The 57,671-nt window shown below is 32.6% G+C and carries 54 protein-coding genes, 2 pseudogenes and 1 riboswitch (1 of these 57 running past the window's edge); of the genes and pseudogenes, 35 read left to right on the forward strand and 21 right to left on the reverse strand.

The features are described 5' to 3' along the window. The 4 genes and pseudogenes from ABID96_RS04965 to hemY all read left to right on the forward strand — a co-directional run. Positions 1–807 carry the 3' portion of a transglycosylase domain-containing protein gene (locus tag ABID96_RS04965; RefSeq protein WP_483301328.1) on the forward strand. The gene continues 1,329 nt to the left of window position 1, outside the view, so 807 of the gene's 2,136 nt are visible here — the last part of the coding sequence; its start codon lies beyond the left edge, outside the window; its stop codon occupies positions 805–807. Between the two features lie 316 nt (positions 808–1,123). Continuing rightward, positions 1,124–2,167: a uroporphyrinogen decarboxylase gene (hemE, locus tag ABID96_RS04970; protein ID WP_192601085.1), complete on the forward strand. Its 1,044-nt coding sequence runs from the start codon at positions 1,124–1,126 to the stop codon at positions 2,165–2,167. A 22-nt stretch (positions 2,168–2,189) separates the two neighbouring features. Next, positions 2,190–3,122: a ferrochelatase gene (gene hemH, locus ABID96_RS04975; RefSeq protein ID WP_192601086.1), complete on the forward strand. Its 933-nt coding sequence runs from the start codon at positions 2,190–2,192 to the stop codon at positions 3,120–3,122. Positions 3,123–3,151: 29 nt separating this feature from the next. After that, a pseudogene (hemY, locus tag ABID96_RS04980) lies at positions 3,152–4,574 on the forward strand (protoporphyrinogen oxidase). Positions 4,575–4,647: 73 nt separating this feature from the next. Here the strand turns inward: hemY and yhfH are convergent. Next, the gene (gene yhfH / locus ABID96_RS04985) at positions 4,648–4,767 is read right to left on the reverse strand and encodes a protein YhfH (RefSeq protein ID WP_371870381.1); all 120 of its coding nucleotides are present in this window, start codon (positions 4,765–4,767) and stop codon (positions 4,648–4,650) included. 178 nt (positions 4,768–4,945) lie between these two features. Between yhfH and ABID96_RS04990 the strand changes: the two genes are divergently transcribed. The 4 genes from ABID96_RS04990 (at position 4,946) to ABID96_RS05005 (ending at position 9,775) form a co-directional block, all read left to right on the forward strand. Beyond that, positions 4,946–5,677: an MBL fold metallo-hydrolase gene (locus tag ABID96_RS04990; RefSeq protein WP_192601088.1), complete on the forward strand. Its 732-nt coding sequence runs from the start codon at positions 4,946–4,948 to the stop codon at positions 5,675–5,677. 15 nt (positions 5,678–5,692) lie between these two features. Beyond that, complete coding sequence (gene lplA, locus ABID96_RS04995; protein WP_192601089.1) at positions 5,693–6,682, forward strand: lipoate--protein ligase; 990 nt, start codon at positions 5,693–5,695, stop codon at positions 6,680–6,682. Positions 6,683–6,810: 128 nt separating this feature from the next. After that, on the forward strand, positions 6,811–8,346 hold the full coding sequence (locus ABID96_RS05000) for a fatty acid--CoA ligase family protein (protein ID WP_192601090.1): 1,536 nt from the start codon (positions 6,811–6,813) through the stop codon (positions 8,344–8,346). A gap of 166 nt (positions 8,347–8,512) precedes the next feature. After that, positions 8,513–9,775 (forward strand): M48 family metallopeptidase, encoded by a 1,263-nt coding sequence (locus ABID96_RS05005; RefSeq protein ID WP_192601091.1) that lies wholly within the window; start codon positions 8,513–8,515, stop codon positions 9,773–9,775. Positions 9,776–9,969: 194 nt separating this feature from the next. Here ABID96_RS05005 and pstA read toward each other — a convergent pair whose 3' ends face one another. The 4 genes from pstA to ABID96_RS05025 form a co-directional block, all read right to left on the reverse strand. Then, entirely contained in the window at positions 9,970–10,845 is an 876-nt protein-coding gene (gene pstA, locus ABID96_RS05010) for a phosphate ABC transporter permease PstA (protein ID WP_192601092.1), read from the reverse strand. Positions 10,846–10,847: 2 nt separating this feature from the next. Beyond that, entirely contained in the window at positions 10,848–11,768 is a 921-nt protein-coding gene (gene pstC / locus ABID96_RS05015) for a phosphate ABC transporter permease subunit PstC (RefSeq protein WP_192601093.1), read from the reverse strand. 68 nt (positions 11,769–11,836) lie between these two features. Next, positions 11,837–12,712 (reverse strand): phosphate ABC transporter substrate-binding protein, encoded by an 876-nt coding sequence (locus tag ABID96_RS05020; RefSeq protein ID WP_192601094.1) that lies wholly within the window; start codon positions 12,710–12,712, stop codon positions 11,837–11,839. Positions 12,713–12,733: 21 nt separating this feature from the next. Beyond that, a complete protein-coding gene (locus ABID96_RS05025; protein WP_192601095.1) occupies positions 12,734–14,167 on the reverse strand; it encodes a hypothetical protein in 1,434 nt (477 codons plus the stop codon). Between the two features lie 254 nt (positions 14,168–14,421). Here ABID96_RS05025 and aceB point away from each other — a divergent pair, with 254 nt between their 5' ends. The 12 genes and pseudogenes from aceB to ABID96_RS05085 all read left to right on the forward strand — a co-directional run bounded on the left by aceB (position 14,422) and on the right by ABID96_RS05085 (position 31,174). Next, positions 14,422–16,008 (forward strand): malate synthase A, encoded by a 1,587-nt coding sequence (aceB, locus tag ABID96_RS05030; protein ID WP_192601096.1) that lies wholly within the window; start codon positions 14,422–14,424, stop codon positions 16,006–16,008. A 19-nt stretch (positions 16,009–16,027) separates the two neighbouring features. Then, on the forward strand, positions 16,028–17,317 hold the full coding sequence (gene aceA, locus ABID96_RS05035) for an isocitrate lyase (protein WP_192601097.1): 1,290 nt from the start codon (positions 16,028–16,030) through the stop codon (positions 17,315–17,317). A 243-nt stretch (positions 17,318–17,560) separates the two neighbouring features. Beyond that, positions 17,561–18,136 carry a competence protein ComK gene (locus ABID96_RS05040; RefSeq protein ID WP_192601098.1) on the forward strand — a complete coding sequence of 192 codons (576 nt, stop codon included), beginning with the start codon at positions 17,561–17,563 and terminating at the stop codon, positions 18,134–18,136. A 149-nt stretch (positions 18,137–18,285) separates the two neighbouring features. Continuing rightward, positions 18,286–18,387 (forward strand): annotated as a pseudogene (locus tag ABID96_RS05045) (DUF4825 domain-containing protein); the annotation flags it as partial. 477 nt (positions 18,388–18,864) lie between these two features. Next, the gene (locus ABID96_RS05050) at positions 18,865–19,209 is read left to right on the forward strand and encodes an SdpI family protein (RefSeq protein WP_192601099.1); all 345 of its coding nucleotides are present in this window, start codon (positions 18,865–18,867) and stop codon (positions 19,207–19,209) included. A gap of 359 nt (positions 19,210–19,568) precedes the next feature. Next, a complete protein-coding gene (locus tag ABID96_RS05055; protein WP_192601100.1) occupies positions 19,569–19,742 on the forward strand; it encodes a hypothetical protein in 174 nt (57 codons plus the stop codon). Between the two features lie 202 nt (positions 19,743–19,944). Continuing rightward, a riboswitch (purine riboswitch) is annotated at positions 19,945–20,044 on the forward strand. A gap of 56 nt (positions 20,045–20,100) precedes the next feature. Continuing rightward, complete coding sequence (locus ABID96_RS05060) at positions 20,101–21,414, forward strand: amidohydrolase family protein (RefSeq protein WP_192601101.1); 1,314 nt, start codon at positions 20,101–20,103, stop codon at positions 21,412–21,414. A 1,256-nt stretch (positions 21,415–22,670) separates the two neighbouring features. Further along, positions 22,671–23,312 carry a TVP38/TMEM64 family protein gene (locus ABID96_RS05065; RefSeq protein ID WP_192601102.1) on the forward strand — a complete coding sequence of 214 codons (642 nt, stop codon included), beginning with the start codon at positions 22,671–22,673 and terminating at the stop codon, positions 23,310–23,312. Between the two features lie 31 nt (positions 23,313–23,343). Beyond that, positions 23,344–23,895 (forward strand): signal peptidase I, encoded by a 552-nt coding sequence (gene lepB / locus ABID96_RS05070; protein ID WP_192601103.1) that lies wholly within the window; start codon positions 23,344–23,346, stop codon positions 23,893–23,895. A 65-nt stretch (positions 23,896–23,960) separates the two neighbouring features. Further along, entirely contained in the window at positions 23,961–27,464 is a 3,504-nt protein-coding gene (addB, locus tag ABID96_RS05075; RefSeq protein ID WP_192601104.1) for a helicase-exonuclease AddAB subunit AddB, read from the forward strand. Further along, entirely contained in the window at positions 27,457–30,231 is a 2,775-nt protein-coding gene (addA, locus tag ABID96_RS05080) for a helicase-exonuclease AddAB subunit AddA (protein WP_377896703.1), read from the forward strand. Before addB ends, addA begins: the two co-directional genes overlap by 8 nt. Continuing rightward, positions 30,206–31,174 (forward strand): PD-(D/E)XK nuclease family protein, encoded by a 969-nt coding sequence (locus ABID96_RS05085; RefSeq protein ID WP_377896705.1) that lies wholly within the window; start codon positions 30,206–30,208, stop codon positions 31,172–31,174. The genes addA and ABID96_RS05085 overlap by 26 nt, the downstream gene beginning before the upstream one ends. A 166-nt stretch (positions 31,175–31,340) precedes the next feature. Here the strand turns inward: ABID96_RS05085 and ABID96_RS05090 are convergent, their stop codons facing one another. From ABID96_RS05090 to ABID96_RS05120, 7 genes are all read right to left on the reverse strand, one after another. Next, positions 31,341–31,556 (reverse strand): spore germination protein, encoded by a 216-nt coding sequence (locus tag ABID96_RS05090; RefSeq protein WP_087999945.1) that lies wholly within the window; start codon positions 31,554–31,556, stop codon positions 31,341–31,343. Position 31,557: 1 nt separating this feature from the next. Next, positions 31,558–31,941: a spore germination protein GerPE gene (locus tag ABID96_RS05095; protein ID WP_192601106.1), complete on the reverse strand. Its 384-nt coding sequence runs from the start codon at positions 31,939–31,941 to the stop codon at positions 31,558–31,560. A gap of 35 nt (positions 31,942–31,976) precedes the next feature. Then, entirely contained in the window at positions 31,977–32,153 is a 177-nt protein-coding gene (locus ABID96_RS05100; protein WP_087999947.1) for a spore gernimation protein GerPD, read from the reverse strand. Between the two features lie 3 nt (positions 32,154–32,156). After that, positions 32,157–32,762: a spore germination protein GerPC gene (gerPC, locus tag ABID96_RS05105; RefSeq protein ID WP_192601107.1), complete on the reverse strand. Its 606-nt coding sequence runs from the start codon at positions 32,760–32,762 to the stop codon at positions 32,157–32,159. 36 nt (positions 32,763–32,798) lie between these two features. Continuing rightward, positions 32,799–32,996 (reverse strand): spore germination protein GerPB, encoded by a 198-nt coding sequence (locus ABID96_RS05110; RefSeq protein WP_192601108.1) that lies wholly within the window; start codon positions 32,994–32,996, stop codon positions 32,799–32,801. A 14-nt stretch (positions 32,997–33,010) separates the two neighbouring features. Beyond that, positions 33,011–33,232, reverse strand: a complete 222-nt coding sequence (locus ABID96_RS05115) for a spore germination protein (protein ID WP_192601109.1) — start codon at positions 33,230–33,232, stop codon at positions 33,011–33,013. Positions 33,233–33,389: 157 nt separating this feature from the next. After that, positions 33,390–33,545, reverse strand: coding sequence for an aspartyl-phosphate phosphatase Spo0E family protein (locus tag ABID96_RS05120; protein ID WP_192601110.1), 156 nt, complete (start codon positions 33,543–33,545; stop codon positions 33,390–33,392). Positions 33,546–34,235: 690 nt separating this feature from the next. Here ABID96_RS05120 and ABID96_RS05125 point away from each other — a divergent pair. Then, entirely contained in the window at positions 34,236–34,607 is a 372-nt protein-coding gene (locus tag ABID96_RS05125) for a DUF1516 family protein (RefSeq protein WP_192601111.1), read from the forward strand. Between the two features lie 48 nt (positions 34,608–34,655). Here the strand turns inward: ABID96_RS05125 and ABID96_RS05130 are convergent, their stop codons facing one another. Then, positions 34,656–35,219 carry a DUF2777 family protein gene (locus ABID96_RS05130; protein ID WP_087999953.1) on the reverse strand — a complete coding sequence of 188 codons (564 nt, stop codon included), beginning with the start codon at positions 35,217–35,219 and terminating at the stop codon, positions 34,656–34,658. Between the two features lie 458 nt (positions 35,220–35,677). Here ABID96_RS05130 and asnB point away from each other — a divergent pair, with 458 nt between their 5' ends. Continuing rightward, entirely contained in the window at positions 35,678–37,525 is a 1,848-nt protein-coding gene (gene asnB, locus ABID96_RS05135) for an asparagine synthase (glutamine-hydrolyzing) (protein WP_192601112.1), read from the forward strand. A gap of 280 nt (positions 37,526–37,805) precedes the next feature. On the opposite strand, the gene ABID96_RS05140 is transcribed toward asnB, so the two are convergent. From ABID96_RS05140 to ABID96_RS05150, 3 genes are all read right to left on the reverse strand, one after another. Then, complete coding sequence (locus ABID96_RS05140) at positions 37,806–38,168, reverse strand: P-II family nitrogen regulator (RefSeq protein ID WP_192601113.1); 363 nt, start codon at positions 38,166–38,168, stop codon at positions 37,806–37,808. A 12-nt stretch (positions 38,169–38,180) separates the two neighbouring features. Continuing rightward, complete coding sequence (locus tag ABID96_RS05145) at positions 38,181–39,407, reverse strand: ammonium transporter (RefSeq protein WP_192602019.1); 1,227 nt, start codon at positions 39,405–39,407, stop codon at positions 38,181–38,183. Positions 39,408–39,622: 215 nt separating this feature from the next. Beyond that, positions 39,623–41,401, reverse strand: a complete 1,779-nt coding sequence (locus ABID96_RS05150) for an alpha-glycosidase (RefSeq protein ID WP_192601114.1) — start codon at positions 41,399–41,401, stop codon at positions 39,623–39,625. Between the two features lie 212 nt (positions 41,402–41,613). Here ABID96_RS05150 and ABID96_RS05155 point away from each other — a divergent pair, with 212 nt between their 5' ends. Next, complete coding sequence (locus ABID96_RS05155; protein ID WP_192601115.1) at positions 41,614–43,119, forward strand: alpha-amylase family glycosyl hydrolase; 1,506 nt, start codon at positions 41,614–41,616, stop codon at positions 43,117–43,119. A 118-nt stretch (positions 43,120–43,237) separates the two neighbouring features. Then, a complete protein-coding gene (locus ABID96_RS05160; RefSeq protein ID WP_192601116.1) occupies positions 43,238–44,281 on the forward strand; it encodes a LacI family DNA-binding transcriptional regulator in 1,044 nt (347 codons plus the stop codon). A gap of 97 nt (positions 44,282–44,378) precedes the next feature. Here the strand turns inward: ABID96_RS05160 and ABID96_RS05165 are convergent, their stop codons facing one another. Then, on the reverse strand, positions 44,379–44,870 hold the full coding sequence (locus ABID96_RS05165) for a YajQ family cyclic di-GMP-binding protein (protein ID WP_087999959.1): 492 nt from the start codon (positions 44,868–44,870) through the stop codon (positions 44,379–44,381). A gap of 121 nt (positions 44,871–44,991) precedes the next feature. On the opposite strand from ABID96_RS05165, the gene ABID96_RS05170 reads away from it, so the two are divergent. Together ABID96_RS05170 and ABID96_RS05175 are read left to right on the forward strand one after the other, a co-directional pair. Next, entirely contained in the window at positions 44,992–45,873 is an 882-nt protein-coding gene (locus ABID96_RS05170) for a CvfB family protein (protein ID WP_192601117.1), read from the forward strand. Positions 45,874–45,964: 91 nt separating this feature from the next. Further along, on the forward strand, positions 45,965–46,816 hold the full coding sequence (locus tag ABID96_RS05175; protein ID WP_235821434.1) for a YitT family protein: 852 nt from the start codon (positions 45,965–45,967) through the stop codon (positions 46,814–46,816). Between the two features lie 210 nt (positions 46,817–47,026). Here the strand turns inward: ABID96_RS05175 and ABID96_RS05180 are convergent, their stop codons facing one another. Beyond that, entirely contained in the window at positions 47,027–47,158 is a 132-nt protein-coding gene (locus ABID96_RS05180; protein WP_087999961.1) for a DUF3941 domain-containing protein, read from the reverse strand. Between the two features lie 127 nt (positions 47,159–47,285). On the opposite strand from ABID96_RS05180, the gene ABID96_RS05185 reads away from it, so the two are divergent. Next, the gene (locus ABID96_RS05185) at positions 47,286–48,137 is read left to right on the forward strand and encodes a YitT family protein (RefSeq protein WP_268876398.1); all 852 of its coding nucleotides are present in this window, start codon (positions 47,286–47,288) and stop codon (positions 48,135–48,137) included. A 197-nt stretch (positions 48,138–48,334) separates the two neighbouring features. Continuing rightward, on the forward strand, positions 48,335–49,156 hold the full coding sequence (locus tag ABID96_RS05190) for a BsuPI-related putative proteinase inhibitor (protein WP_192601118.1): 822 nt from the start codon (positions 48,335–48,337) through the stop codon (positions 49,154–49,156). A 63-nt stretch (positions 49,157–49,219) separates the two neighbouring features. Here ABID96_RS05190 and ABID96_RS05195 read toward each other — a convergent pair whose 3' ends face one another. Beyond that, the gene (locus tag ABID96_RS05195) at positions 49,220–49,366 is read right to left on the reverse strand and encodes a hypothetical protein (protein WP_167374466.1); all 147 of its coding nucleotides are present in this window, start codon (positions 49,364–49,366) and stop codon (positions 49,220–49,222) included. A gap of 202 nt (positions 49,367–49,568) precedes the next feature. Next, entirely contained in the window at positions 49,569–50,387 is an 819-nt protein-coding gene (locus ABID96_RS05200) for a Cof-type HAD-IIB family hydrolase (protein WP_192601119.1), read from the reverse strand. A 153-nt stretch (positions 50,388–50,540) separates the two neighbouring features. On the opposite strand from ABID96_RS05200, the gene ABID96_RS05205 reads away from it, so the two are divergent. Beyond that, positions 50,541–50,720, forward strand: a complete 180-nt coding sequence (locus tag ABID96_RS05205; RefSeq protein ID WP_192601120.1) for a YjzC family protein — start codon at positions 50,541–50,543, stop codon at positions 50,718–50,720. Positions 50,721–51,315: 595 nt separating this feature from the next. On the opposite strand, the gene ABID96_RS05210 is transcribed toward ABID96_RS05205, so the two are convergent. Next, positions 51,316–51,504, reverse strand: coding sequence for a YjzD family protein (locus ABID96_RS05210; RefSeq protein ID WP_087999965.1), 189 nt, complete (start codon positions 51,502–51,504; stop codon positions 51,316–51,318). 149 nt (positions 51,505–51,653) lie between these two features. On the opposite strand from ABID96_RS05210, the gene ABID96_RS05215 reads away from it, so the two are divergent. The 6 genes from ABID96_RS05215 to ABID96_RS05240 all read left to right on the forward strand — a co-directional run bounded on the left by ABID96_RS05215 (position 51,654) and on the right by ABID96_RS05240 (position 57,653). After that, a complete protein-coding gene (locus tag ABID96_RS05215) occupies positions 51,654–52,379 on the forward strand; it encodes an alpha/beta hydrolase family protein (RefSeq protein ID WP_192601121.1) in 726 nt (241 codons plus the stop codon). Positions 52,380–52,428: 49 nt separating this feature from the next. Continuing rightward, positions 52,429–53,232: a hypothetical protein gene (locus ABID96_RS05220; RefSeq protein WP_192601122.1), complete on the forward strand. Its 804-nt coding sequence runs from the start codon at positions 52,429–52,431 to the stop codon at positions 53,230–53,232. Positions 53,233–53,577: 345 nt separating this feature from the next. Continuing rightward, on the forward strand, positions 53,578–54,513 hold the full coding sequence (locus ABID96_RS05225) for a beta-ketoacyl-ACP synthase III (protein ID WP_087999968.1): 936 nt from the start codon (positions 53,578–53,580) through the stop codon (positions 54,511–54,513). A gap of 34 nt (positions 54,514–54,547) precedes the next feature. Then, on the forward strand, positions 54,548–55,792 hold the full coding sequence (gene fabF, locus ABID96_RS05230) for a beta-ketoacyl-ACP synthase II (protein ID WP_192601123.1): 1,245 nt from the start codon (positions 54,548–54,550) through the stop codon (positions 55,790–55,792). A 127-nt stretch (positions 55,793–55,919) separates the two neighbouring features. Further along, positions 55,920–56,681, forward strand: coding sequence for a DUF2268 domain-containing putative Zn-dependent protease (locus tag ABID96_RS05235; RefSeq protein WP_377896711.1), 762 nt, complete (start codon positions 55,920–55,922; stop codon positions 56,679–56,681). Between the two features lie 219 nt (positions 56,682–56,900). Beyond that, positions 56,901–57,653 carry a YjbA family protein gene (locus ABID96_RS05240; protein WP_192601125.1) on the forward strand — a complete coding sequence of 251 codons (753 nt, stop codon included), beginning with the start codon at positions 56,901–56,903 and terminating at the stop codon, positions 57,651–57,653. Positions 57,654–57,671 lie beyond the last annotated feature (18 nt).

Below are 57,671 nucleotides of genomic sequence, written 5' to 3' on the forward strand. Positions count from 1 at the left end.
ATGGCATTAGGTGGGCTTAAGAATGGGTTAACACCATTAGAACTTGTGAAAGCATATAGTACCTTTGGTCACGAGGGAGATGCATTAGAACCATTCGTAATAAGTGCGATCTATGATCATAACAATGAATTAATAGCGAATGCGAAAATTAAAGAATATAAAGTTTTTTCATCTCAGACTTCGTGGTATATGACTAAGATGCTAAGTGGTGTTGTAAAGGAAGGTACAGCAGATAAGGGGGTATTCGAAGGAGATTTAGCTGGAAAGACAGGGTCTACAAATATTCCAGGTCAAACAAACGGTAATAAAGATGCTTGGTTCGTAGGATATACACCAGATGTAATTGGTACAATATGGATGGGTTATGATAAGACAGACGCGAAGCATTTTTTACGAAATGGTAGTACTTATCCAACTATTTTATTTAAGAAGATTTTAAGAGAAGCTGGAAGAGAACCGACTACTGAATTTGAAAAACCTAAAAATATCGCAGACTTAGATTCTCCAATCGATCTAGAACCGATTAGTAATCTAAAATCGAAAGTATCTTTCTCTCCATTTGGATTATTCTCGGTGAAATTAACTTGGAAAGTACCAACTGATGAAAGACAGCAATACCATATTTATCGAGTGAAAGATGGAAAAGAAAAATTAATTGATACAATTACAGGTGTTGGCGAATATCGTGATACTTTTGTAAATGTATTTAATGTTTCTTCATACTATGTCGTTCCTTATAATCCTCAAACAAAAGAAGAGGGTGAGAGGTCTAAACTTGTCAATCCAAACATAAGAAATAAAGAATAGACATTTTAAGGCTCTCCTTCTTATCTAAAGATTTGAAGGAGAGCTTTTTATTTGTGGATTTACATCAATTAACGGGTCGTTAATTATAATAATTATTAAATAATAAGAATTATATAGTTTATTATTCGATATTTTAGTTATATTTTGATATAATTTTTTATGGGAAAAGACAAATAGTTCAATCGACCTAGCAATTGATAAAAAATGTAAATTAAGTGAACATTATGTGTCATTAATCAAGTTATCTATACAATTCAAGGTCCAATCAGTATATTTAAAAGTAGAGTTTGGAAAAGTGAAAGGGAGACTTTTGAGGATGAAAAAAGATTTTAACGATACATTTCTAAGAGCGGCAAGAGGAGAATCAGTAACGCATACACCAGTTTGGTATATGAGACAAGCAGGACGTTCTCAGCCAGAATATCGAAAAATTAAAGAAAAATACTCATTATTTGAAATTACTCATCAACCAGAATTATGCGCTTATGTAACAGCGCTTCCAGTAAATCAATATAATGTAGATGCTGCAATTTTATACAAGGATATTATGTCGCCACTACCTGCGATTGGCGTAGATGTGGAGATTCAATCAGGTGTCGGTCCGGTTATTAGCAATCCAATCCGTTCTTTAGCAGATGTGAAAAAGTTAACTGATATTCATCCAGAAGAGCAATTACCTTACATCTTTGACACGATTAAATTACTTACAACAGAAATGCTTTCAGTACCGTTAATTGGATTTGCAGGCGCACCATTTACGGTTGCAAGCTATATGATCGAAGGAAGACCTTCTAGAAACTATAATAAAACAAAATCATTTATGTATGCAGAGTCTGAAGCATGGTTTGCTTTAATGGATCATTTAGCAGAAATGACAATTAAATATGTAAAAGCTCAAGTTGATGCTGGAGCTAGTGCAATTCAATTATTTGATTCATGGGTTGGCGCATTAAATGCAGCGGACTATCGTGTTTATATTAAGCCTTGTATGGAGAAAATCTTTACAGCACTAAAAACTTTCAATATCCCGACAATTATGTATGGTGTTGGAGCAAGTCATTTAATCCATGAATGGAATGATCTTCCTATAAATGTCATTGGTTTAGATTGGAGAACTTCTATTACAGAAGCACGTTCACTTGGAATTACAAAAACGCTTCAAGGAAATCTTGATCCATCATTCTTATTAGCTCCATGGGAAGTAATCGAAGCTCGTGCGAAGGAAATACTTGATGAGGGCATGGCAAATCCAGGTCATATCTTTAACTTGGGTCATGGTGTATTCCCAGAAGTAAATCCAGATACTCTTAAACGTTTAACTAGCTTTGTACATGAGTATTCTTCGAGGGTACAAGTTTAAAATAAAGGACTATGGTGATGACATGAAAGAGAAAATTGGTTTATTAGTTATGGCATACGGCACGCCATATAAAGAATCAGATATTGAACGATATTATACAGATATTCGTAGAGGTAGAAAGCCTACCCCTGAAATGTTAGAGGACCTAACTGATCGTTATCGAGCAATCGGTGGAATTTCTCCATTAGCTAAAATAACGTTAGAACAAGGGAAAGCTTTAGAAAGCGATCTAAATCAAATACAGGATAAAGTAGAATTTAAAATGTATCTTGGTTTAAAGCATATTGAACCATTCATTGAAGATGCAGTTGACCAAATGAAAAATGATGGGATTACAAAAGCAATTAGTATTGTACTTGCTCCTCATTATTCTACTTTCAGTGTGAAATCTTATAATGAACGTGCTACAAATCATTCAGAAAAGATCGATGGCCCAATCATTAAACATGTAGATGATTGGTATAGAGAAGAGAGATTTATTCAATATTGGGTTAGAGAAGTTGAAGAAATTCTGGAACCTATGAATGATAATGAACGAGAAAAAACTGCTTTTATTTTCTCAGCACATAGTTTACCAGAAAAAATTCTTACTTACGGCGATCCATATCCAGAACAACTAAAGCAAACAGCTGAGTTAGTTGTAGCACAGGCAGACATTAGACATTATTATCTTGGCTGGCAAAGTGCTGGTAATACACCTGAACCATGGCTTGGTCCTGATGTACAGGACTTAACACATGAATTAGATGAAAAATATGATTTTGATACGTATGTGTATTTACCTCTAGGATTTGTAAGTGAGCACTTAGAAGTACTTTATGATAACGATATAGAATGTAAGTACGTAACAGAGAAAATACAAAAAAGATATGTTCGTCCACCAATGCCAAATACGGATCCATTATTTATTAGTGGGTTAAGTACGGTTGTTTTAAGAAAGTGGAATGAACAATAAATAGTGTTTTCTAAATAGGAGGGCTATAGATGAAAAAGAAGGTTGTCATTTTAGGCGGAGGAATTACTGGTCTGACAGCTGCCTACTATTTGAAACAAGAGCAAAAAAAAACAAAACCTTCCAGTTGATATTCAGTTAATTGAAGCATCAACGAAGCTTGGTGGGAAAATACAAACAGTAAGAAAAAATGGTTTTATCATTGAACGAGGACCTGATTCATTTTTAGCTAGAAAAAAAAGTGCATATCGCCTTGCAGAAAATCTTGGCATTCAAAATCAGATTGTTCATAATACTGCAGGTAAAGCATATGTATTGGTAAATAATCAACTGTATGGAATGCCAGAAGGTTCAAATATGGGAATTCCAACCCAAATAAAACCATTCCTATTCTCTGGACTTTTTTCACCAGCAGGAAAAGTACGAGCAGGACTTGATTTCGTACTTCCGAAAACCCAAGTTGAAGGCGATATGTCTTTAGGTGCTTTTTTTAGAAGAAGGTTGGGAAATGAAGTAGTTGAAAACTTAATTGAACCACTTTTATCAGGTATTTACTCAGGCGATATTGATAAGATGAGTTTAATGGCGACTTTCCCTCAGTTTTTTCATCTTGAGCAAAAGTATCAAAGCATTGTTCGTGGTATGAAAAAAGAAATGCCTGTTAAAAAATCAAAAGGTCCTAGAAAAGGAATTTTCCAGACTGTAAGTACGGGTTTAGAAACGATAGTAGAAAGAATCGAACAAGAACTTGATCAAAATGAGATTTTAAAGGGTGTACAAGCCATTAAGATTGATAAAAAGAATAATGTATATGAAATTACATTAAGTAATCAATCAAAAATCGAAGCAGATTCAATTATTGTTGCACTTCCGCATCGTGTAATTCCAGATTTATTTAATGAAGATACTGTTTTTGAGCCATTCCGAAAAGTTCCTTCAACTTCTGTAGCCAATGTGGCACTTGCCTTTCCTGAAAGTGCAATTAAAAACGATATAAATGGTACAGGTTTTGTTGTTTCAAGAAATAGCGACTATAATATTACGGCATGTACCTGGACACATAAAAAATGGCCACATGCTTGTCCGAAAGGGAAAGTATTGCTTCGCTGTTACGTAGGACGACCAAATCATCAAGATATTGTTGATCAAACTGATGAAGAGTTAGTTAAAATCGTTTTAGAGGATTTAAGGAAAACAATGGACATCGCAGAAGAGCCAGAGTTTTACGTTGTATCAAGATGGAAAGAAGCAATGCCTCAATACACAATTAATCATCAAGAGCGTACGAAACATATGGAGCATTACTTACAAAATGAAATGCCTGGTGTATCTGTTATCGGTTGTTCATTCTATGGTTCAGGCTTACCAGATTGTATCGATCAAGGTGAGAAAGCAGTAAAAGATACAATTCAATATTTATTTAGTGGTCAAAAAGAAGTAGTTCCAAGTTATTGATATGAAAACAGAGCAGTCTATAAGTTGATTTAAGTAGTGTAACTTGAATCAACTTTCGACTGCTCTTTCTATTTTAGAAGCTATTTTTTAAACAGTTAGAACAAGTATTACTGTAGCAATCATGTTGCTCTTCAATCGTCGAATTACATTGTAAACATTTTTTCTTAGGTAAAAGTTTTAAAAATTCCGACATTTTAACAAGCACGCTACCCACTCCTTTAAGTTATCTTATTAGCATTGTATTACTACAATGTATTAAATGTCAATCTGTATTAGTACAATTTTAAAAATAATATAAATGCCTAATCTTTATTAAAACTAATAAAGTAATATATCCAAGGTATAATATAATCGAAGGAGTGAAATATTTCATGAAAGTAACTGTGATTGGTTATTGGGGCGGTTATCCAGAAAAAGGAGCAGCGACATCTTGCTATTTATTTCAGGAAAAAAATTTCTCACTATTAGTAGATTGTGGCTCGGGCGTATTAGCAAGCTTGCAAAATTACATAGACTTAAAAAGCATAAATTGTGTAGTTATTTCGCATTATCATCATGATCATATAGCTGATATTGGCGTGCTACAATACTATAAAATTATCAATGCCGCAAATGATGGTTATGCATTACCAATATACGGACATGGACTTGATCAAGAAAAATTTAAAACTTTAACGAATAAGCAAGCTACGATAGGATACGAGTATAACCCTAATGAAGAACTAAATTTAGGTCCATTTACAATACGTTTTTTGAAAACAAAGCATCCTGTAGATTGTTTTGCGATGAGAATTGAAACAGCAGATAGTACAGTTGTTTATACTGCAGATTCGAGTTACATGGAAGAATTTATCCCTTTTTCTAAAGATGCAGATTTACTTATTTGTGACTGCAATATGTATGAAAATCAAGACGGCACAAATGCAGGACATATGAATAGTAAAGAAGTGGCGACGATTGCACAACTTTCAAATGTAAAACAATTGCTTTTATCACATTTACCTCACAGTGGAAATACAAATCATTTAATAGATGAAGCAAAAAAGTATTATAATGGTCCTATTCAGACTGCTTATACAGGATTTGAATGGAAATCAATTTAATATAGGAGGACTCACATGCTTTTTTTAGATAATAGAGGAATTACAGATCCAACGTTAAATTTAGCAATGGAAGAGTATGCTTTAAAGCATTTAAATCCAGAAAATACATACTTTTTATTTTATATTAATGAACCATCTATCATTATTGGGAATAATCAAAACACAGCCGAAGAAATAAATACAGCATATGTAAATGATCATAATATACAGGTTGTCAGAAGATTATCTGGTGGCGGAGCGGTATATCATGATTTAGGTAATTTGAACTTCAGTTTTATTACGAAGGATGATGGTGATAGTTTTCATAACTTTAGAAAGTTTACAGAGCCAGTAATCGAAGCGCTAAAAGAACTTGGAGTAAATGCGGAGCTAAGTGGACGCAATGATATATTAGCAGAAGGTAGAAAAATATCTGGAAATGCACAATTCTCAACTAAAGGCAGAATGTTTAGTCATGGGACATTACTTTTTAATAGTAATATAGACGAAGTTGTCAATGCATTGAATGTAAAGCTTGATAAAATTCAATCAAAAGGAATTAAATCAATCAGAAGTAGAGTAGCTAATATTAAAGAATTTTTGAAAGAAGATTTAACAATCGAAGAATTTAAAGATTTGTTATTGCAATCTATTTTTAAAGAACATGGCTCAATTGAGCGCTATGAATGGTCTGATGAAGATATTAAAAATATTAAAGAGCTAGCAGATAGCAGATACCGTTCATGGGATTGGAATTATGGAAAATCTCCTAAATGTAATATTCAACAAAGTAAAAGATTTGCTGCAGGACAAGTTGATATTCGCTTAGAAGTAAATAAAGGCATCATTGAAACTGTTAAAATTTATGGTGACTTTTTTGGTGTTGGTGACGTGTCAGATTTAGAGCAAACGCTAGTTGGTACAAAATTTGATCAACAAGAAATTGAGCGGAAATTGCAAGATGTTAATTTAAGTTATTATTTTGGAAATGTAACGAAAGAGGAATTTTTAAGCTTATTCGTTTAAAAAGAGTGGATCTCCACTCTTTTTTTATTGCTTTTAAACATGTAATATTTCCTTCTTGTCAGAAATGTTTTCTAGCAATATAATATATTTAGAATATTTTAAATTATTTTTAAAAAGGGGGTAATTTCTTGAATTTAGTTCATACGCTTTCACAAACTGCATTAAAACATCCTGAACATACTGCTGTAATTTTTGAAGGGCAATCATTTAGCTATGCACAATTGAATACATACATAACAAAGTTTGCTAGTGGTCTTTCAAAATTAGGAATTGAAAAAGGGGATAAAGTTGCATTAGTTGTTGGTAATTCCCCACATTTTATTATTGCACTATATGGTGCGTTAAAAGCTGGAGCGGCTGTCATACCAGTTAATCCACTATATTCACCAGACGAATTAATTTATATTCTAACAAATGGTGATGCCAAAGCTGTCATTACATTAGATTTATTTCTTCCACTAGTTGAAAAAGCTTCACCAATTCTTCCTAACATTGAACACTACATTATTTGTGAAACAAAACAAGAACATCCTTATGATTTTTCAGACAATAAATTGAAATCGTTTACAAATGTGGTTGGCCTTGGAGATTTAACATTCGAAGGACCAGAACTACATGAAGATGATTTAGCAGTAATTTTATACACATCAGGTACTACAGGTAAACCAAAAGGTGCGATGCTTACTCATAAGAATTTATATTCTAATGCAATGGATGCTGGTCATTTCTTAGGATTTACTAGCACTGAAAAGGTAATTGCAACGCTACCAGCCTTCCATGTTTTCTGTCTAACTGTAGCGCTAAATGCACCATTAATGTATGGAGCAACTGTTATACTTGTACCGAAGTTTAGCCCAAGTGAAATATTTAATATCATTAGAACACAAAAAGCAACTGTATTTGCTGGCGTTCCAACAATGTATAATTTCCTATATCAATACCCAGAAGGAAAAACTGAAGATTTTGAGTCAATTCGTTTATGTATTTCAGGAGGCTCTTCATTGCCGGTAGCATTATTAGAGAATTTCGAAAAGAAATTTAACGTAATGATTTCAGAGGGCTATGGATTGTCAGAAGCTTCACCTGTAACGACATTTAATCCTTTAGATCGTCCTCGAAAAGCTGGATCAATTGGCACGAATATTAGCAATGTAGAAAATAAAATTGTCAATGAGCTTGGAGAAGAAGTTCCGGTTGGTGTCGTTGGTGAATTAATTGCACGTGGTCCAAATATCATGAAGGGCTACTATAATATGCCAGAAGAAACGGTAATGACAATTCGTGATGGTTGGTTATACACTGGTGATTTAGCACGCAGAGATGAAGATGGCTATTTCTATATCGTAGACCGTAAAAAAGAAATGATTATTGTGGGTGGATTTAACGTATATCCACGTGAAGTAGAAGAGATCCTTTACAATCATCCTGAGATAGTAGAATGTGCTGTAATTGGATTGCCTGATGATAACTTCGGAGAGAGTGTCAAAGCTTATGTTGTCTCTAAAAATCCTTCATTAAGTGAAGAAACATTAATAGAATATTGTAAAGCTCACTTAGCAAAATATAAAGTGCCAAAATCTATTGAATTTATTTCAGAGCTTCCAAAGAATGCAACTGGAAAAATTCTAAGAAGAGCATTAAAAGACTCAATCACACAATCATAAATATTCAAACAGAAAGGTACTACCTATATGGGGTTGTACCTTTTTTTGTTAGAAAGAATACATACAAGCTATATGATGTCATAAAATAAAAAAAGAGAGAGTTTAATTATCTTTTTATGTTCTAAAATTTTGGACAAAGTTGATAATATAGAAGTGGGGGGATTACATGAAACAGTCGAAGAAATCAAAAGTATCAAAGTTTATTTGGATTGGTTATCTCGTTTATATCATTTTTGTATTATTATACTTTTATGTTTTCACAGATTCTGACTTACCAGCAAAATACAAAGGTACATTCGTTGATCCAAATACATTTATGGACCATAAAGAAGCTAAAATTAGTACAAGTTATAGTACACTTAAAAATGTTTTGTATTTTATTAGCATACCATTGGATTGGATCGTTCTGACGCTCTTATTGTTAAGTGGGTTTATTGGGAAATTAGGTGAATCATTAAAGAAACTGACTCGATTTCATTTTATTCAAGTATTCCTCTATTTCTTTTTTGTTTCAGTCTTAACTTATTTAATCACATTACCTCTAGACTTATATCGTTTTAAACTTTCTACGAAATATGGATTAACCGTACAATCCTTTAGTAGTTGGATGAAGGATGAGATTATTGGTTTTTGGGTAAATTTCGCTATTATGTACTTTGTTATTTATGTTGTGTATCTATTAATTAAAAAACAACCGAAAAAATGGTGGATCACAACATGGTTATTAAGTATTCCATTCACTATTTTTCTTACATTTATTCAACCAGTAATCATAGACCCTTTATATAATGACTTTTATCCATTAAAGGATAAGAAATTAGAAGAGAAAATCGTATCTTTAGCTAAAGAAGCAAATATTCCTGCTCATAGAGTGTATGAAGTGAATATGTCAGCTAAAACAACTACATATAATGCGTATGTAACTGGAATTGGTAAAAACGCTAGAATCGTTCTTTGGGATACTACACTAAAAGGACTAACAGATGAAGAAATATTGTTTATCATGGCCCATGAAATGTCTCATTATGTTAATAAAGATATTTATAAAGCAATGTTTGGAACATTAGTTGGTAGTTTAGTCGGATTATTTATCCTTGATAGATTAATGAAGATTACACTATCAAGGAATAGAGAATATAATTCACCTGATAAAATGATGGTTGTGTTAACATTATTTTTATTATTTAGTGGAATCATTGGATTTATCTCGGAACCAATTTCGAATGCAGTTTCAAGGCATGCCGAGAAAAAAGCAGATTTATATGCTGTTAAGCTGACCAATGATGCAGAAGCAGGTATCATTGCTTTTCAGAAATTATCAAAAAATAGCCTTACCCAAGTAGATCCACCATTTTTAGTAAAATTCTTCCGATATGATCACCCTACGATGTTAGAAAGAATGAAATATTTGGAGGAAGCTAAAAAATAATATAACTCTAAATTGAATAATATTATTTTCAGTGAGAAATGAATAGAGAAAACGTAATAATACTTAGAACTAACATAATAGTGATTATTAAACAAAATAGTAGTTTAGAAAAAAAACACTTGGTATACTCCAAGTGTTTTTCTAATTTATTTATTTATTTATTTATTTATTTATTTATTTATTTATTTATTTATTCATTTTTTCTTAAACATAAAAGGAAGTCGTAATATAATAGATAAAAATAAAATGATAACAACAAGTAAAGCAGCTGATTGATTTGCAATTTTCATTGCATCCTCTACTAAAGCTTCAGATTGAATATACCAAAGCTGAACAGGAAGGGTAGCACCAGGACCTGTTAATGAGAAGTCCCACATTTTATCAGAGGCACTTGTACCACCAGCAAGTAAAATTACAGCTGATTCACCCAATGCTCGACATGCTGTTAATGAGATACCAGTGAAAATTCCGTTTAATGCTGCCGGAAGAATGATTGTGATAATACAAGTTGCTTTTGATGCACCTAATGAATAAGATGCTTCTCGATAGCTTACTGGTACATTACGAATGGATTCTTCAATAATTCTTGTTAGTGCTGGTAAATTTAAAAATGATAGCGTAATTGCAGCACCAATGACAGTTAATCCAACATCAAACACTTCTACAAATAATACATAGCCAAATAATCCGAAAATAATTGAAGGAACGGATGCTAGTGCCTCAACACATGTACTAATCCAATCAGTTAATTTATTTTGTTTTGCATACTCTGCTAAGTAAATACCTGCACCAAGTCCGATCGGAATTGAGATAACAAGTGAAATGAGTAAAATATAAAATGTGTTAAAAAGAAAAGGACCTACGCCTCCACCAGCATCTATTTCTTCTGGTAATCCTACGAGAAAATGAAAATCAATCGTTGTTAATCCTTTACTAAGAATCTTTAATAATAAGAAAAGAATGATCCCAAAAGTAAAAATAGTAATTGATGATAAAAGGAGTTTCATAACTTTATTGATTGTTCTGTTTTTCTTAATGCTTTTTTCAATATTTATAGGAGTCCTAGTCATCTTCATGCTCCTTTTTTGCGTAAATTTCGGATGATAATGATTAATAATAGTGAGATACATAACAAGATAAAGGCCATCATATACAGTGCGTAATTCCAAGTAGAGTCATAGGATACATTTAATATTTCCATTACGATATTACTTGTAAGGACAGAAGTCGGCATTGTTAAAGATTTTGCGATTTGGGCAGTGTTACCTATTACCATGACTACAGCCATTGTTTCTCCGATTGCGCGTGCCATTCCAAGAATAATTGCAGTTGTGACCCCAGAGCTAGAAGCCGTTATTAGGACTCTACGAATCATTTGAAAATGTGTACTTCCAAGTGCATAGCTTGCATCTTTTAAATCATTCGGAACGGCCGTAAATGAATCTTCTGAGATTTTTACAACAGTTGGAATACACATCAATGTTAGAACGAGCGAAGCAGCTAGTAAACCACTACCTAAACCTGTCTGAAATGTGTCTCTAATTAATGGAATTAGTAAAGTTAAACCAATATATCCATACACAATGGATGGAATTCCAACTAAAATATCTAGAGTTAATGACAAAAAATTGCGAAGCCATACTGGCGCAAATTGCGTATTAAAGATCGCAATACTTAATGAAATTGGAACTGTAAATAATAAAGTCAATGCTGTTAAGCAGAGTGTACCGATTATGAAAGAACCAGCACCAAAGTGATTTTCATAAGGCTCCCATTTGAATGATAAGAAAAATTCTTTAAATGATACATCATGAAATACATGAATTCCGGTTTTCCCTATAAAATAAACAATTGTAAATAAAATAATTCCTAATATTAATGAACTACAAAAACAGGCTATTAGAAATGAACGATTAAAAATAGTAGATTGAAATGTAGTTTTCTTTTGAGTTTGTCTGAAAACTTGAGATATTTCTACTTGTGGAATAGCCATGAATATCCTCCTTTTCAAAAAACAAACCCCACAAAAAGGGGGTTTGTTTTTCAATTCTTCTTGTAAAATTACTTCATCTCACTAACAGGTATGAATTTTAAGCTTTTAAGGGATTTGTTTTGGAATTTGCTGCTTTGCATAAATTTGATAAATTTCATATTTGCTTCTGAAACATTACTCTTTGTAATTAAATATCCGAAACCCCAAACTGGGTATTTTTTAGCTTTTACATTTTCAACAGTTGCTTTCACGCCATTATAGCTTAATGCTTTTAACCCACTTGAAGGTGTAATATAAGCTAAATCAATATAGCCGATTCCATAATCGTCTCCAGCAACTTTAGATTTCATTAATCCACTACTTGAAACCTTCTCTACATTAGATCCAGAATCCTTAATATCTTCACCTTTTAATGCTTTTTTCTCAAAGTTTACACGTGTACCTGAACCAATACTTCTAGTGTAAACATTGATTTTTTTATCAGGACCGCCAACTTGTTTCCAATTCGTAATTTTACCTGTGTAGATATCTTGTAGCTCTGAAGTTGAAAGATCACTTACAGGATTATTTTTACTTACCACTGCTGCAAACGGGATAACTGCAATTTTATAAGCTTTTAAATCAGAGAATGTAGGTAATCCAGTTACTTTTTCAGATGTCGCATCCCAGTCAGCTGCACCAATCGTTGCTGAACCTTTTTTAACTGCCTGTGGTCCAGCGATTGAAGAAGAACCAGATACAGAAATTTTAATTTTTGGATTTGATTTTTTAAATTCTTTAGATGCTTGGTTTGTTAAAGGAAGTAATGCAGTAGAACCAGCAATAACGATACGATTTTTATCAATTGCAGCTCCAACATTGTCCTTTGTAAAAGTGTTACTTACACCAAATGCAAGAGCAGTAGTTAAAACAGCGATAGATAGTTTTTTTGTCATCTTTTTCATGTTTGATTTCCCCTTTATTATTTACTTAGTAATGTAAAGTACTTTTCCGTTATTGACGAAGGCTGTTTTTTCTTCGCCATCATCTCCATAAGTGAAGGCTAGCTTAGTCGTAGAAGTTGCTGTTATTGAATTGATTGTTTTATTTGTTTTAAAAATCGGTTTTAACAAGCCGCTTTCTGTTAATTCGAATACTTGATCACCTGATGAGAAAGACTGTACAAGTAAAACTTTTCCATCCATTGTTTTCGTTAATAGATGAAATTGTTTTCCGTTAAAAAGTGCCATCGTTTGGTTATTTAATGGGTTTTGAACAAGCAGTTTTGTTAATGCATCTTCATCATCCGTATTTTGAGATAAATAACTAATGAAGCCACTTGGAAGAACTGTTGGATAAATTTTGTTATCAGGTGTATTAGTTAATTGCACAGCGGTTGCCGTAGCGACAGATGTATCAATTGACCAAAGATCTTGGCCAGCAGTTGAATCATCAATTACTGTCGTTTCACCTGTTTCAGGGTCAACTGTAGAAGTCGCTGTTTTTGTAACAGAATATACAAATTTTAATGGTGCTTCTGAAGCAATCACTAAATCTGATTTATTTTCTACTTTGTCAGCTGCTAATGATTTAAATTCACCTGAAGCTAAATCTAGTTGTGAGATCGTTGTATTTTTATCTCCTTCTATAAAGAAAATTTTCTTAGAATCCCCAGACCAAATTAAACCAGTTTTTGGTTCTACATTTTTATCGAACTTAGTTACTTTAAATGTTTTTAAATCAATCGTGTTAATGATTCCTTCGTCATCAACGAAAACAGCACTATTACCATTATTTGAAACAATTAAGTCTTGGTATGGTAATGTCTTTTCAATTTTCATTGAAATTGGATTCAGAATATAAGTTTGTAAAGTATCTTCTGTATCACCAGTTACTAATAGCTTTCCACCAGCTATAAATTGTGTTTCATATGTATCAGCTTGGATTAGTTTTGTTGAACTGATATATAACATTGAAGTATTTTCTGTTTTTACAACTTCTTTTCCAAAAACAGAAGCAAACACGTTCGCATCTCCAAATGGAACACCTTTATGATTTACGATTGATAGATTGAATTTCTTATTGTTTAACAGAGTTAAGTTTGTTTTGAAATTGAATTGTAAACTTGTTTTTGTTTTACCGGAGACCAATTTATATTCAATGGAGTTCGTTTTCTTGTTGAGGTTAGATGTAATTTTTAAAGCTGTGCTTAAATCTTTTAAAGAATATAATTCTTTGCTACCATGTTTGAGCGTAGCGATATTTTTTAATGAACCGTCAACTGAAATCTGTTTTTTTGCTGTCACATAATTTACTGATGATACTTTTGATGCAGCATGCACAGAATCATGAAGGGTCGGTATTACTTGGCTCGTTATGATTGTAGAAGCTACAACAAGAGCTGGAATTACTTTCTTCATTTTCTTTCCCCCTAGGAATTTAGTAATGTTTATTACAATGTTAATCCTACATTTGAAATGTTGAGGAAATATAAAGAAGTCAGAATGTTTTGTAAAAAACTGGTAAATAGTTTGTGAACATTCTTTTTTTTCTGATTATTATTGTCGAAAATTCTTTGGAAAAATTTTCTGAATTTAATATCCATTTTGAATAGTCTGTTATATAATAAATCAAGAAAGTAAAAACTGTTATATAACTGAAACGGAGGAAATGTATGACTACTGAGCTATCGGGAATTAAAGTACTTGGTAATCAAGTAGAGAGATCAGCTGACATTTTGACGAATGAAGCACTACGGTTTCTACAGGAGCTACATGAGCATTTTGAAAATCGTAGGCAGAAATTACTTTTAAGTAGAAAAGAGAGAATGAATTTTTTACAAAATGGAGGGAAGCTTTGTTTTTTAGAGGAAACAAAGCATATTCGTGAAAGTGAGTGGACAATTGCGCCATTACCTTCTGATTTACAGGACAGAAGAGTAGAGATTACAGGACCTGTCGATCGAAAAATGATTATAAACGCATTAAACTCAGATGCATTTGTGTTTATGGCTGATTTTGAAGATGCAACTTCACCGACATGGGAAAATATCATTTCAGGTCAAGTTAATTTAAGAGATGCAGTGAACAGAACAATATCACTTGAATCAAAAGGAAAAACCTATTCTTTAAAAGAGAAGCCTGCTGTACTAATTGTCAGACCTAGAGGATGGCATTTAGATGAAAAACACATCACTGTTAATGGTGTCTCAATGTCTGGTAGTTTGGTTGATTTTGGCCTTTATTTTTTCCACAATGCAAATCAGTCAATTGCAAATGGATCTGGCCCATATTTTTATCTACCTAAAATGGAAAGTTATCTAGAGGCTCGACTTTGGAATGATGTGTTTGTATTTGCTCAGGATAAATTAAATATTCCAGGGGGAACGATTAAAGCAACTGTATTAATTGAAACGATTGCTGCATCGTTTGAAATGGAAGAGATTTTATACGAATTAAAAGAACATTCTGCGGGATTTAATTGTGGTAGATGGGACTATATTTTTAGTTTTATTAAAATGATGCGTTATGACAAAACTATGATTCTTCCAGACCGATCTGTTGTCACAATGGAAGTTCCATTTATGCGCGCTTATTCTCAAAAAGTTATTCAAACTTGTCATAAGAGAAATGCACCAGCAATTGGTGGAATGGCAGCGCAGATCCCAATTAAAGATGATGAAGAAAAAAATGAAATTGCATTTGAAAAAGTTAAACGAGATAAAGAACGTGAAGCAAGAGACGGACATGATGGAACTTGGGTAGCACATCCTGGTCTTGTGCCAGTCGCACTAGAACAATTCAATCGCTATATGTCAACACCAAATCAAATTCACAGAAAACGTGAAGATGTAAATGTAACTGAGGCGGATTTAGTCGAGCTACCAAGTGGGGCAATTACGGAACAAGGACTTCGAACAAATATAACAGTTGCCATTCAATATATTGAGGCTTGGTTAAGTGGTCGTGGTGCAGTGCCACTTTACAATTTAATGGAAGATGCTGCGACCGCAGAAATTTCACGTGCTCAGATTTGGCAATGGATCCGTCACGAAAAAGGTGTGTTAGAGGATGGTACAAACATAACACTTGAGTTTGTTGATTTGTTAAAACAAGAAGAAATGATGAAGCTAGAACTTGAGCTTGGCAAAGAACTTTTTGAACGAAAACAATTTAAAAAAGCAATTGAGTTATTTGATGATCTAATTAGCAATGATGAGTTTGCTGACTTTCTAACTTTAAAAGGTTATGAATACCTATAATTCCAAGGAGGAAATGAAAATGACAAATAATCGTGAAAAACGTATTGCAGAATTACAAGAAAGCTGGGAATTTGACTCAAGATGGAATGGTATTACTCGTCCATATTCTGCAGCGGAAGTAATTAAATTAAGAGGTTCTATTGATATAGAGCATACTTTAGCAAGACGTGGTTCTGAAAAACTGTGGAAATTATTAAATGAAGAAAATTATGTAAACGCATTAGGTGCTTTAACAGGAAACCAAGCGATTCAACAAGTGAAAGCTGGATTAAAAGCAATTTATTTAAGTGGTTGGCAGGTAGCTGCTGATGCAAATTTATCTGGTCAAATGTATCCAGACCAAAGTCTATACCCTGCGAACTCAGTACCTGCGGTAGTAAAACGTATCAATCAAGCTTTCCAACGTGCGGATCAGATTCAATATGTTGAAGGTGGAGAAGAATTAGATTATTTTGCACCGATTGTTGCTGATGCGGAAGCTGGTTTTGGTGGACAATTAAATGTATTTGAATTAATGAAAGGCATGATTGAAGCAGGTGCGGCAGGAGTACACTTTGAAGACCAATTATCTTCAGAGAAAAAATGTGGCCACTTAGGTGGAAAAGTTCTATTACCAACTCAAACTGCAATTCGCAATTTAATTTCTGCTAGATTAGCAGCTGATGTTATGGGTGTTCCGACTATCATTGTTGCACGTACTGATGCGGATGCAGCAGATTTAATTACGAGTGATATCGATCCAGTTGATCAACAATTTATTACTGGAGACAGAACTCCTGAAGGATTTTACCGTACGAGAGCGGGATTAGACCAAGCAATTGCTCGCGGTTTAGCATATGCTCCATATGCAGATTTAATTTGGTGTGAAACATCAGAACCGAATTTAGAAGATGCGAAGCGTTTTGCAGATGAAATTCATGCACAATTCCCAGGTAAACTTTTAGCATATAATTGTTCTCCATCATTTAACTGGAAAAAGAAATTAGATGATGAAACAATTGAAACATTCCAACAGCAAATTGCTGAAATGGGCTACAAATTCCAATTCGTAACACTTGCAGGTTTCCATGCACTAAATTTCGGGATGTTTGAATTGGCTCGTAAGTACAAAGAAAGAGGAATGGGAGCGTATTCTGAATTACAACAAGCAGAGTTTGCAAGTGAACAATTCGGTTACACTGCAACACGTCACCAACGTGAAGTTGGTACTGGTTACTTTGATGAAGTTGCTCAAGTAATCTCAGGCGGAACTTCTTCAACTACAGCATTAAAAGGATCTACTGAAGAAGAACAATTTACAGAAAAATAATCAGTAAAAAAAGCCACTTATTTCACATTTAAGTAGAAATAAGTGGCTTTTTTGTTATTAAACTTTAGTAAACTTCGACAATATTGTTAAAGGTTTCACAAAAAAGATTTTCTCCCTTTGAATTATGTTAATATACTTCTAGCAACCTTGTATTTACATAATTTCGACTTAATAATATTGTAATCTTTTATTTCATCGCATGAAGACACTACTATTTTATGAATTTAAAGGAGGAATCAAAGAATGGATCATGTGAAAGGTAAGGTAAAAGTATTAACTGAGTACGAAATTAATAAATCGACTATGGCAATCATACCAGAGTATACAGTTGATTTAGCAGTTGTTTCTAAAATATATGAAACAGATGATAATTTCTATGTATTAATGAAACCAATCGAAATAATTGAAAGAAGCTGCGCTTATTTTGGATCCAGCTACAAAGGCAGGCGTGAAGGAACCAAGCAAATGATATCAATTACGCACAAGCCACCAATTGCCATAAGTGCAATGAATCAAATATTCTTTTTCCCCACATCCTCATCACTAAAAATTGAATGTTCCTGGATTTCCTACAACCACGTCTCGAACTTCAAAGGTGGAAAATACAATCGTTCAATTGTCCAATTTTTTAATGGAGTAGAAATACCTCTAGAAATTTCCCGCGGGTCCTTTGAAAATCAACTTTACAGAACTGCACACTTAAGAGCCATCTACGAAGATCGTTTAAACCCTGAAAACATTCAACAAAAAACATATAAGTTAATCCCAGACAAAGAGATCACTTCCTACTTAAAGGGTGAAATGATACACGAAAAATAGAATTAGAAGATATAAGATAAAAAACTACTTTAAATCAAGTAGTTTTTTTTTTGCAACAAGCAAAATAAGCTCTGTTAAAATCGATTGTTGAGTTTAACTAGTTGTACAATAGGTGAAAATTCCAGTAAAGATATTTTTCATATAAGGGGTCTTATATCGGTAATAACAGTGCGGTAGGAGGTATTATAGATCAATTACCTCATAGAAAAGAATTCAAACAAATGACACTCCAAACTAAAAATGAGGCTTAATGAGATGTTGATTGGCAAATTGCGATTATAGAAATCTTATTCAATTAACGAGGACGTTAATTAACAACTATGGACTGCTTCGGCGGTTCTTTTTAATGCACTTAATGGCAGTTTGGGTGAATAAGACCCTTCATAAAATTTCCAAAAATTAACATTTTTTAGTTTGCTTCGTGGTATGATAGATGAAAAAGTGGTGGATATCTGGAGGTGTTTTTCATTTGAAAACGCACAGTATTTTATTTGTTGTTATATTTTTAATTCATACTATTAATCTCGTTAACGTGACACTTTTTGATGGAGAATGGAACGGAATAGTTTTAATGCTATCTAATATTTTGTTTCTCATTGGCGTGATCTATTATGGCATAGAATTTCGAGCGAATAGAAACCGTAAAGGATAACATACTAACACGCATTAATTGAAGTTCTGTAGGGGTTCATAACAATATTAAGTTAACTTTAATTAGGGGTGATTGAATGGATAATATATCTTCATATTTTATTAGTTTATTAATTCCTTTTATTATGATTATTATTGGATTTGTACATAAAATAAGAGCTCCCAAAAAAATCAATCATTTTTTCGGTTATCGCACATTCCGTTCCATGTCATCACAAAAAGCTTGGGACCATGCTCAAAAATTGTTAAGTTATTATTCAATAAGATTTGGTTTTTGTAATAGTGTGATTTCGTTATTGCTTTTGTATCTTTTACCATATTCTTTAGATGAAATTACGTTAATAAATTTAGGGGTTAGTATGATTTTTTTATTTATTCCAATTTTCTTTATTGAAAACAAATTAAAGAGAAGTTTTCAGTGACTAAACTTAGATTTAAAATTATCTTATGCAACTAACTCACGTGTTAGTTCGTTTATCATGGTTGTTAATAAGATAATTGAAATAGAGAGCTGTTTATTTAAAAAGGAGAAATGAAATGGTTGAAACATATGGTTTAACACTATTATTCATAATAGGTTTAGGAGTTTTAAATTTAAAACTAAAAAATCAGAAATATAGATGATACGACTGTATTTTTTATAGCATTTGGATATCCTTTATCATTTTTATGGAGAATTATTCTTTAAATAACTTATTGAACTAACGAGAGCGTTAGTTACATAACACTTAGGTGCATCAACAATAAAATAGTGACAGTTAATAATAGGAGGAAAATATATATGAAACATTTAATTTCTGCTTTGTATATTATATTTGGTTTATTAATTGTAACTCTTACTTATTTTGAAAATTTTAAAGGTCCTGATATTATTACTGGAATTGGAGTTTTACTAGTTATCATCGGGATACTTTTTAATTCGAAAGAAATAATAAAATTTCATAAGGATAACTAGAGAAAAAGGAACTGATTTTAATAATTCTTAAAGAAAATTGTTACATACGTGACTACTAAGACCATTGCAAATTAGTGGGAATGAATTTGACATGTATTACGTTCAATCATCTTAATTTTTTACTACAATACATGATCAGCTAAATAAATCTGTTAAATTATAGAAAATATTGAACTTTGCTCATTATTCATTTATGATAGGTCATATAAATTCATAAATCGATTGTATAACCTCATTGATATGGTATGAGGGTCTCTACCAGGAACCGTAAAATCCTGATTACGAAAAAAATGTTTTTTAACATTTTTTTCGTAATCAGGATTTTTTTTATTTTATAAAGATTTAGGAGGAATTTAAGATGAAAACAATATATATTAACGCTACTTTTTTTACAATGGATAAGGAAAATCGAATCTTTCCAAACGGTATGATGATTGTACAAAATCAATCAATTATCTATATTGGTGAACGTAATGAAGAACTACTCACAGATGCAGATCAAGTAGTGGATCTTATTGGTAAATGGGTGATGCCTGGTCTAGTGAACACTCATTCGCATATATTAATGACGCTATTACGTGGTATTGGTGATGATATGCTACTAAAACCTTGGCTTGAAACGAAAATATGGCCAATTGAAAAGCAATTCACAACGGAAATTGCATCTGTGAGTGCACAACTGGGCATTTTGGAGATGCTTAAGTCGGGAACAACTACATTCTCAGATATGTTTAATCCTAACGGTATTGATCCTAATGTTGTAATGGAGACCATTGCTGAAACAGGAATCCGTGGAGCATTTTCTTATTCAATTTTTAGTTTCGGTACAGAACAAGAACAAAAAATGAATCTAATAGGTGCTGAGCAGTTTTCTAAGGACTATAAACAATTTGCAGATGGGCGACTAACAACAATGGTAGCACCTCATAGTCCTTATGCATGTAGTCCGGAAGCACTGATTGAAAGTGCTAGAATTGCAAAGGAAAATGAATTAATGATTCACATCCATGTATCAGAAACTGATTATGAAATCTTAGACATTGAAACTCGTTATGGAAATCGACCTGTCGAGCACCTTCGTAGGCTAGGCATATTTGATCAGCTAACAGTGATGGCTCATGGTGTGGTTCTTAACGATGAAGAGAGAGCAATATTAAAGCAATATGATGTACGAGTTGCTCACAATCCAATTAGTAATTTGAAGCTTGGTTCTGGTATTGCGGATGTTGTTAGTCTTTTAGATGCGGGAATTAAAGTAGGAATTGCTACAGACAGCACAGCTTCTAATAACAATCTAGATATGTTTGAGGAAGTTAGAACTGCTGCATTACTACAAAAAGGGATATATAAAGATGCAACTAAATTCTCTGCACAAACTGCATTAACATTGGCTACTAGAGGTGGAGCTGAAGTGATAAGGATGGGACATACAGGCTCTCTTGAAGTAAATAAAAAGGCAGATTTTATTACAATTTATCCTTATAATAAAGAGCATTTACAACCAATAACTGCAGCATATTCACATTTACTTTATTCGGCACGAGGAAGTGATGTATGCGATGTATACATCGATGGAAAGACAATTGTAAAGGATGGTAATTGCTTATCGATTGACGAAGAAAAAGTGATTTTCGAATCGAATCGCCTCCTTAATAATCATATAACTAACTAAAATCAATGGTACGATGTTGTTCACATATACAGCTTAATGTAGTTGCATAAAATCAAGAGTCGCAAATGCGGCTTCTTTTTTTATTGAAGTAACATACAGGATAGGTGAAGAAGGAAAAATTCCCCAAAACCAAAAGACTTATTAGATTGGTATAATTAATAAAAAATACTTCTATAAGTGGTGATACAGTATGAAAAAAGGGTTTATATTTCTTTATTGTGTTTTTATAGTTTTGGAGTTTCAATTAGTCTTGTTTTGCAGTAGGATTGCTTCAAACTATTTCGCTGTTCAAGCTAATATTGATCCCTTGTCAAAAAATGTTTCATTTTTAACATTATTATTTATGCTCTTTGCGGTTCTTGGAATAATAATATGTATTTTACATTTGTTTATTTTTAGAAAGCATTTAAAAAAATAGAATTGTACTGTTGTACTAACGCATGCGCTAGTTGAAGAGGTATTACTAAAAACTGGGGTAAATCAAAGTATGAATTCGAACATGAGATAAAGAGAAGAGAAAAATATATAAGAATTATATAATTTTATATATGATAAATGCATTAATAAATTTTAGTTTGTTTTTAATTGATGGTGAAATTTTTCTGGGGATATGTAGTCTCCAGTTTGTATTATTTACCCTAAATTTTGGTTTACGCAAAAAAGCTTGGGACATATGGATTATAAAATATATGGTTTGGATAAATATTATTGCCCTCATAATTATTTTATTCGCCAAGGGAATTGAACTAATGAAGTAATTTCCTTAAGCAATTTCTAAAGACTGTCTAAATGAAATAGTCTCTTTCAGTTCAATAATCAAAATCTAATTTTAACAGAGCCAAATAAAATACAAATATCAACACAAAAATATAAGAAAGTTTGTACACCATACTTCAAAATAAGGAAAAGATTGAAACGGAAGAATACTCGACTCCTATGGGAGATGCGGGAAAGCTGAGACCCCACAGGAGAAGCCGAGGAGGCTCAGCTCACGCCCCATGGAAAGCGAGTATTCTGGAGTGGAAATCAAGAATTACTTATATTTATTTGACAATAAATTTACACGTAATTCACTCCATTATTTGTAATATTATCCAATAAAAAAAGTAAATAATAAACTGTTAAAGTTATATAAAAATATTTCTACAAAAATAAGCCTTATAATGATTTATTATTATTGAATAAATAGTTATATGTGATAATGTTAACAGTAAGGATACAATTTTGAAAAATGGCTTAAGGAGATTCACATTTAAATGAACGTTTATGATATAAAGTCTTTTTTTACAGAAGAACACTTTCTACATCTTATCGAACAATATAAAGACTATGGTCCGCTAATTGGAATATCAATACCTTTCATAGAAGCAGTATTTCCAATACTTCCTTTAGTCGTTTTTGTTTTTGCAAATGCAGCAGCTTTTGGACCACTATTAGGATTTTTATATTCATGGATAGGATCTTGCTTAGGTTCAATTTTATTATTTTATATTGTTAGGAAATTTGGTCAGAAACGATTTTTTTCATTTATAAATAAACACAAAAAAGTTAAATCATCAATTGGATGGATTGAAAAAAGAGGCTTTGGACCGATCTTCATTATGTTTGCCTTTCCATTTTCACCTTCTTTTTTGATTAATATTGTAGCAGGTTTATCAAGAATGAATATATCTCAATTTCTAATCGCTTTAGTTCTAGGTAAATTTACAATGATTGCCATGATTAGTTACTTAGGAAAAGATTTAACAGCAGTGTTTGATAAACCAATCAAAGCATTGTACATAGGTATTTTTATTTTTGCATTATGGATCGTTGGAAAAGTGATTGAGAAACGCATGAACATCCACGAAAAATCAACTGAGAATCAAGGTATGCCTCAACCGTCTGACGAGCAATAATTTTATTATTTCTCTAAGGGAGCGAGCTACTATGTTAAAAAAACAAGTTTTTGACTGGGGTAAAGCGATAGTTTTAGGAGTTGCAATTGCCTTTATTGTACGTACTTTTTTATTTTCCACTTATGTAGTTGACGGAGAATCAATGATGCCGACTTTAAAGGATGGAAATCTACTGGTCATTAATAAGTTTGGTTACCAACTGGGTGACATTAAACGATTTGATGTAATTGTTTTTCATGCAAATGAAGAAGAGGATTATGTTAAGCGTGTGATTGGCTTGCCTGGAGATTCTATTGAATATAAAAATGATTATCTTTATATCAATAATGAAAAAATGAAAGAACCATATTTAAATGAATATAAAAATGTTTTAAAAGGCGTACCGTTTACTGGTGATTTTAGTTTGAATGAAATTACTGGTAAAACAAAGGTTCCACCTGGATATGTGTTTGTTGAAGGGGATAATCGACCTAAAAGCTATGATAGTCGATTGTTTGGTTTTGTAAAAATTGATAAAATTGTGGGGAAGGTGGATTTACTATATTGGCCACTTTCTAATATGGATACGAACTTTAACAAATAAGCTCCTTAGGGGGCTTTTCTTTATAAGTAAAAATAGAAAATAAATTGAAGGAGGTTTCCTAAGATATGGCATTTCAGTTTATTTTAGGCCGAACAGGTAGTGGGAAGACACATGCAATTATAAATGAAATGATTGAAAGAATGAAAAGTGAACACAGAAATATGATTTTAATTGTTCCTGATCAAATGACGTTTCAGATGGAATATGAGCTTGTTAAAAAACAAGAAAATAAAGCTTTATTAAACTCGCAAGTATTTAGTTTTACACGTTTAGCTTGGAAGGTTTTACAAGAAACTGGTGGGATTAGTCGAATACATATTGGTGAAATAGGGATCTCAATGATCCTCAGAAAAATCATTGAGGAACGAAAAGAAGACTTGAAGATTTTTCATCATGTAGCAGATCAACAAGGATTTTACAAAGAACTATCATCATTAATTGCAGAGTTTAAAGGTTTTCAAGTTTCATCGGAGGACCTAGTTTCAGCCATTGGAAAAATGGAAAATGAGTCTTCGAATGACAAAACATTTATTCAACAAAAAATTAATGATGTTCAAATCGTGTATGAAGCTTTCTCTAACTATATGAAAGATAAGTATCTTGATTCTGAAGATTATTTAAATCTACTAATTCAAGAAATTCCAAAAAGTAACTACGTAAAAGATAGCATCATTTATATCGACGGTTATTATGACTTAGCACCACAAGAGAGAAGTGTAGTAGAAACGTTAATGAATTATTGTCATGATGTTAAGTTTGCATTAACGATTGACAGACCATATGATGATGCATTACCTAACGAATTAGATTTATTCCATAAACCAGCTATTTTGTATCAGCAAATGAAACAAAGTGCATTAAGTAGTCAACAAACAATCGAAGAACCAGTCATCTGTGATCATAATCAAAGAAGTAAAACGAAAGCATTACTTCATCTTGAGGAACATTTCGATAGTAGACCGATTAAAGCCTCTTTTGAAACAGATGGAATCGAAATAATTTCTGCAACAAATAGAAGAGCAGAAGTACAAGCAATTGCCAGAGACATCATCAAAAAAGTACGTGATGAGGGCTACCGATACAAAGATATAGCTATATTTTTAAGAAATGGAGAATCATATTCGCATTTACTATCAACTATTTTCCATACTTATCAAATACCTATTTTTATTGAAGAAAAGCGTTCAATGATCACGCATCCACTTTTTACTTTACTTCAGTCAACATTTGATATTATTCAAAAAAATTGGCGTTACGAAGCAGTATTCAATGCTTATAAAACGGAGTTAATCTACCCGTATGAAAGCAATTCTATCAAAAATAGAGAAAGACTAGATTTGTTTGAAAACTATTGTATTGCATATGGGAAACAAGGTAAAAAATGGACAATAGATGAAGCTTGGCAATATCGAAAATATCGTTCTACAGATGGTATTAACAAAGGTGTTACAAATGAAGAATTAGAATTTGAACAACTAATTAATGAAGAACGTGATTTATTAGTAAAGCCAATTCTTACATTCCAAAGTGAATTAAAGAAAGCTAGCAATGTGAAAGAAATGTGCATAGCTTTATTTCAGTATGTCGAGTCATTAGACATTTCTCGTAAGCTCCAACGATTAAAGGATGAAGCAGAAAATCGCTCAAACTTAATTGAAAGTAAGGATCATGAGCAGGTATGGAAAGGTTTCATCCAACTATTAGATGAATGTGTTGAGTTAATCGGAAACGAAAAGCTGTCTAGAAAAACATTTTTTGAAATTTTACAGACTGGTTTTATATCTCTTCAATTTGCAAATGTACCTGCTTCTTTAGATCAAGTAAATATAGCTAATTTTGATCATTCTCGACTACAGCATGTGAAATGCGCATATTTAATTGGCATTAATGAAGGAATTATTCCAAGAAAAGTAAGTGAAGACGGATTATTAGGGGATGTCGCTAGAGAGTATTTACAATCTTATGGCGTTGAAGTTGCGCCAACTAGTAAGCAGCAACTTTTCGTAGAGAACTTTAATATTTATGTTGGGATGAATCGAGCAAGTCAAAAGCTAATCATCACATATCCACTAACAAGTGACGATGGAAAAGTTCTTGCTCCATCAAGTGTTGTGCAAAAAATAAAATCACTATTTCCAACTATTCGTACTCGTTTTGAGAGCGGTGAGTTATCATTCATTTCAGCTGAAGAACAGCATTCATTTGTCACGAACACTGAAACTGCAATCTCGAATTTGGTATCACAAATCCAAAGCTGGTCAACCAATCTGTTTGAAAAGGATATGGATTTATGGTGGTCACTTTATAATTTACTTCGCAGTCAAGATGAGGTAAAAGAGAATCTTTATAAAGTATTAAACAGTGTTATCTATAGTAATGTTGCACCAGACCTTGGTGAGGAATTAAGCACAGAATTATACGGTGAAGAATTAAAAGGTTCTGTTTCCCGAATTGAACTGTTTCATCAATGCGCTTATGCTCATTTTGCTCGTTATGGTTTACAGCTTCAAGATCGTGAAGTATATAAATTCGAAGCGTTCGATATGGGTCAGTTATTTCATAGTGCGCTAACAATTATTGGTGAGAATTTACTTAAAGAAGGGAAAAGCTGGAGTAATTTAACCAATTCCGAATGTGATGAGCTAGCAGCAAAAGTTGTAGATGAAATATCTCCTAAATTCCAACGTGAGATTTTATTAAGTTCAAATCGTTATTTGTTCTTAAAAAGAAAGATGAAGGACGTTATTTCAAAGGTTTCTTCAATTTTGAGCCAACAAGAAGGCTCGGGTCAATTTATTCCGATTGCACTTGAAGTTCCTTTTGGCGCAGGCAAACAATTAAACTCATATGAACTACCGATAGATCAAAAGAAGAAGATGGTATTGAATGGTCGAATTGACAGGATTGATAAAGCATCTAGTGAAAAAGGAGATTATTTACGAATACTAGATTATAAATCCACTAGTAAAGAATTAAAGCTTTCTGATGTTTATTATGGATTAGCACTACAGTTGCTCACATATCTTGATATAGCTGTTGCGAATTCTACAAATTTACTTGGAAGACCGGCAGATCCTGCAGGTATTTTATATTTCCATGTCCAAAATCCAATTGTAGATGTAGGAAATAAACATGATATAGAAGAAATTCAAACAGAAATATTTAAGAAGTTTAAAATGAACGGTTTATTACTAGCTAATAGAGATAGCAATGTTTTAATGGATGAAGCCTTAATGGAAGATGGTGGCTCTTCAAATATTGTTCCTGTTTCAATTAAAAAAAGTGGTGAATATACAGCAAATAGTAAAACTGTCAATGTAGAACAATATCCGATGATGACAACTTATATAAAGCAAAAGTTTACGAAAGCTGGGGAACAAATTTTTAAAGGATACGTTGAAGCAAACCCTTATCAGCAAAAAGATAAAATTCCTTGTACTTATTGCTCTTTTCAATCAGTTTGTCAGTTTGATCAAAATGTAAAAGGCAATGAATACCGAGTTTTACCTCCTTTAAAAGACGACGATGCATTACAAAAAATGATAGAGGCGGTGAGAGTCGATGAGTAAGGAAGAGACGAAGGCGCACAAGACGAAATGGACAGCTGATCAACAAAAAGCAATTGATAAAGAGGGTTCTGATATACTTGTAGCGGCTGCTGCAGGCTCTGGAAAGACTGCCGTTTTAGTTGAACGAATGATTCAGAAAATAATACGTGATGAAAATCCGATTAATGTTGATGAACTACTCGTTGTTACATTCACAAAAGCAAGTGCGCAAGAAATGAAAGAAAGAATTGGGATCGCATTAGAAAAGCAGTTAGAGCTAAATCCAGGTTCTAATCATTTGCGAAAACAATCTTCTTTATTAAATAAGGCGTCCATTTCAACGATCCATTCATTTTGTACGGAAGTGATTCGATCTAATTATTATTTATTAGAATTAGACCCTAATTTTAGAACTGCTGAAGAAATAGAAATTAAACTTTTAATGGATGAAGTCTTAGAAGAATTATTAGAAGCAGAGTATAGTGATGAATCAAATGATTATTTTTTTGATTTTGTTGATCGATATACGAGTGATCGAGATGACTCAGATTTACCATCATTAATTTTAAAATTGTACAGGCATGCTATTTCTAATCCAAATCCAAGTGAATTCTTACAGTCATTCGTGAATCAATACGATGTAATTGGTAAAGAAGTTGATGAAATTCCTTTTATGGAAGTGTTAAAGAAATATATTCAAGATGATTTAACTACTTGTATAAATGGTTATAAGCAGGCGCTAGAAATAATAAACAGCTCAGATGGGCCAGAAAAGTATGGGGATTTATTTACACAAGAATATTTTGCTTTAGAGTCATTGTTTCATGCTAGTGAATTATCATGGGAGGAAATTCATAAAAGACTTCAAAACATTTCGTTTAATAGACTCCCTACGATAAAGAAAACGGAAGGTGATCAGCGTAAGAAGGAGCTTGCAAAATCTTTCCGAGATAATGCAAAAACTACTATCGAGGATCTAAAAAACAAATTTTTTAGTCGAAGTATCGACGTTCACTTAAAACAAATACATGAGCTCAAGCCTTTGTGTGAGAAGTTAATTTCACTTGTTGAACAATTTATCCACTTATTTAAACAAGCCAAGTTGGAAAATGGGATACTTGATTTCAACGATTTAGAGCATTATGCTTTAGAAATCTTAATGGAGAAAAACGAACAGAATGAACTGATACCTTCTTCTGTTGCGAGGGTTTATCAAGATAAATTTACTGAGGTTTTAGTAGATGAGTACCAAGATACAAACTATGTTCAAGAATCGATTTTAAGGCTAATTACAAGAGGAGTTGGTGCTTCTGGTAATTTATTCATGGTTGGTGATGTTAAACAATCAATTTATCGATTCCGTTTAGCTGAGCCGGAATTGTTTATATCAAAATATAATACTTTTGAAAAAGAACAAAATGGGAATACAGGTTTGCGCATCGATTTATCTAAAAACTTCAGAAGTAGAGCAGAAGTGTTAGATGCGACTAATTTTATCTTTAAACAGATCATGGGCAGAGAACTTGGTGGAATTGAGTATGATGAAGATGCCATGCTAAAACTTGGTGCAACTTACCCAGAATATTCAGATTGTACTTCTGAATTAGTACTATTAACGAAAGAAGATGAAGAGGCCACTCAAGACGAAAATGAAATGATTGTAGAGGAAAAGCTTGAACGAATTGAAGCTAGATATGTTGCAAATCGTATGAAAGAATTAGTAGAAAGTAACTATTTAGTGACGGATAAATCAGGTGTTATGAGACCTGTTAAATATAGTGATATGGCAATTTTAGGACGCTCATTGTCTAATGCTGATTTATATATTGAAGAATGTAAGGCACTTGGAATCCCACTATATGCAGAAAAATCACGCGATTTATTTGAAACGATTGAAGTAGCTGTGTTTATTAATTTATTAAAAATAATCGATAACACAATTCAAGATATTCCTTTAGCATCTGTATTACGTTCGCCGATGGTTGGGTTAACAGAGCGTGACTTAACTAAGATTCGATTAAACGGTAAAGGCTCATTTTATGATGCGTGTCTTGCTTATCTCAATAATGTTGAGAATATGAACCAACCATTAACGAATAAGTTAAACGATTTCTTTCAACAATTGACGAAATGGAAACAACTAGTAAAAAGAGAATCACTTTCAATTTTTATTTGGAAGGTCTTAAAAGAATCAACCTATTTTGATTTCGTTGGTGGACTACCTGGTGGGAAACAAAGACAAGCTAATTTAATTACCATATTTGACCGAGCTAAAGCTTTAGAAGAAACAAATTATAGAAGTTTATTTCAATTTTTACGTTTCTTGGATCGTATGAAGGATAGAGGCGAAGAATTAGACGAAGTACGAATGTTAAGTGAACAAGAAAATATAGTACAAATGATGACGATTCATAAGAGTAAAGGTTTAGAGTTTCCGGTTGTATTTGTTGTGAATACGTCTAAACAGTTTAATATGCAGGATCTATCTGCAAAATTCATTCTACAAAAAGAGTTAGGGCTTGGTATGAATTTTGTTCATCCGATTTATCGTACAACAAATAGTACTTTGCTTAAGGAAACAATTAAGAGAAAAGAACGTGAGGAGCTAATTTCAGAGGAATTACGTATTCTGTATGTTGCGTTAACGCGTGCAAAAGAAAAGTTAATATTAGTCGGTAGAGTAAAAGATGTAGAAAAAACAATTGATCAATGGCGAGAAATTGAGAATTATAAAGAATGGTTATTACCTTTAAATATAATTAGTGGAGCGAAGTGTTATTTGGATTAGGATTGGACCGTCTATTATACGACACGATTCAAGTAATGCGATCCGTACTGAAGATGATTTATGGAATACAACAAATGAGATTCAATTTTATCCATGTAGATGGAGTTATTCAATTGTAAATGCGTCAACTGTTCATGCATTTGAAGGAGAAGAAGAGAAAACTAGTAAAACAGCAGTTTATCAAGCCATTCAAAAGCAAGAAGCCATTGAACTGCAAAGCGATCAATTTAAGGAGATTCTTGAAAGTAATTTAAACTGGAAATATGGCTTCGAACAAGCCACTTTACATCGTCCAAAGCAGTCAGTTACTGAACTAAAAAGAAAAATGCAAGAAGAAGATCCTTATACTCAAGCATATCAATCAACTAAAAGCTTTCCTTTAGAGAGACCTAAATTCATGTCTGAACAGAAAATGAATCAGGCGGAAAAAGGGACAGCTACCCATGCTATCATGCAAAATTTAGATTATCAGTTTGTCTCTACAATTGATGAAATTAAGGAACAGATTAATCAAATGGTATTAAAAGAGTTGATCACAAATGAGCAGGCTGCTGTTGTTAATGGAGCTGATATTTATCAGTTCTGTCAATCAAGACTTGGAATCATTGTTCAAAATGCAACTCAAAAAATGCGTGAAGTGCCTTTTAGCTACGGTGTTTATACAGATGAAATATATAAAGACTGGAAAGAAGAAAAAGAGATTGTACTCGTTCAAGGCATTATAGATTTACTATTAATTGAGGGTGAAGAGGTTATATTAGTAGACTATAAAACGGATCGAACAAAATCTTTTACAAGTGCAGAGGCGTTGAAAACTGAAGCGATAAAACGCTATGGTATTCAATTGGACCTTTATTCTAGAGCAATTGAAGCAAGTATGGATAAAAAAGTAACATCCAAATTTTTATATTTCTTTGATGGTGGACATATCATTGAATTATAAAATGCTGATGCAAATACTAAAGGTCTCTTAGTGGAACTATAAGAAGACAAAATGAAATGGCAACTAATTAATTAGTTGCCATTTTTTTTGATTATTTTAGGGGCTAAACGCATGCCCACATAATTTTTAAGATTGTACCAGAGCCACAAAATTTCAAATTTAAAAATTATAGAGTAGCAACATCGTTTTGATCAGCAATATCTGCATCAATCGTATTTGTTGCACTTGCACCGTTAAAAGTAGCAGGGATAAATCCAGTGTTACCAGAACCTGAACCGTTATAAGCTTTCGTTGCTGACTTTGGAGAGATATTATTTAAATCTCCCGTATTTATATTTCCAGCATTCGTTTGGATGACGATTGCACCAAGAAATGTAGGCATATTAATTCTCCTTTCTATGAAGTGGTGGGGCAGTTTGAGGATATTGATCAAATTGCCTAATTTGACGTACTCTTGAAATCATTGTTGCACTGTGAACCGATCCAACGACCGAAACACCCGATGTACTTAAACCATTAAAGGTGACTCTTTGAACTTGGATAGTCGGATTCAAATTTACACGATTTAAAGTAACTGGATAGACAGGTTCATGAGTAGGTTTCTTTTTATAATAAGGCATCACTTCAAATGGATCTTTTTCAAATTCAGTAAAATTTGCAGTTTGTTGTTGAACGGCAAGTGCGTTTGATTCAGCAGTGATGCTAAAAACATCACCAAATTGAAGTATGCTTGATGTGATAGCAGAATTAACTTCAAAACTTTCCACGGAAGCTAATCTAAAACGAGGATCAATCGTAAACATTAGCTAATTGATAAAGGAACAAATGGCCCAATAATTAAAGACTCTGGTGGTGTATCAAAAATTGAAGATAATGTAATGTTATGAGCATCTCCAATCAGAAATAAAGAAGAAGAAGAGACTGCTGCGAATTTAATTTCATCTACTTGTAAATTGCAATTTGTTACATTTAAATTCATTCCTTACCCTCCCTTTTGAATATTATTTGGTAGGTTATTTAAAAACGCCGTATAAGCATTCTTTATATCTTGTAGCATATGCAAAGTAATTTCTTCGGCGTACTTCATTGGATTTTCGTCAAAATTAGGACGAGTTTTATAAAGATCTATATAATAAGGTAATCTGATATCCATTTGATTTCGGATATCATCAATCATCATTTGTCGGTAATAATCATCAACTGTACATCTTAACTCGGACTCTAGTTGATGAATTGTGGTAATCGCTTCTTTATCTAAATGATAATGTATTCGTTTCCCTATATAATCTTTTAATTCTTTTATTTGTTCATTTGATTTTATGGTAATTTGTTGATTTTCTACAGTAAGGTCATCGAAACTAGGAGCTTGTAATGGATTTAAACCGATGCTTAGTGTGCCATTTAAATTTTCTACTTTTAATTGATCGAATTTGTATTCAATCTTTTCAATTGTAGTTTCTGGACGCTTAGCCAATTCTTCAACTGTTGCCTCAAGCTGTGCAACTCTACATTTGAGTTGATCAATTAATTGAGCTTGCTCAAATAGTAATTGTTCAATTTGGGCGTATCTAATTTCTAATTGATTCATTTCATTCCCTCGCTTTCAATTTGCAGCAGGAATTGGTTAAGTCGCTTGAGAAGTTGCAATAATTTGGCCGTCCTCTGATAAAGTCGGTGCTGGCTCCGTATATTCACCAGTATTATTCGTAATAGTTTTTGCGTTAATATTTCCTGAGGTACCTATTTGAAATACAGATGAGTTTACAATTCCACCTGTTTTTAGTTGATTAATGATAATTGTTTGGTGTATATAGATGTTCATGAGACTCCCTCCTTTTACATATTTCCTACTATTGGTTGGTCAATTTGATCTTGATCGTAAACGTTCGAAATACTCTTGTTATTATAAACAGTAACAGAATCACCAGTATTAAAGGAACCAGCACCAGCATATGTCTGAGCACTACTCATAGGTTTAATGCTATATGCGTCTCCGACATTAACGACGGCGCTACTTCCGATACTTACAATATTAATAACTCCAACATAAGCAGGCATGATTGTACACCCTTTGTTCTTTTTATGATTATGTATTATATGGCTAAATGACCCAAAACGTGATAATTGTGATGGAAGTCTATCTGTTTCATATATAAAGAAACCCCAAAAAAAAGCTAGTGCAATTAGAAATTAAATTCGTAATTGCAACTAGCTATTATGCTCTCTTTTTTGAAAATGTTGAGATTGATATCATATTCATGAGCTTGTCCAGTTCTTGGCTGCATGAGACGGTTCTCTTGTTAGTAAAGCCATATCGTCCCGCAAAATAAACCATACGAGCGCGCTTTTTCTCTATAACATGAAGTAGCAATTTAGTCACCAACTTTGTTCAAGAATAGGGAATTGTGTCTATGTCTCACGATGTATGTAATGCTATTATACAAAATCATTTTCATATGAAAAGCGATTCGCTAAAAGAAGTGTAAATGTTACAAAAAACTACACTATACTACACAAATCAACCGGTTTCATCATCAGTTTAGTAGTAATCTAATAGATTTTGTAGTATAAAAGGTGTCTATTGTCGAATGAATAAAAGGAGTAGTGGTTTATATGTATAATTCGACAGTAGATTACATTCCTATATTATTAATATTTAAAAATAATATAAATGCATCATAAGTCTTATTTTTAGTACTTGGTATTATAGGTATATTCTCATAACAATTTAGTGTTTTAGCGATTTATTCGCATTGAATTCTGACAAAAGGTAATTTAACCTAGTAGAGATTGTTTTTATCTAGTTATATTGATAGAGGAATCCCTTTAATTTAGACCTAGAAAAATAGGACATTCTGAAAAAAAGAGCATTTTTAAAAGGATCATTAAGTTATATATTTTTATAAGCTTTAAGTAATTTCATGGTAAGAGTTACGAAACAAAGTTCACATCCTTACCGTACATGTTCATAAATCGTTCAAAAAGTAATCATAGTAAATTTATCAATTTCTTATAGAGTGTGATATGATATTTTAGAAACTGATTTTTGGGAGGAAACAAAATGGTTCACTTACATATCACTTCGTGGGTATTGGCAATTATTTTAGCCCTTTATGTAGGACATGGCTATAAAAATGGTCAAAATGTAAAAGTTGCACACATGATTTTACGATTATTATACTTTGTTATTTTAGGTACAGGATTGTATATCTTTATCGATCTACCTAAAGACAATATGCCATCAGATTTAAAAATGCTTTACAACATTAAAATGGGACTTGGGATTATTATGCTAGGAGTATTTGAGTATTTCACGGTCTCTTCTAAGAAGAAACGTAAAATGCTTATTCCAGCTACAATTTTTACAATTCTTATTCTAGCTTTATTATATTTAGGCTTTAGATTACCACTTAATTTTGATTTCTTTGCTTAATACAAAACAAAACAAAAACTGTCACAATAATTTGTGACAGTTTTTTTATTATGATAATTGTGTTAATAAATAACGGTTTCCAGTTGCTTTGGTTAATTCAAACCGATGATTTTGTTCCTCGGGTGAAATTTTAAATTGGTGGTAGACTGAACAAACTAGTTCTTCATTGTCAAAAACAATAAAATTTACACCTTCAGTTGGTGTGTTTTCTGGTTGGAATGAAAGGAAATTATGACAGTAAAGACAATCATATAATGAAAAACCATGGGTATTCAGTAAGTATGCTAAAGAGAAAAATGATTCATCACTTAAATTTTTTAATAGTGAATCAAAGCTATATAAAAGTTTCCTTTGAATTCGTAAAACATCCCCGTTTTGTAATTTTTTCTTTTTAGAATGGAATATAAGATATGCTCCATCTTGAAATGAAGCTGGTGTCCATTCTTCATTAATAGAAACTTCAAAATCCTTTTCGATAAGTTCATCGAGAATAAATGCTTCATCAGTTTCATCATCAAAGAAGACCCACTCATCATTAATTTCTTCTATTGATCCAATTGTAAAAGCACGAGGTTGCTCTTTAAATAGTTGTGATCGGTGCTTATAATGCATTAAGTAACCTCCAGTTACGAACGTTCTATATCATTACGTAAATTTGACAAATATTGATTTAATGGAAAATTAGTGATTTGGACATTTAGAATTAACATAAATATAGAAGGAGAATATAAATTAATAATTTCCTTCGAACCATTTATTAACTTTCGAATATTGTTTTTTATGGATTAATTTTCAATCAGAAATTGCCTGAAGTAGGCGTAATATACTTCATTAGTTTTCAGCTGATTTAATCTTCAAAGTACAAGATAAAATATAGCTGCTACTTTTTTCATTTATTGACATAACTTAACTATTTTATAACTATGCAAAAATTCAAAAAGCGTATGGACAAATAAGGATAGCTTTGAAATTTTTTTATTAATAATTGCACGCATTAATATTGGTGGTAATAAGATATAGAATTAACTTTATTTTTCTAGGGAAAAAGCCCAGAAAGGAGATAATAAATTATGTGCGGTATAACTGGGTGGGCAGATTTTGATCAAAATTTATTAAATGTAAGTGCTACAGTTAAAAAAATGGCTGAAACATTATCTAAAAGAGGTCCCGATGATACAAATGTATGGACTTCGAATCATTGTAGCTTTGGGCATAAAAGATTGGTTGTTGTAGATCCAGAGGGTGGAAAGCAACCGATGAATAAATCAAAGGAAAAATCTAATTATACTCTCTGTTACAACGGTGAACTATACAATACCGAGGATATTAGAAAAGAACTATTAAAACGTGGATACACATTTCAAGGACATTCAGATACTGAGGTTTTACTTACTAGTTATATTGAATGGAAAGAAGGATGTGTAGATCGATTTAATGGCATTTTTGCATTTGCTATATGGGATGAAGAGAACAAAAGTTTATTTATTGCCAGAGACCGATTAGGTGTTAAACCTTTATTTTATAAAGAAGATTATAAACGATTAATATTTGCATCTGAAGTAAAAGCAATATTGGCGCATAAAGATGTAAAGGCAGAATTGACAGAAGAGGGATTGTCAGAAGTATTTGGTTTAGGACCATCTAGGACGCCTGGAAATGGTGTATTTGATGGAATCAAAGAACTTCGTGGTGGGCACGCAATGACTTTCTCACAAAATGGATTGAAAATATGGAAATATTGGGAAGTTGAAAGCAAAATCCATACAGATTCAATAGAAGAAACAGCAGAAAAGGTTCAATTTCTGGTGAAAGATGCGATTGTAAGACAATTGGTTTCTGATGTACCTCTTTGTACGTTTTTATCTGGTGGTGTGGATTCTAGTACGATTACTGCGATCGCAGCAAATCATTATAAAAAAGAAGGTAAAGGTCAATTAACAACATACTCAATTGACTATGAAGAAAATGATAAATATTTTACTTCAAGCGTTTTTCAACCAAATTCAGATGCACCATGGATTGAATTAATGTCAAAAACATTTAATACGAACCATCATAGATGTGTGATTACAAATGAAGAGTTAGTGCACTATTTGGAAGAGGCAACTGAGTGTAGAGATTTACCGGGAATGGCAGATGTGGATTCATCTTTATTATGGTTTTGCCAAAAAATTAAGCAAAACTTTGTTGTAGGACTTTCAGGGGAATGTGCCGATGAAATCTTTGGAGGCTACCCTTGGTTTCATCGTGAAGACGACTTGAATAGACCGGCATTTCCTTGGATGAGGTCAACTGAGTTACGTCAGAATCTACTAAAGGATGAATGGAGTAAGAAGTTAAACTTAACAGCGTATGTTCAAGATCGTTACGATGAGACAGTAAGAGAGACGCCAATCCTTGAAGGAGAAAGCCCGTTAGAAGCAAAAAGAAGACAATTGTTTTACTTAAACAGACAATGGTTTATGGCGCAATTATTAGATCGTAAAGACAGAATGAGCATGGGAGCAAGCCTGGAAGTTCGTGTTCCTTTTGCAGATCATCGATTAGTGGAGTATGTTTGGAATATTCCATGGGAAATTAAAATGTATGGTAATCGTGAAAAGGGAATTTTAAGGAAATCCCTAGAAGGGTTATTACCAGATGATATATTATACCGTAAAAAAAGTCCTTACCCTAAAACGCATAATCCGGTTTATACTAATTTAGTAGTACAAAAGCTAAAAGAGAGTCTGAGCGATAAAGGTTCAGCACTCTATGAGTTTTTTGATAAGGAACAATTAAATAGTTTAGTTGAGAGTGAAGGTACAGCATTTAAAGTACCTTGGTACGGTCAATTAATGTCTGGACCGCAATTATTAGCTCATTTATACCAAATTCATGTTTGGTTTAAAAAGTACAATATTAATATTAAAGCATAAAAGAAAGTAGTGAATTTTCACCTCTTAGACTGTTTTTTCAATCAGTTGAATCTCTAGAGTATTGGTATTTTTCTACAAACAGTGAGGTGAATTTTCACCTCACTGTTTGTTTATATTTTGTAAATATGTAGTTTATGATTACAGCTGTTTTATACATTGAAACCGCAGGGTAAAGATATAGTTTTTGAAAATGTTAATTTTGATTACGGAACTCATGGTGAGAAAGTGGACAATTATATAAAAAACCTAGTCATAGGCATATGACTAGGTTTTTTTAAGATTAATAATCGTTTTGAAGAGCGTCGCGACCTTCTTCGCCAGTACGGATTTTAATAGCATTTTCGATAGGGTAAATAAAAATTTTCCCATCACCTGGCTTACCTGTTTTTAATACTTTTTTAGCTTCATCAATAACTGACTGTACCGGGACGTCGCAAACAACGATTTCGACTTTGATTTTTTCGTGTAAGTTAATTGTACGTTTCGTACCTCGATAAACTTCAGTATAGCCTGATTGCATACCGCAACCCAATACATTAGTGACAGTCATTCCAGTAATCCCAACTTTCGCAAGGGCATCTTTTAGTACATCGAATTTATCTGGTCTTGTAATGATTTCAATTTTCGTTAATTTCGCAGTCATGTTAATGCCTCCTTATATACTTGCATCGTGATAAGCTTTTTCGCCGTGAATCGCCAAATCTAGTCCTAAGTTCTCATCTTCTTGATCAACTCGAACGTTAACAAAGAAGCCAATCACTTTAATGATGAGGAATGTAACAACTCCTGCGAATACATAAGTAGATCCAATTGCAATCAACTGTTTAAACAATAATGAAGCATCTCCATAGAATAATCCGTCTGCTCCGGCACTATTAACAGATTTTGTTGCAAATAAACCTGTTGCAATTGCGCCCCATGTACCACCAATACCATGACATCCGAATGCATCTAAAGCATCATCATATCCGAATTTGTATTTTAAGTATGTGACGGCTATGAAACAAATAATTCCACCTAAGAAACCAATTAAGATAGAAGATAAAGGTGTTACAAAACCACATGCAGGCGTTATAGCTACTAAACCAGCAACTGCTCCACTTACACCACCAAGAATGGTTGGTTTTTTATTTACATACCATTCAACTAATACCCAGCCAACTGAGGCAGCAGCAGCGGCTGTATTTGTATTAATAAATGCTGTAAGTGCTACATCATTTAATGTAAGTGCACTTCCAACATTAAATCCGAACCAACCAAACCATAATAAACCTGCGCCTAATACTGTTAAAGGTAAATGATGAGGAGAGGTAGTTCCAAAATCTTTCCGTTTACCTAAAAGAAGAGCTAATACTAAACCTGAAACCCCTGAAGATATATGAACGACTGTTCCCCCAGCGAAATCAAGAGCTCCTAAGTTTCGAAGCCATCCGTCAACGCCCCAAACCCAATGTGCTAACGGATCATATACAAATGTTGTCCAAAGTAAAGTGAATAATAAAAATGCAGAAAACTTCATTCGTTCAGCAAACGCGCCTGAAATAAGAGCTGGAGTAAGTATTGCAAACATTAGTTGAAACATCATGAAAAGATTATGAGGAACTGTTGCGCTGTAATTTTCATTAGGAGTAAAGCTAACATCCTTTAATGCTGCCCAGGAAAAATCACCGATTAAATGTTTTACATCTGGACCAAATGCTAATGAATAACCAATTAAAACCCATTGTATTGAAACAATGGCCATTGCTGCATAACTGTGCATTGTTGTACTTAAAACGTTTTTACTTTTAACCATGCCACCATAAAAAAGAGCTAAACCAGGTGTCATAATCATAACAAGTACTGTAGAAATAAAGAGAAACACACTATCAGCTGCTTGAATACCGTTCATTTTCATTCCCCTTTTCTATTATGTTATATTTTATAACATCGAATGTTATATAAGATATCATATTCAGAATATATGCAAAATTCAATGTTTTTTTCACAAAAAAATAAAAAAAATTTCGTAAAAATATATGAAAACGCTAACAAAATAAAAAGATGTTAGAAAATGTAACGTAAATTATGTGGTTGCATAAAAATGCAGACTCAATTTTATGAGTCTGTGGATTCTATTTTTAATATGAAAAAATCAATAGGCGGTATTTCGATTAATATAGAATCAGATTCAGCAGCAAATTGTGAATGATTCCATAAATTTGTGATTCTTTTATTTCTCATCTTGATTGGTAATGTAACAGAAGCTTTTTCATTAGAGGGATTGATGAGTACGAAAATAGACATTTCATCACTACTTCTTTCATAAATCAGTACTTGGCTCTGTTCGTTAATTGGATCTATCCATTTAAACTCACCTTCGTTTTCCAGAACTGGGTACAAGCCTCTTAGTGAAATTAACTTTTTTAATGAATTGGAAATGACTTGATTATGAACGGAAGAGTCCCATACCATACAACTTCTGCATTCGGGGTCATTTCCACCTGTAAGTCCAACTTCATCACCATAATAAATACAAGGAGTCCCAAAAAACGTTAGAAGAAAAACATATAATAAAATCACTTTTTTATCTTGGTGATGTGACTGAGTTAGAATCCTCGGAGTATCATGCGTTCCAATAATATTAAATAAAACTTTGATTACTTGTATTGGATATAGTGAAATCATTTCATTGATTGAATGTTTGAACTGAACAGTGGAAATAGTTTCGTAGGAAAAATAAGAAAGTAATGACTTCAGTAACGGGTAATTCATTACAGAATCGAATTCATCACCACGTAACCAAGGCATAGCATGATGCCAAATTTCACCGACTATAAAAATATCGGGTTTTATGTCTTTCATTTTTCGGTGAAACAGTTTCCAAAAATAATGATCAATTTCGTTTGCGACATCAAGTCGCCAACCATCAATGTTAAATTCTTTAATCCAATATGAACCAATTTCCAACAAGAAGTTTTGGACATCTTTATTTTCTGTATTCAATTTAGGCATTTCTTTAACAAATGAAAAGGTTTCATATGAAGGATCCCCAATGTTTAATTCATCTGGATGAAAATGAAACCAATGATAATATTTAGAGTGTGGACCATTTGCTAAAACATCTTGAAACGGAGGGAAAGAATAGCTAGTATGATTAAAAACAGCATCTAGCATAACTCGAATATTATGATCATGACATTTTTGAATCAGTCTTTTTAAGGTAGCTTCGTCACCAAATGAAGGATCAATTTTAAAATAATCAATCGTATCATATTTATGATTTGAGTTTGCCTCGAAAATTGGAGTTAGATAAATTCCGGAAATACCTAAGTCCTTCAAATAATCGATCTTTTGAATGATCCCTTCAATGTCACCGCCGTAAAAGCTTGTGTATGTGGGTTGACTTTTACCCCAAGCTAATGTGTTCGTTGGATTATTTAATTGATTCCCACTTGCAAATCGGTCCGGGAAAATTTGATACCAAACAGTTTTCTTTACCCAATTAGGTGGAGAAATCAGTTCATTTTTATGTAAATAAGGTAATGTAAAACTATTTGAAAGATCATAATCATTAAACAGATCAGAAAAACCAGCTTCACCGTAAAAAAGTGAAATATGATCATTCTTAATAAAAAATTGATATTTCATACGCTTGTTTGGGGGAATGACACTTACTTCCCAAAAATCAAACATTTCGGTAGAAAAGGCCTTATACATCGGAAGGGGTTCTTCAATATTCCATCTTGATTCTTTGAAATGAAAAGGGTCGCCATAATATAAAATAACCTCAGTGCAATCTCCTTTTTTTGTACGTAATCTTAGGCAATATGTCTGATCATTAATTGCAAAAGCATATTGATCATAAGGTTGATGGAAGATGGTTTCCTTTTGCATACAATCATCCTTACGTTAAAAGTGATAAAAAATCTTAATATTAGAAATTACCTTGCTATCTAAACTGTAACCAGTATAATAAAAATAGCTTGTGCAATCGCTTCCATTTCTATTTATTTAATAAAGTATTTGTATTTCACTGTAATATTTTGCAAAATAATGATAGAGATTGAAAAATGTACATGCACGAGACGTTGCAGGGGGAGAAATGAATGAAGCGGTTTAGTTATTTATTAATTGCGATTGTATTCATCTTGAATATGATTCCGAATAAAATTTTTGCAGAAAAAAATACGGATTTAAAAAACGATATGGTTTATAGGGTTCTAGTTGACCGTTTTAATGATGGAAACCCTAGGAATGATAAAGATACAAATCCAAATGACTTAAACAAATCTCAAGGTGGAGATCTTGAAGGGATAACTCAGAAGCTGGATTATATTAAAGAATTTGGTTATACGACAATATCATTATCACCTATATTTGAAAATGATGCAGATTCATATGATGGGTTTTCAGTCATTAATTTTAAACAAATAGATCCAAGATTTGGTACGATGAAGGATTTAAAAAAACTAATTAAAGAAGCACATAAACGTGATATGAAGATTATCGTTGATTTTGTCATAAATAATGTTTCACCAAATAGTGATCTAGCAAAAAATGATCAGTATGCGAACTGGTTTAATCCTAAGAGTAGTACAAGTGATGAAGAAAAGTGGGTTAATGGATTACCAGATATAAATCAAAATAATAAAGAGGTTGAAAAATACTTTCTTGATTTAGGTAAATGGTGGATTAATGAAGCAGATTTTGATGGTTACTATTTACAGGATGTAAATTATGTTCCAGTTTCATTTTTAGAATCTTTTACAAAAGGTATTAAAAATGCAGATTCGAATTTTATCGTATTAGCAGATTTAAATGAAACAAGTGACGTACAAATGGAGAAATATAGTAATGTAGGTTTTGATGCAATTAATAATGCACCTTTATTAAGTAAATTAAGTGATTCCTTTGCATCTCAAAATGAACCCATTACTGATTTATACAAAGCACATAATGAATTATCAAAACAATTAGGTTCAACACAAATCGTTAATTATTTAGATAATGAAATGACAGAAAGATTTGTTTCAATTGCACAAAGTAAAGGAGAATACCCTCCTTCTAGATTAAAATTAGCACTTGTTTACTTATTTTCAACACCTGGTTTACCAATGAATTATTATGGGACAGAAATTGCAGTAAATGGTTCGAAAATCCCTGAAAATCGAAAAAGCATGGATTTCAGAACAGATGAAGATTTCTCAAACTATATTATAAAATTAACTGAATTAAGAAGTACGTTACCATCTTTAACAAAAGGTGACTTTGAAGTAATATATGATAAAAAGGGTATGACTTTATTTAAGAGAAGCTATAAAAAAGAAACAACATTTATCGCAATTAACAATACGTCATACGATCAAAAAATTCACTTAGATTTTGATGTTGTTAAAAACACAAATGAGTTAAGAGGACTTCAAAATGATGATTTAGTGAGACCAAGTAAAAAAGGTTTCGATATTGTATTAAAGCGTGAATCATCAAATATATATGCTGTTGCGCCAAAAACACATATCAATTTAGGTGTTATGATCGCGATTCCATCGATATTTATAGGTTTTGTCATATTTTTATGGGCAGCAAAACGTCGTCAAAGTAAAATAAAGTAAATAAAATAATAAGATTAAGCGCTTTTGAAAAGTTTTACATAAGACTATCTTCTTTAGCGCTTAACCTATAACATGAAATGAGAACGGTTACAAACATAATGGAGTAAGGGGAAAAAAAATGACTATTACAATAAAGGACGTTGCGAAACTTGCAAATGTAGCACCTTCAACAGTGTCACGAGTTATTTCAAATAGTCCTAGAATAAGTGAAAAAACAAAGCGTAAAGTTCGTAAAGTAATGGATGAATTAAATTATCATCCTAATTTAAATGCAAGATCATTAGCGAACCGTTCAACAAAGTCAATTGGATTAGTATTACCTCCTGCATTAGATGCTTCTTTTCAAAATCCGTTTTTTGCAGAAGTAATTAGAGGTGTTACTGCATATTCAAATCAAAAAGAATATTCATTATACTTTATCACTGGTAAAAATGAAGAAGAAGTTGAACAAACTGTTAATAAGACAGTTAGAGGTAGACGAGTTGACGGAATCATATTACTTTATTCGAAAGAAAATGATAACATTATTGATTATTTAAGCGAGCATAATTTTCCGTTCGTTTTAGTTGGTAAACCGTATCACTATATAGAAGATATTACGTATGTAGATAATGATAACTATGCAGCGGCAAGAGAAGTAACGAATTATTTAATAGATCAAGGCCATAAACGTATTGCGTTTGTTGGAGGAGAAAGTAGTCTACTTGTAACGAAAAATCGTTTACGTGGATTCCAGGATACGATGCAATTAAATGGCCTATCAGTTAAAGAGGAAGAAATAATATTTACTTCGTTTACGAGAGATGGTGGTAGAAAAGCTGTAAATCAATTAATGGAACAATCTGAGTTGCCATCAGCAATTGTTGTAACAGATGACGTGTTATCACTTGGCATCATCAGTGTTTTTCAAGAGCATGGCATATCAGTTCCTAAAGATATTTCAATTATCAGCTTTAATAATGCTATTCTTGCAGAACTTGCAAATCCGCCTTTAACGTCAGTAGATATTAACATTTTCCAACTGGGTTATGAAGCTGCTAAAAATATTATCTCTAAAATTGAAGAACCAGATGGGTCAGAAAAAAGTATTCTCGTTCCTTATAAATTAATTGTTCGAGACACTTGTATGAAAAAAGAAGATTTGGAATTAGTAAAAAGCTAGTTTGATGAATTGAATTGCCTTGAAGATATGTAGGGTATTTTATAGTCAAAATATAAAAAGGATGACATCAACGTCATCCTTTTTACTATGTAATCAATTATCGATAATTTAAAAATTGTACATCAATTGGTAAATCAGCAGCTCTTACAGCTGAAATAATTGCTTGTAAATCATCTCTGCTCTTAGCTGTTACTCTGATTTGATCATCTTGAATTTGCGATTTTACTTTTAGCCCACTATTTTTAATGATCGTATTGATTTTTTTTGCATTATCTTTATCAATACCTTGTACTAATTTTGCTCTTTGTCTTACAGTACCACCTGATGCACCTTCTACTTTACTGTAATCTAAATTTTTGATTGGTACATTTCGTTTTACTAATTTACTAATTAATACATCTTTTAATTGCTCTAATTTGAAATCATCATCAGAAACTAACACAAGCTCTTCTTTTTCTAATGAAATTGAGCTTTTACTCCCTTTAAAATCATATCGAGTAGCAATTTCCTTTGTTGCAAGTTGAATTGCATTTGAGACTTCTGGTAAGTCTACCTTAGAAACAATATCAAATGAACTTTCTTTTGACATAGATAGAATCCCTCCAAATCGTTAATACTTGTATTATAGTGTATGATAGACGAAGTAACAAACTTTGAATTAGCATGATATAATAATTTTTAGTTATAATTTAAGAGAGGATGTAACAAAAATGAGTTTACAAGCAGGAGAGATTGTCACTTTAATGTGCAGTCGTGAAACAGATATTGGGTATATGCTTGTCCAAGATCAAGAAGAGGTATTTTTACATAGAAATGAAACGGCTGGAGAAATTGAATTAGATCAAGAAGTAACAGTGTTCTTATATCATGACTCAAAAGGTAGATTATCTGCAACAATGTCAATGCCACATATAACGACTGAAGGATATGGATTTGCAAAAGTAGTTGATAAACTAGATGGAATTGGTGTTTTTGTTAATATAGGAATATCAAAAGATATCCTTTTAGAAAAGGGAGATCTACCACCTCTTGAGGAAGTATGGCCACAAGAAGATGATGAAGTTTTTTGTACATTAAAGCGTACGAACAAAGGTCGACTTTTAATTAAATTAGCAACTGAACCAGTTATGCAAGAATATTCTGTTCGTGCTGAAGAAGGTATGTTAAATAAAAATGTATCAGGAATTATTTATCGTACATTACGAGTTGGTTCATATATTTTAACTGATGAACGCTTTATCGGATTTATACATGAATCCCAGCGGAAGACAGAACCAAGAATTGGTCAAAGAGTAACTGGGCGTATTATTGATATTAAAGAAGATGGAAGTATAAATGTTTCACTTTTACCAAGAGTACATGAAGGAATGGATCAAGAAGCGGCAGAAATATATGAATATATCATGAGTCGTGGTGGAGCTATGCCATACTGGGATAAGAGTGATGCGGAAGATATAAAAGTTCGATTCGGTGTAAGTAAAGCATCGTTTAAACGTTCAATTGGACGCTTAATGAAAGAAGGAAAAGTCTACCAAGAAGGTGGATGGACGTACTCAAAAGAAATGTTTGAGAAAAAAGAATCAGAAGAATAATAACTAGCCACTTCATAATTGAAGTGGTTTTTTGCTATTTTTTTCTAACTTACAGGCATACTAAGGATATAAATGAATAGGAGGCTAGTAAGTGGAGGAGAAGAAAGAGTTATTAATTAAAATAATTGTTGTCACCTTAGGTGGTTTGTTAAATGCATTTGCGATGAATTGTTTCTTAATTCCTGTCAGTGTCTATTCAAGTGGTTTTTCTGGACTTGCGCAGTTACTTTCGAATTTGACGTCAGATTATACATCGTTCCATTTGTCCACGGGTGTGTTATTAGCAATCTTAAATATTCCTGTTATTATCCTAGCCTGGAAAAAAATTGGTCCATCATTTACTTACTTTACAATCTTAAGTGTTGGAATAACGACTTTATTTTTAGAATTGATTCCAGTAACACCCTTATTTTCAAAGGATATATTGTTAAATTCTGTATTTGGCGGATTAATTGTGGCAATAGGGATTGGATATACTTTGAAATATGGTGCGTCAACGGGCGGTTTAGATATTATTGCACTAGTACTGTCTAGATCAAAAGGAAAACCTGTAGGAACCTATTTTTTTCTTTTCAATGCAGTCATTATTTTAACAGCAGGTTATATTTACGGGATGGAAAAAGCACTTTATACATTGATTAATTTATATGTAACTTCAAGATTTATTGATGCAATTCATACGAGTCATATTAAAGTAACTGCATTTATTGTCACGACTAAAGGTGACCAGCTAAGAAAAGAAATACATTCTAAATTAGTTCGTGGGATCACAGCGATTAATGCTAAAGGAGCGTTTACGAACCAAGATAAACAGATTTTGATGATGGTATTGTCTAGATATGAGTTGTATGATTTATCTAGAATTATCAAATCGGTTGATGAAAAAGCATTTACAAATGTCGTTCAAACAGTAGATGTATTTGGTGAATTTAGAAAAATGTAATGAAAAATGAAATGAGCTATTCACACTTCTAATGAATGGAAGTAAATGAATAGCTCATTTTTTGAATCTTATTAATAATAAGGCTTTTTAAAGTAACAAAACTTTTTGTTGTCTTTCATATAGAAATAAATATACTTAAACTATTGGCTTACAATATTGCAAAATTAAGCTATTAAATTTAACAAAAAAACATGTTATTTCTAAGGTAGATTAAAGATGATCGACGCTTTTTGAAAATGATTTTTTACCAGCTTTTGCATTTTTTCTTTCTAGCTCATTTTTCTTTGCTTGAACTGCGTTGTTATCTTTAGCTTTTTTATCATTATCACTAGTATGAGGCATAGTTAAGCTCCTTTTTTATTTAATATAAATATATTTTTGCCCTTATTTTTGTAAATATGTATTCGTTCTTTTATTACTACTTTATATAGAAAAATGTAGTTTTTAATTTGGGGAGGTTTGTTGAGAGTTGGAAAGAAATAAAGAGCTTATCATTAAGCTAGTAGTTGTGGTCATTGGGGCATTTTTAAATGCATTTGCAATGAATTGTTTTTTAATCCCGGCCAATATTTACTCAAGTGGATTTGCGGGTTTAGCACAGTTACTTGCAAATATTATTACAGTCTTTACCCCGTTTACAGCAACAACAGGGATTTTATTAGCAATATTAAATATTCCAGTTATTATTTTAGCTTGGAAAAAAGTTGGTCGTTCTTTTACGTACTTTAGTTTTCTAAGCGTAGGAATCATGACATTTTTCTTAGAGGTTTTACCAGTTGATCCTATATTTTCTGATGATATTTTACTCAATGCCGTATTTGGAGGACTTATTGCTGCCGTTGGTATTGGGATGACTTTAAAATTTGGTGGTTCAACAGGTGGTTTAGATATTATTGCTTTAGTGTTATCTAGATCAAAAGGAAAGCCAGTTGGAACATATTTCTTACTGTTTAATGCAATTATTGTCATTACTGCTGGCCAACTTTTTGGAATGGAGAAAGCTCTCTATACATTAATTAACTTATACGTTACAACTCGTGTAATCGATAGCGTTCATACTAGCCATGTTAAGCTAACTGCAATGATTATCACAACAAAAGGTGAAGAACTAAGCAAACAAATTCACTCTAAATTAATCCGTGGTATCACAAAAATGGATGCACGAGGTGCGTTCACTAACCAAGACAAAGATGTTCTAATGATTGTCCTATCACGATACGAACTATATGACCTAGAACGAATCATCAAAAAAGTAGACCCAAAAGCATTCACAAACGTAGTACAGACCGTAGACGTACTAGGTGAATTTAGAAAAATGTAAATTGAAAAGTGGAAGCGACTTGGTCTGCCCCGACAAGCATAAGGCAAAGAACAGTGAAAGTTGCTGCTTTTCCAACTTTATCTTAATATTCAACTGACCAAAGGTAGGACTTCCCTACCTTTTTATTTATTTTTAAACCTATTTTTCAGTTTTTTGGTATAATTTAGGTCAAGGATATAAAAAAGGTGGAGATTATTTTGAAAAAGAGATATGTTCTCTTGTTTGCTTGTTCACTTTTACTTTCAGGTTGTGGAGCAAATAGCGAAAAAGAGATAAAGCCAACACCAAGTACTAAACAAACAATTGAACAAAATAATGAAATTGATTTGAAGAAAATTTCGACTAAATTAGAAGTGACGGAAGCAAATGGACTTGTAACGATGAAATATTCGCTGCGAAATTCAGATGATATTCCAGCAAACTTTACATTCCCTTCAGCTCAAATAATTGACTTTACGATTAAAAATGATAAAGGTGAAGTGGTTTATCAATCATCCAAGGATATGTCATATGCACAGAACTTAACAAAGATCGAAGTGCCAAATGCATCTGCTAAAGTATGGGAAGAACAAGTAAATTTCCCGGATAACAGTATTCCTTATGGTAATTATGAAGTTTCAGCTAACTTTGTAGCAACTGCTGTAAATGATAAAAAGTTAAATGGTGAAATCGCTGCACTGACACAACCTCTTTCTTATCATAAGTTAACGACAATTAATGAAAATGGATCAAAAGTAGTTATTAGTGGAGAAAATGGTCACTATGAAATCAAGGGAACTTACTTATCTGAGCAAGATGAAATTTTCTACTCAGTAGAGGATGGTCATAATAATCTAATTGATGAAACAATTCTACCAGTCAAAATAAAAAGTGGATCAGTTAATTTATTAGATTTTAGCCTAGATATTCCAAAAGAAAGTTTACCGAATAATGGGGTTGTCACTCTTATTATTTATGAAAAAAATAAAGATGACCAAGTAACAAAATCAATTAATGTTGCGCTTCAACAATTTGAATAAAAATGTAAAAAAACAACCATAGGTTAGAACCCATGGTTGTTTTCTTTTTATGCTTGATTTGGCTTAAGCATTGTAGTTGTAGCTTTGACTATTAGCTTTTCGCTCTTCAGCCTCAGCTAAAGTAAAATGATAAGGGAACTTTTCAGAGTATTTCGTAACAGAATCAGAACTTTGTTGAATAAAGCGCTTAGACTTATTACTTTTGCCCATGATGATTCCCTCCCAGATAGGAAAGCTTAGTTGAAATCTTCATAGTAAAATCCAAATAGAATTGATATAAAATCAAAAAGTGGAAGTTACTCTTTTGAAGAAGTCCTTTATAGATTGTACAAATTTGAAGTTGTTATGACTGGTTAATATTCTCTTGTCTGTCATTTTTTCCATATGATTGATGTATCTGACATATTAACGTTTAAATACGTTTTAATTGAAAGAAATCTTCCAAGAAGATCGCGATACCGTCTTCTTGATTAGAAAGAGTTGTATGCTTTGCAAGTTGTTTTAACGGTTCAATTGCATTATTCATCGCAACACCATGCCCTGCGTATTCAATCATTTCTAAGTCGTTATCCTCATCACCGAAAGCAATAATATTTTTGCGAGGAATATTATAATAAGATGCGACTTTTTGTAAGCCAACTGCCTTATTCATTCCAGCTTTTACTACCTCAACGATATGATGAGGTGCCGCCCATCGTCTGTGATCTATTACTTCTGCATGCACGTCCGATAAATGCTCTCGAATACTTGAAACGTGGGCTTCATCACTATCGATTAGTAAGCAGGTAGGTGCATGTTGTAGATTTGATAGTAAATCACCGTGAATGATTTCATCCTTTACATATTCGAACATTGGCATAATATGCTCTTCATGCGCATCTGCATAAATATCATCTAAAACTTCAGCATAAAGATTTTTCAAAGCATATCCGCGACATGAACTAATAACTTCCTTCGCAACTTCAAGGGGTAATGATTCATGATAAACTCCCCACGAGTTATCTAATGGATGGTGAACATATGCACCATTAAAATTAACGATTGGAGTAGTAAGTTTTAGTTGATCATAATACATTTTGCTCGCTCGATAAGGTCTACCAGTGGAAATAACAATTTCATGGCCAGCAATTTTTAATTGTTCAATTGCTTTTAATGTTCTTTCGGAAATGATTTTTTCATCAGTAAGTAATGTACCATCTAAGTCTAGTGCAATTAAATGTTTCGATTTCATCGTTATCTCCTTTTATCTTTTATTGTGGGCTAAGTGAATTAAAATATATATTTGGATAAGCATCCAATAATTACTAATACTACCATCTTTTTAAAAGAAAAATCTTTTATTTTAGAGGGACAATAATAATCAACATGGAAGGAGGAGATTAGAATGGGACAACCACATCAATTTCGCCCGGGAGAAAAAGCCCCTAATAATGGCGTTTATATTGAAATTGGCGAGACAGGAAGCAACGTAACTCGACCAAAACAAATCAGATTACAAGCAGGAGAAGTATTCCCTGAAACCCAAAACCACAACCGAAAATGGACATACAAACGTAAGCCATAACGAAAAGTGGAGGCGACTGTTCAGCTCCGACAAGCATAAGACAAAAACCACTAAAGGTGTTTTTTACCTTTAGTGGGATTTGGCTTATGACTCGAGGAGCTAGGAGCCGGAACTAGACACCAAGAAAAGTGGAGGCGACTGTTCAGCTCCGACAAGCATAAGACAAATACCAATAAAGATGCTTTTTACCTTTAGGGGATTGGCTTATGACTCGAGGAGTTAGGAGCCGGAACTAGAATAACGAAAAGTGGAAGCGTCTCGCTCTGACCCGACAAGCATAAGGCGAAGAATAATGAAAGTTGCTTTTTAACTTTCAGTGGTTTTTGACTTATGACTCGAGGGGCAAGACGCTGGAACTAGACATAACGAAAAGTGGAGGAGTCTCGCTCTGCCTTACTTATGTGCTTAAAAGAAAATCAAATATAAAAAGAAAAAAAGCGCTATTCGAAAAATTCGAGGCGCTTTTTTTATGCGTTTACAAAAATTAAATTACAAACTATGTTAGGATGTATTTTAAATTTCGTTTAATCGATATTCTTTCATATGTATACTGTCGAACATTTTTGGGTTCTCTTACATATGTTAAATATAGATTTTAGTGGTGTTTTGCTACAGGTTCATTTGGAATTACTGCTTCGCTTAAAATTGCAATAACTACAGTAAAGGCAATTGCCATTAATGAAGCACTAGTGAAATTGTATTCTCCACCAGTCATTGAACTTAAAACATAAGCTCCCATATGAGATAAAATAAAGCACCAGATAAATGCCATAATTACGCGCACTTATATCACTCCTATCTAGTTGGTTCTTATCATATTATATACCTAGAAATTTGATAATTGAAGTTTTTATTAAAAAAATTTAACTTTGAAATGTCACTTGACCATTTTATTATTCCCAAAATACTAAATTTGACAATAAGGTGATAAGAATGCCAGTAACAGAAAGGTATTTCAGACAAGAAAATCAATATGCGGTAATTCACTTACCGATCAAACCAAATGGATTTGGAGTTCTATATATTGGAGGAAATACTCATTATGTAGATGAGGAACAAAGCTGTTTACTTCAACATTTTGATAAAAGAAAACTTCTATCTGCTTTAACTGAAGAAGGTTATACAGTATTCACTTCAAATTTATATGGTAAAAATTGGGGCAGTGATGATGCAGTTGAATTAGCAGAGGTTTTATATCATTCCGTTATGAGAAAAGAAATTTTGAATCCATCAATTCATATTATTGGAGAAGGAACAGGAGCGTTAGTTGTTTGTAAATTATTAGCGCATTTAAAAGAAAAGGTCAGAAGTATTTGTTTATTAAATCCTTCTTTAAATTTAAAAAATGAATTAGATCTAGAAAGAGAAAATAAACTTTTTTATAAGAGAACCGTACATGAAATATTGAAAGCTTATAAAACGACTGATATTTATTATGCGATTGGTCGAAGTTGTTATTTTTATGAAACGATTTCTCCAATAAAAATTTATTCTACTACAAGAAATCATTTTAAATGGAAAAGAGATATTCGTCTTTTAGAAGAAGAAAGAAATAGAAATAATTTACCGATTTCTATTTTGATTTCGTTAGAAGAAAAGAAATATGAATGTGGAAAAAACTTAGTGAAATTCTTAAAAAAATATCAAACAGTTTTATAAATATATAGAGATAAAAATACGAATATCATCTTGAAGGAGGAGGGCTCGAGTGAAAAAATGTGCTGTGATTGGTTCAAGTGGATTTATTGGATATGAATTAGTTTGTCAGTTAATGGAGTATAACGATGTTACTGCTGTTGTCACGGAAAAAGGTAATGAAAGTGATGTAATTAGTGAAGAAAAAATTTTTTCTATCGGCAGAAATGCAAAAGTAATCTTTGTGGATGAAGAACAGTTTATAACAGAAGATGAGCAATACGATAATATTTTTATTTGTCATTATTTCGATGAACTAAGGTTAAAAGGATCAGTAGATTTGGCAAAATTTGAATTAATATATAAAATGATCAGTTCAAAAAGTAAGGAACTTATTTTTCTGACATCAACAACAAAAGAGCTTTCTTTGATTGAAAAAAAAGTAAGTAATTTAAACAAAAATCCAGATACGAAAGTAACTTTTATTGAGTTACCGGCATTGTATGGACCTTGGGAACCACCTACTGGATTGATTCATGAATTAATCGTTTCTGAATTAGGTAAGAAGAGAACAACCTTTCATAATGTTTATGGACCAAACGAAATCTTATATGTTGAAGATGTCGGCAAAGCAATCAGATTAATAGCGGAAAAAGAATTGAAAGAACAAAAATACACAATAACAGCAAAACAAAGTGTGTATTTACCTGAAGAAAGTGATTTTACTGGGATAACCGAGCTGATCAATGAAATAAAGGTTTCAAGAATGAAAAACACAATTGATTCAACTCCATTTGTTATTATTCAAACAACGTCCATTGAGGATGGAGTAAAAAAACAAAAGCAACAGATACAACAATATTTTCATCTTTATTAATATGAATATAAGATAGTTAAAGAATTTTCTTTTGGGGAGAAAACAATAAATTAACATTGAAAAGGCCACTAATTTACTTTAGTGGCCTTTTTGATTTAATTTATTAATAAGATAGTTGGAAATCAACATTCTTTTATTACAGAGCAAATTAGAAAGTATTTTTAAGGTTTTTCCTATTCATAGAAGACATTATTTTATAGGCTTATCTATTTTGTTTCCAATATTTTTAATGAGTGATTTACATATAAAAAGATAAAAATGTAGACAAAAAGCTTTTAATTTCATAAAATTAGTACCAGATAATAATAATAAGTTATAAAATATGAAAGTTAGGCGGGGATATTAATGAACGCTGGAATTTTAGGGATTGGCTCATACGTACCCGAAAAAATCTTATCAAATAGTGATTTAGAACAAATGATGGATACATCTGATGAATGGATTGTAAGTCGTACAGGAATTAAAGAACGCAGAATAGCAAGCGATGAACAAGATACTTCACATTTAGCATATGAAGCAGCAGTAGAAGCTTTAAAAGATGCAAATGTTTTAGCTGAGGAGTTAGATTTGATTTTAGTCGCTACTGTAACGCCTGATATGTCATTTCCTTCGGTAGCTTGTGTAATCCAAGAAAGACTTGGAGCAAAGAATGCAGCTGCGATGGATATTAGTGCTGCTTGTGCTGGCTTTATTTATGGCGTAGTTACAGCAACACAATTCGTGAATACTGGGACATATAAAAGAATACTTGTAATTGGTGCAGAAAAATTAACGAAAATTGTTAATTGGGAAGACCGTAATACTGCAGTATTATTTGGTGATGGAGCTGGTGCTGCAATTATTGGACCTGTTAGTGAAGGAAGAGGTATTCTTTCTTATGAACTAGGTGCAGATGGTACTGGTGGAAAACACTTATATAAAGGTGGAGACCATCTTGTGATGAATGGTCGTGAAGTATTTAAATTTGCAGTTCGTCAAATGGGCGATTCATGCGAAAATGTTTTAAAGTTAGCAGGTTTAACAAAAGAAGAAGTTGATTTCTTAATACCACATCAAGCAAATACGCGAATTATGGATGCTGCAAGAGAAAGATTACAACTACCAAAAGAAAAGATGAGTGTAATCATTGATCGTCATGGAAATACATCTTCTTCTTCTATTCCAATAGCTTTAGTTGAAGAATATAAAAAAGGTAATATTAAAGAAGATGACCTCCTAGTACTTGTAGGATTTGGTGGAGGTTTAACTTGGGGCGCAATTACACTTCGTTTTGGAAGATAATAAAGATCACCATGTTAGAAGGGAGTAAATACACATGAAAAAAAGAGTCGTAATAACAGGTTTAGGTGCAGTGACGCCGATCGGAAATGATATTAATACTATGTGGGAAAGTCTGATGAACGGAAAAAGTGGGATCGGAGTATTAACACGTAAAGATCCTGAGAACTTTCCAGTAAAAATTGCTGGAGAAGTAAAAGATTTTGACCCTGAAAAATATATTGATAAAAAAGAAGTAAAACGTATGGATCGTTTTACTCATTATGCAATTGCTGCATCTAAGATGGCATTAGAGGATGCAAATTTCACAATTACTGAAGAGAACGGGCCAAAAGTTGGTGTTTGGATTGGTTCTGGTATTGGTGGAATGGAGACTTACGAAGAGCAATTTAACACGTTTCAAACAAAAGGTGCAAGAAGAGTAAGTCCATTCTTTATTCCAATGTTGATTCCTGATATGGCTTCAGGCCAAGTTTCTATTATGACAGGAGCAAAGGGTCCAAATGGTTGTACAGTAACTGCTTGTGCTTCTGGTGCAAGTTCAATTGGTGATGCTTTTAAATTTATTCAACGTGGTGATGCAGTTGCAATGATCACGGGTGGTGCAGAAGCGCCAATTACTGACATGGGTCTAGCTGGATTTTGTGCTGCTAGAGCATTATCATTAAATCCTGATCCAGAGACTGCATGTAGACCTTTTGACAATGCACGTGATGGATTTATTATCGGTGAGGGTGCAGGTATTGTATTACTAGAAGAGCTTGAACATGCTTTAGCACGTGGTGCAAAGATATATGCTGAGATCGTTGGATACGGAACAACAGGAGATGCGCATCACATTACAGCTCCAGCTCCAGGTGGAGAAGGTGGAGCACGCGCAATGAGAATGGCACTTGAAGATGGTGGTTTATCAATTGAGGATATTCACTATATTAATGCACACGGAACTAGTACGGAATTAAATGATAAATTTGAAACAATGGCAATCAAAGAAGTATTTGGTGAGCATGCATACAATGTACCAATTAGTTCAACTAAATCAATGACAGGTCATATGTTAGGAGCTGCAGGTGGAATTGAAGCGATTATTACAGCTTTAACAATTCACAACAAAGTAATCGCTCCAACAATTAATCATCAAGAAACTGATAGCGATTGTGATTTAGATTATGTACCAAACGTAGCTAGACCATTTAATGTAAGGGCAGCTATTTCAAATTCATTAGGATTTGGTGGACATAATGTTACGCTAGCATTTAAAGAATATAACAAAGAAGCTTAATAAAAATTTGAAAGCCTAGGATGATTCCTAGGCTTTTTAATTTATACAAGTAACGCAGTCCAAGGTCTCATCATAATTTATAGTAAATTGAGGTGAGTGAGTTGGGATAATAACGACATATAACTGGATGGATATTTTTGATAATCCGACTGCCATGATGAAAAAAATACTGCCGTATTTTCCTAGACATGACGAAGAGAGTTTGTATGAATATCTTCAAACACATGGGCTTGCTAAACTGACAAAGGATAGTAAGGAAGATATGAGGCAATTCATTGAACAAAATATCTTCAAACGTTTAAGTAGCGAATTTAATGTACTACGAAATGAATTGAATGGACCTGATATACCTATTATAATTTTGCCTTGTCATGCCACGCGAGGAATCTTTCAGAAGGTAAGTTATCATAGAGGCGGAATTGCTTACAAAAATTGTATTTGTTTATTTTTATCTCCATTAGAAGGAATTTTGCAACACAAAGCAGTATTATTACATGAGTATCACCATATCGTCAGGTTGAAGAAACTTCATAAAAATAATAAAGTCACGCTTTTGGATGCGATGATCCTAGAAGGACTAGCTGAAACTGCAGTTTTAGAGAAATACGGGCAAGAAGTACAGGCCCCGTGGACTACATTGTATTCTTCTTCACAATGCGAAATTTATTTTAATAAATATTTAAAAGATAAACTAAAGATTACGAATCATGATGAACAATTCTCCAAATATTTGTATGGTGGAAATGGAATTCCAAAACTATTGGGTTACGGTGTTGGCTATGATATTGTTAAAAGCTGTTTAGAACAAACGGAATGGTCTTGTGAAAAATTAATACGAACTTCGAGTGAGAAAATTAAAGATAATGCACTTAATTATATTGCATTTTAACTGCAAGCGATTTCATATTATTTGTCATTTTTAAATATAGAAAAGTAGACCAATAATATCTATCATTTTTGAATAAATCGCTTCAATTTTTCTAAAATAGAAGACTAAAATCATCCTGTTTGAAGAACACTTTTCGTAATTCAGTGGATAAATGGAATAATTTAGTGAATCACTGACCATACTGAAAGTTACATACAGTTGTGAAGTGAGGGGTAGTAAATGTTGTATTTACATGATGTATGGGTTAATTGGTTTGAAGGTGAAGAAAATGGTTACAATGTCTGTCACTTTTTCGAATGGAGAAAAGATGACAGTGTTGAATTATTAGACCAAGTTCCAATCATTAAAGTTACTCCAGAGTTATTTCAGTATATTGAAAATGATTTATTAGAGCTTCCATCCGGTCTATTAACAGAAGTATTTCAAAAGTCATATGTAAGAAAAAATCATGAACGCATCCAGTTAGATTATTGCTTTGTTGTAACTGATGGTAATGGAATTATTGCGGTAGATACAATTGGATACAATATTCCAATCAGAAAAAGTCGTCTAATTCCAAGGCAGGAACAAATGGTATATGATATGACTGCAGAGGTTGAAGGGAATAGCTATAATCTTTTAAGCTTCTTAAATGAGGAGCAAAAAGAGCATCATATACTTTCTCCTTCGCCAAGAATCATGAGCGGGTTAACTCGAAAAGAACGACAATTAAAGCAATTATTATTTATGGCTTTAGATCAGCTTCATTCGTCTAAAAATCCTTCAGAAATCAGATATTGGTATACTGAATGGAATCCAACTTCATATCAACATATTCAAGATTCTACATTTGAAGATATTTGGACTCAATTATATGAAGAGATAAAGAGCGGGTGGTCTGATCGTCATGAACAACTTTGTGGCCGAATTGTTAAAGGCCAGCCATTTTTTGAAAAACTATGGGAAATGGAACATGAACAAAAAGTTAATTAAAAAAAAGCTGCTAGTATA

It is taken from the genome of Gottfriedia sp. OAE603, from assembly GCF_040543965.1.
Taxonomy (GTDB): domain Bacteria; phylum Bacillota; class Bacilli; order Bacillales; family Bacillaceae_G; genus Gottfriedia; species Gottfriedia solisilvae.

What these genes read in the sequence shown, in the direction of transcription:
- hemE (WP_192601085.1), top strand. Translation starts at nt 1,124, where the DNA reads ATGAAAAAAGATTTTAACGATACATTTCTAAGAGCGGCAAGAGGAGAA.
- hemH (WP_192601086.1), top strand. Translation starts at nt 2,190, where the DNA reads ATGAAAGAGAAAATTGGTTTATTAGTTATGGCATACGGCACGCCATAT.
- yhfH (WP_371870381.1), bottom strand. Translation starts at nt 4,767, where the DNA reads ATGTCGGAATTTTTAAAACTTTTACCTAAGAAAAAATGTTTACAATGT.
- ABID96_RS04990 (WP_192601088.1), top strand. Translation starts at nt 4,946, where the DNA reads ATGAAAGTAACTGTGATTGGTTATTGGGGCGGTTATCCAGAAAAAGGA.
- lplA (WP_192601089.1), top strand. Translation starts at nt 5,693, where the DNA reads ATGCTTTTTTTAGATAATAGAGGAATTACAGATCCAACGTTAAATTTA.
- ABID96_RS05005 (WP_192601091.1), top strand. Translation starts at nt 8,513, where the DNA reads ATGAAACAGTCGAAGAAATCAAAAGTATCAAAGTTTATTTGGATTGGT.
- pstA (WP_192601092.1), bottom strand. Translation starts at nt 10,845, where the DNA reads ATGACTAGGACTCCTATAAATATTGAAAAAAGCATTAAGAAAAACAGA.
- pstC (WP_192601093.1), bottom strand. Translation starts at nt 11,768, where the DNA reads ATGGCTATTCCACAAGTAGAAATATCTCAAGTTTTCAGACAAACTCAA.
- ABID96_RS05020 (WP_192601094.1), bottom strand. Translation starts at nt 12,712, where the DNA reads ATGAAAAAGATGACAAAAAAACTATCTATCGCTGTTTTAACTACTGCT.
- ABID96_RS05025 (WP_192601095.1), bottom strand. Translation starts at nt 14,167, where the DNA reads ATGAAGAAAGTAATTCCAGCTCTTGTTGTAGCTTCTACAATCATAACG.
- aceB (WP_192601096.1), top strand. Translation starts at nt 14,422, where the DNA reads ATGACTACTGAGCTATCGGGAATTAAAGTACTTGGTAATCAAGTAGAG.
- aceA (WP_192601097.1), top strand. Translation starts at nt 16,028, where the DNA reads ATGACAAATAATCGTGAAAAACGTATTGCAGAATTACAAGAAAGCTGG.
- ABID96_RS05040 (WP_192601098.1), top strand. Translation starts at nt 17,561, where the DNA reads ATGGATCATGTGAAAGGTAAGGTAAAAGTATTAACTGAGTACGAAATT.
- ABID96_RS05050 (WP_192601099.1), top strand. Translation starts at nt 18,865, where the DNA reads ATGGATAATATATCTTCATATTTTATTAGTTTATTAATTCCTTTTATT.
- ABID96_RS05055 (WP_192601100.1), top strand. Translation starts at nt 19,569, where the DNA reads ATGAAACATTTAATTTCTGCTTTGTATATTATATTTGGTTTATTAATT.
- ABID96_RS05060 (WP_192601101.1), top strand. Translation starts at nt 20,101, where the DNA reads ATGAAAACAATATATATTAACGCTACTTTTTTTACAATGGATAAGGAA.
- ABID96_RS05065 (WP_192601102.1), top strand. Translation starts at nt 22,671, where the DNA reads ATGAACGTTTATGATATAAAGTCTTTTTTTACAGAAGAACACTTTCTA.
- lepB (WP_192601103.1), top strand. Translation starts at nt 23,344, where the DNA reads ATGTTAAAAAAACAAGTTTTTGACTGGGGTAAAGCGATAGTTTTAGGA.
- addB (WP_192601104.1), top strand. Translation starts at nt 23,961, where the DNA reads ATGGCATTTCAGTTTATTTTAGGCCGAACAGGTAGTGGGAAGACACAT.
- addA (WP_377896703.1), top strand. Translation starts at nt 27,457, where the DNA reads ATGAGTAAGGAAGAGACGAAGGCGCACAAGACGAAATGGACAGCTGAT.
- ABID96_RS05090 (WP_087999945.1), bottom strand. Translation starts at nt 31,556, where the DNA reads ATGCCTACATTTCTTGGTGCAATCGTCATCCAAACGAATGCTGGAAAT.
- ABID96_RS05100 (WP_087999947.1), bottom strand. Translation starts at nt 32,153, where the DNA reads ATGAATTTAAATGTAACAAATTGCAATTTACAAGTAGATGAAATTAAA.
- gerPC (WP_192601107.1), bottom strand. Translation starts at nt 32,762, where the DNA reads ATGAATCAATTAGAAATTAGATACGCCCAAATTGAACAATTACTATTT.
- ABID96_RS05110 (WP_192601108.1), bottom strand. Translation starts at nt 32,996, where the DNA reads ATGAACATCTATATACACCAAACAATTATCATTAATCAACTAAAAACA.
- ABID96_RS05115 (WP_192601109.1), bottom strand. Translation starts at nt 33,232, where the DNA reads ATGCCTGCTTATGTTGGAGTTATTAATATTGTAAGTATCGGAAGTAGC.
- ABID96_RS05125 (WP_192601111.1), top strand. Translation starts at nt 34,236, where the DNA reads ATGGTTCACTTACATATCACTTCGTGGGTATTGGCAATTATTTTAGCC.
- ABID96_RS05130 (WP_087999953.1), bottom strand. Translation starts at nt 35,219, where the DNA reads ATGCATTATAAGCACCGATCACAACTATTTAAAGAGCAACCTCGTGCT.
- asnB (WP_192601112.1), top strand. Translation starts at nt 35,678, where the DNA reads ATGTGCGGTATAACTGGGTGGGCAGATTTTGATCAAAATTTATTAAAT.
- ABID96_RS05140 (WP_192601113.1), bottom strand. Translation starts at nt 38,168, where the DNA reads ATGACTGCGAAATTAACGAAAATTGAAATCATTACAAGACCAGATAAA.
- ABID96_RS05150 (WP_192601114.1), bottom strand. Translation starts at nt 41,401, where the DNA reads ATGCAAAAGGAAACCATCTTCCATCAACCTTATGATCAATATGCTTTT.
- ABID96_RS05155 (WP_192601115.1), top strand. Translation starts at nt 41,614, where the DNA reads ATGAAGCGGTTTAGTTATTTATTAATTGCGATTGTATTCATCTTGAAT.
- ABID96_RS05160 (WP_192601116.1), top strand. Translation starts at nt 43,238, where the DNA reads ATGACTATTACAATAAAGGACGTTGCGAAACTTGCAAATGTAGCACCT.
- ABID96_RS05165 (WP_087999959.1), bottom strand. Translation starts at nt 44,870, where the DNA reads ATGTCAAAAGAAAGTTCATTTGATATTGTTTCTAAGGTAGACTTACCA.
- ABID96_RS05170 (WP_192601117.1), top strand. Translation starts at nt 44,992, where the DNA reads ATGAGTTTACAAGCAGGAGAGATTGTCACTTTAATGTGCAGTCGTGAA.
- ABID96_RS05180 (WP_087999961.1), bottom strand. Translation starts at nt 47,158, where the DNA reads ATGCCTCATACTAGTGATAATGATAAAAAAGCTAAAGATAACAACGCA.
- ABID96_RS05195 (WP_167374466.1), bottom strand. Translation starts at nt 49,366, where the DNA reads ATGGGCAAAAGTAATAAGTCTAAGCGCTTTATTCAACAAAGTTCTGAT.
- ABID96_RS05200 (WP_192601119.1), bottom strand. Translation starts at nt 50,387, where the DNA reads ATGAAATCGAAACATTTAATTGCACTAGACTTAGATGGTACATTACTT.
- ABID96_RS05205 (WP_192601120.1), top strand. Translation starts at nt 50,541, where the DNA reads ATGGGACAACCACATCAATTTCGCCCGGGAGAAAAAGCCCCTAATAAT.
- ABID96_RS05215 (WP_192601121.1), top strand. Translation starts at nt 51,654, where the DNA reads ATGCCAGTAACAGAAAGGTATTTCAGACAAGAAAATCAATATGCGGTA.
- ABID96_RS05225 (WP_087999968.1), top strand. Translation starts at nt 53,578, where the DNA reads ATGAACGCTGGAATTTTAGGGATTGGCTCATACGTACCCGAAAAAATC.
- fabF (WP_192601123.1), top strand. Translation starts at nt 54,548, where the DNA reads ATGAAAAAAAGAGTCGTAATAACAGGTTTAGGTGCAGTGACGCCGATC.
- ABID96_RS05235 (WP_377896711.1), top strand. Translation starts at nt 55,920, where the DNA reads ATGGATATTTTTGATAATCCGACTGCCATGATGAAAAAAATACTGCCG.
- ABID96_RS05240 (WP_192601125.1), top strand. Translation starts at nt 56,901, where the DNA reads ATGTTGTATTTACATGATGTATGGGTTAATTGGTTTGAAGGTGAAGAA.